Here is a 57,671-nt window from a genome sequence, read left to right as displayed (position 1 = left end):
GAACTAATATTTGAAAGACAAAATAGTGCTGGTGCTGGTGCGGGTATCAATGAATTGTACCATTGGTGAATTCCATGTCACAGTAAATTAAGTTGGATAATATTAGGGGGAGAAATTTTGAAGGATAAGGAGACTAAGTTTATCAGAAGCTGGGAAGAGCGTAGAAAAAAAGGAAAGCTTAAATATGTTTTAACTGCTGCTGCATTATTTGAAACAGCACCTTTAGCAGGTACTATCTTTGGGAGTATAGTACTGTATAATCTCCCCACGTCATTTTTATTGTGTCTAATCCTTTTTTAGACGAATTAGGTGAGAAATGTAAAGCATATAAAAAGAATATAAAGATTTGAACTAACGAGGGAGGATAATGATGAAATCAAAACATAGTAAATTACTGCTAGTAATAGTGATGATTGTTTTAGCATGGATGATATATATGACATCAATAGATGAATATCTCTACAAAGATGTATCTATTTTTTTTGATGAGGGTATAGCAATTGTTGAAATAGATGGGTTATATGGGTTCATTAATAAAAATGGAGAAATTCTATTAGACCTTCAATTTGAAGATATTTACTACTCTTCAGAGAATTATATAAAAGTGAAAAAAGATGGATATTATGGACTTGTTAATAAGGAAGGAAAGATTATCTTAGAAGTAGTTTATGAAGAGATTGGACCTTTCTTATCTGATGGTCTTATTCAAGTAAAGAGAAATAAAAAGTACGGTTATATTCACCAAGATGGTAGCATAATTGTTGAACCTAAATATGATGATGGAGATTTATATTTTACGGAACCACTAGCTAAAATTAAGCAAAATGGACAATGGGGATTTATCGATACATATGGAGAAGTTATTATAGCGCCACAATATAAGGAGGCCTATGGATTCAGTGAAGGATTGGCTGCTGTAAAGATAAATGACAAATGGGGTTACATAAATGAGCTAGGAAATTTAGTTATAGAAGCTAAGTATAATGATTTTTTTAGCTTTCATGAAGATTTTGCTGCTGTAGCTATTGATGATCAATGGACATATATAGATAAAAATGGCAATCTTTTAACAGAGGAAAAGTTTTGTACCGCTCTACCCTTTTCTGAAGGATTAGCTTTAGTAGCAGTTGAGAAAGCAGGTCACCTAAGAGTTGGGTATATAGATAAAATGGGCAAGATTGTAATAGAGCCAATCTTTACAACTGGAAGGCATTTTAGAAATAATGGAGCAGTCGTACAATTGAAAAATAAGTGGGGCTATATTGATAATAAGGGGAAATTCCTCATAGAACCGCAATATGATATGCTAGAAGCCTTTTATAATGACTTGTTTGTTATGGTGCCTAATTACAGTGATAATAGATGGGGTCTAGTGGATAAAAAGGGGAATGTTGTATTAGAGCCACAGTTTGATGAAATAAAGCCTTTCAATTATGATTTAGGGATTATTAAACTGGAACAAAAGTATGGATTAATAGATAATAAAGGCAATATTCTTATAGAGCCCCAGTTCGACGAGATAGATGCATATAGTTCACCAAACTACCTTGGGATTAAAATGCAGGATAAATACGGATATATGGATATAAGAGGCAATATTATTATTAAACCTCAATATGAAGCAGTTGGAGTATTCCAAGAGGGTTTAGGTGCTGTTAAGATGAATAACCAATGGGGCTTTGTAAATCAGGAGAATCAGTGGGTAATTAATCCTCAGTATGATGAGGTCAAAGGGTTTAGTAATGGTCTGTCTCCAGTAAAAGTTAATGGTAAATGGGGATATATAGATACGACAGGGAAAAAAGTATTGTAGCAATTACGTTTAATTATACTAGGGAGGTGATTTCTTGTGAACTTTATACAACCAATAATAGCACTACACGGATTCTATTATCTTTATATGGGTTGGCCTTACTTACGTAGCTTTTTATCTACAAAAGAAATTATATATTTATATCCTTCTACATCGATTATTTTTGGTGCAATATTATTCTTTTCAGCTATAAATTTACAAGATAAAAAATTAATTCATTACTATAGTATAATTATTGTATACTGTATATCGATTATTATTAGAACTGTCAGTAGCATTAATTATTTAATATCTAACAAATTCGATTCAGCAGTATTAATAGGATTAATAGTTGGGAATGTATTAATGGCAGGGTTTTTCTATTATGTTTACAAAGAAAAAAATAAAGTAATTGATATGAAAGATAAGCCTTTATAACAAAATCATAAAAACCTAACTATGGCTATTTATAGTTCACCTGCTACAAATTATCTATTTAAGGCGTATTCGGTGAAGGGGAGGGCGAGTTGTTGAGAAAGAAATATATACTAATATTTTTGGGCTTGTCAATATCTATATATTTGCTGATGATATTCAAAAGCGTAAATTACCAGACATCTGAATTTAAGTTAAACATAAAAGCATTGTTGAGACAGGAGTTTACTTTAGAGGAGATGAAAAACTCAAATATTTATGAAGCCTATAAGAAAATAACTACTAATACCAACATAGAGGAAATAGATGGTATCTTAAATAAAAAAAGTACAAACTTTGCTGAAACTATTTACTCTTGGCACTTTCCTTATGGTTACATTAGTGTATTTGTTAGCAAAGATGAAGAACCAAGAATATTAAATAAGATGGTTCAATTTAAAACTCCAAATAAGATACAATTTGATGAAAAACAATTAAAATTCCTGCTTGAATGTGATTCTCTCCAGGAAATAATCAATAATTTTGGAGAATCTGCAGCAATGGTTGGAGAAAGTTATGAAACAAAGGGCAAAACAACTGTGTATTCCTATGAATGGCAGATAAAAACAAGCTATTTAAAAGAATTTATCACAGCTATTGAGAAATTTTATGATGACTATATTAATCACTCTTTGAACAACAACGGAGCAGAAATATGGGCATTTAGGCATGACAAGAACATGGAGTTGAGAGTTCCTCTGAAGAATGGAGCAATAGCCGAATATAATTTAACCTTTTCAGAAAAACCAACAATAAAATTACGCGTTTATCATGGGACATAAAAAAACATCATAGAGCAAAGTATTTGCATAAATGAGCTAGTAGTATACTACAAAGAAGGTTGTTATAACATCTTTTCACTTAATAAAGAAACTCAGGATGACAACCTCCTTAGTCCTCATTCATTCTGAAAGCAATGAAGAATCTTTCTTTTCTTACCTTTTATGATACTTTATCTTTTTAAGGTGAATTTGATAGATTATGTGCAATAAACGAGTTAATAGAGCATTAGCTTTATACACAGGGAGGGTACTATGGACAGGAAGAGTAAATTTTTAAAACCTGTCACTATTGTGATGATGACTTTCATAGGTACAAATGGCGAAAGACTAATGGATGTTGATATGCCAATAATACCTTTATCAAGTTTACCTGCATTGAGATATTACAAACACAGCATGGTTAACTGATGAAAAATGAAAGAATAGATATATAAGCTAGTATATTAAGCATATATTTCTATTCCTTAACAGTTTTTATATAGAAGTAACTATAAGTTAAAGTATATTCATTGAATTACTTGCGTCTAAGCCTTAAGATACCTCCTATTAGAAAAATAGAAGGAGGGAAGAAAAGAAAAAGCAATTCTGTTATAGCAATATCAGTTAATAGCAAAAGCATAATTGGTACAATTAATCCTACTAAACCTGATATAATCAGCAATACAGGGTATTTTGCTAAGTTTAAAATGGGTCTTTGAACTCTTCCAGTGCCAATATAGTGTCCAGGATTATATTGATTCTGTTGCCATTCATTTAAATCCTCCATATCCTTATGGAAACTATTATCTTCTTTCATGGAATCAACCTCCTATTAAGAACCTAATAATAAATAGAGTATCATGTAGGTAATTAAAATGTTTTACCTGTGTCGTCTTTAAAAGCAGCTGTGAGGGTATTTCTTAATCCAGTTCATTATTTAATAACTTTTCCATTTTCTTTTCCAATTCTTCAATTCTAGACTCCTGATTCAAAAAAACTGTAATTAACACTGCTAATAGGAATGCAATAAAAACAATAATAGCCCAAATATTATCTAAAAAACTAGCGAAGAAAAATGTGGCAATCAAACAAATAACAATACAAGCAAAAAAGGTAGAAATAAATCCTTTCAATTGTGATACCTCCTCTATAAAATAAATTATTTTCATTTTACACTCTTTATCCAATTCGTCGTGAATAGAAGATGTGTAGGAACCGGGGGACCACAGGTCGCCTGTATGTATGACATCTAATGCGTCAAATTCCCCTTAAAAAGAAAATGTATCATATACCTTAGTCTCATTTTAAAAAAGCCTTCTTTTTTCTGGAGGTGTAAATTATAACAAATATTGACCATATTGTATTGCCGATAAAGGGTTGGGTATTGTATTCAATTAATAAACTCAAACTTATAAGTAAAAATAATAACGAATAGAGTATCATCAGCCAATAACCCCACTTTTTCAATGTTAAATATCCATATGAAATAACCAGTGACAATACTACTATAAATGGCACTATAACATTTTCTGGCACATGAGGCATGCCAAATCTTAAACCTATTGGTACGTCTTGCTTGGTACCTAAAACCAGAGATAATAAAAGTGCAATTGCACCGAAAATATAAAAATATCCAATGAAAGTTACTCCCTTAGGTCGTTTGGTTGTCATATTACCCTCTCCTTAAATGCATAGGTGTTTCCTTTCTTAATGCAAATATGCCTATTCCTATAAAAACAGCAGCAGCTATCAATACAGGTATGGCAAATACTATAGATGCTCCCATCTTCATACCTCCAAATATTATTTACAGTGCATCTTTTCCCCAAGTTCAATGAAACTTAATTAAATTTCTTGGAGTTGTAGGCGGGATAAAGTTTTCTATATACTAAAAATAAATTTAAAACAAAAATTAAAATGTAGACAATTCTTACTGACATATAGGACACATCTAATCCTAGAGCAATACCATTGATATCTCCACCCACTAAAAAAGATAATAGTGAGATATATAATGGGTCAAGTAATAGGAAAATCAAAATCACATAATACAAGTAGTTCTTCACTATCTGTGTCCTCAACTTCAGTATTTTAGGCAGGAGTATTAGTAAAATATAGCCAATTGTTACTGTTACAGTACTACTAAGCCCTGAAAATAATACAAGCTTAACCCCTCCAATTGTAAGTGGCTGTGTAATTAAAATCTCTACTCCAAATGGTGATATACCCATACCTTTATAGATTCCATATATATGTGCTTGTATAGCATGAACCCCTTCATGTATAATTAAATAAGTTGTAATAGCTAAGAAAAAATAAATGTATCTCCTTATAATACTTTTCAATTTCCTCCCCCTTACTCTTAATATTGAACCTATCCTATTTAACCTAATTAAAAAAGGTTAGTGCAATTTGATATCAGTTTAACTCCTTTATATTTTTCATCTAACTATGTCATTAAGCTTACCTGTTTGTTTACTTCTACCCTAACTCCCTCATCCCTGCAATAATTTCCAAAGCTAGTTATCCTTTTGTCTAAACCTATCCTCTAAACCTACTATAATAAATATGTTGAAATATTAAAAGGTGTTTCTTATGAAATGGCAAGAAGTAAGAAGGCTTTATCCCAATCCGTATTCCCTGTGAAAAACAGATCAGTCTCTACAGAATACATATGCATTGAATAAATTGATTATATCAATTCCATAATTTGTGGTTTTTGTGTGTCGATGATACTATAGAAGTAGTAATATAATTTTACAAGACCTAATGTGTTTTATTTTTATAGTGGATGACAAAGGTATAATAAATCTATTTGATTTGAAGTAGTGAGGGATTACATGTTCATTCTAAAATATGTTTTTCTTCTTAATAAAGGTGTCACAGATGATTTTTACCAAGTAACGATACTCTAATAACTAGAAAGGATTGAAGTCTAGTGGATACATCTGAAAAATTATTGATAGATATTGAAGGAAAAAATCAACCAGCAGTATATTATTTCAAGCCAGAAGTGAAAGTTGTTTTTGCAGGAAAAAATATTGTTCCCCTTCCTGAAAATGAAAAAAATCTAAAAATTTATAAACTATTGGAGGATAATTGCGATTTGATTTTTTGTACCACACAAAACCTAGATGATTTTCAATTTTACCCTGTTCCGTGTTTTTGGATTTTTGCTGTTGATAGTGAAGGAAATTGCTTTGGTACAATCGGTGATATGGGAGGCATGCAAGATGAAAATTGCCCTGTTGGGTATGTAAATCACGAGGGAATGTATGGAAAGATAGCAGATAATTTAAAAGAATTCTTAGAGCTTATTACTTTTTATCCCTACTGGCGAGATATCATTCGATATGAACAAGTGGATGCATCCTATGATATAAATGCCATAGGGCTAAAGAAAGTAGAGAATGAATGTCAATACCTTAAAAACCAGGGTGAAATTGCAGAAATACTTAAGCTTTCTAAGAATCCCAGCTCTATTGACCTGCTAATATCAAATATTAAAAGCATATCAGACTTTGTAGTGTACGAATCAAAGGCTGAAGCTCAAACGCAAAATACGTTTTTGGATGAAAATTTTTTTGATTCAATAACCAACTGATCAATATCATTTATTTAAGGATTTTAGATGAAGGTTGATTTAATGAAAGAAGAAAATAGTCTGCAAAAAGATATGGAGAATTTTACGTATTAAAGGTTAGTGTTACATGGAACTAATCTTACTTATGAATCGTCTAGGAACTGAAGGGAGAGATTTATAGTGAATAAAAAAATTTTTTTGATTATGTATGTAATAATGACGTTTGCAATTTTAACCGCCTGTACTAATTCAGAAGATAGTAATGGGGTTTCCTTTAGTGCAACGGTGCTGGAGAACAACGAGTCCTATCTGTTAGTAGAACCCAAAGAAGGCTCTACCGAGTTGAATTCTGCTGACCGAATCAAGGTATCTGTTAATGATGCAACCCTATTAGATTCTCAGGATATGGAAATAAAAATTGATGACATCCAAATAGGAATGCAAACTGAGATCTTTTATAATGGTCAAATCGCAGAAAGCTATCCTGCACAAATTGGAAAATGTTACAGAATTAAGCTATTGGATTAGTTTGTATAGCAATATGTACAACGGTTAATTCATTGTAGATATAAAGTATACCCATGATCTTTTAAAAAAGGATTTTTTAGGAAAGATACTGGAAATATTATACGAGGAGGAAGAAATATGAATAACAGAAGAACCTTTTTTATATCAAGCACTATTATTGCTATAATGACTACATTAATCTTACCAAGTAGTCCAGGGGAATCAACCGCCATATTGAGGTATCAATATGGTTTTCCTATAAACTATATAACCTTTTTTCAAACCGAACCTTCAAGTAGATGGTTTGGAGCTAATTTTTTTACTGGTAATGCAGGATTATCTATAGACCCAGCAATTCTACTAATTAACATATTAATCATATATTTTGTTATTAAGTTTGTGGCAAAAATCTATTCAAAATCCTTTTATTTACTCTTTTCAGTTAGTAAAAAATGAAAAGAGAATATGGCAGGTTGCATTTTTACCGATGCAATAAGGGGAATAGCTTGTCCCCACCTATGTTTAGTTCTATTGTTTCCCATGTAGACATATAGTTTTATGGGGGATGTTAGATGAATAAGATTATTCAGGAATTTTCAGTAGATACAGACGCTAAAGATCTTAATGAGCTGTTGATTATGATTTTAAGTACATTGATTCCAAAAGAGGATGGCTAATCCACAATTCTTCGCCTTGCTTAAATTGCCTTTATCCTTGTTGTGGTAATTTTACCTTCCACCTTATTAATATTTTTAATCTTTAAAGTTGGCTTTGTTACGCCACATTTATCCATAATATCTTCAAGTACTCTGAATTCTTTTCTCCTTATAATAACCTCTAACTTGTATCTTCTATCGCCATTATTTCCTCGTGCTAAAAAATTATTAACTGTATAGCCTTCTTCTCTGAGATTTTCTGCTATTTGGATCATTTTACTTTTATTATTTAAAAATATATCTACTTCTAATATCCCTAGAGCAAGCCGTTCTTCGATTATACTACCGATAAAAACACCTAATGTTTTTCCTAATGCATATGCAACTGCAAAATGAAATCCATTTGAGCTAGTTACCTTGCCAACAACTGTTGCAAAAATGATAGCATCAACAAATACTAAGATATACACTGGGTTCATAATTTTTTTTGCCATTAATATGCTTTTAAGTGTTGCTAAAATATTAGCAAATACCGTTACTAAAAATAATCCAATAAGGGTTAATATTAAATGTTGTGTCATTAAAAGACACCTCCTTTCCAATTAATCATTGTTCATAAGTATAGTAACAATAATATATTCGTAAGTATATTCTTTCCTCTATGCAAGAATCACCATAACAAAAAAACTAACATAAAGAGTATGTTAGCAACCAGTCTTGTATTAAGTACTTCTTCATCACCTAAAGACATCCCATAAAATAATAGCTATTATTAGGAACTCATAACAATCATCTTATAAAAATTAATGAGAATACGTGTGCAATTATTTGTTTTAATAATTTATATGAAAAATTCAAGAATAGAATAAATCTACTTTCATTATTAGATATTTGAAAGGGCTATTTTAAAATCTTTAATACACCCTAAGGAAGGTATGGTAATTGTTGTAAACCTTAGAAATAAAATGAAAAGCATCTTCATAGCAATTTTGAAACTAACGATAAGATTATTATAAAAAATAATTTAATCTTAATATAACCAGCTTTTATAACTTATAAACTAACCTATTAAGTATATCACACTTTAAAATTATTTGCAATTTTTAAAAAAAATTACTTAGCACAAAACTCCCTTCTTTGCCACGGGAGTTTGACGGTTGATAGAAAAGTGATATATATAATTAAAAATTTTATTTTAGATCTTCTATATTTTATGTTCAATTTAAAAAATAAGTGGTCTAAAGTGATTGTTAGCAGTTAAGAAATATGCCTATTTATAATGCTATAGAGGAACTACGTTACTGATTAGTTCATAATTATTGACTTTGTTTTAAAAAGGGTATACTATATTGAATAATAAGCCATAACTATGATAAAAATATTATATTGGAGTTTTGTATAAATGAGTGAAGTTATAAATAAACTAAAATGTTTGAATTCAGTATTAAAAAAATCATCTACAAATTTTATTCCATTGGATGAATTATGTATGCAGCTTGGAGATATTTTATCCTCAAATATATATTTATTTAATAATGATGGAAACATTTTTTCATACTATGCTCCATTAAGTTCACAGTGTATCCATAACAAAGATTCTCTTGTTAATTATACTATGCCTGACATTTACATGGATATTTTCAGAAATACAGATAATGTTATTCATAATTCATTTGAGAACAAGCCTAAATGTACATGCCCTGGTGTAACTAAGTGTATATATAAAAACAGATATTTTTCTTTAGTTCCTATATTTTGCAATTTCATTAAAATATCAGGCATACTCCTTATACGATATGAAAAAGCTTTTGATGTTAATGAAGAGTTTTTATATGATTATGCCTCTGTTATAATTTCTTTAGAACTGATGAGACAACAGCAGAAGCAGATTGAAGCAGAGGCTATAGAAAAAACATATACAAATCTGGCATTAAAGTCATTGTCATTTAGTGAATTAACCGCTGCAGCTGCCATAATAGAAAATATGCATGAGGATGAAGCGACTATTATACTTAATAAAGTCTCCGCCAGTGCATATGTTACACGTTCCATAATAAGTAGCACTATCAAAAAGCTTGAAAGTGCCGGTACTATAGAAACAAAATGTCTTGGCGTAAAAGGAACATATATAAAAATATTAAACAAATATATAAGATCTGCTATTATAGAAAAAATAAAAGACAATGATTACTCTTTATAGAGTAATCATTCCATCTTTCATTATTATTATTTTTTCACCACTATACGTGTATGCAGTGGCTGTCATATCATCTGAACCAAACATGAAATCTACATGAATAGATGAATCGTTAAGATTGAAAGCTTCAAAGCTTTTTTTGTCTGCAAAATCCTTAATACACTGTGGGAATCCTTTGCCTAATGCAAGATGACAAGATGCATTTTCATCTAACAATGTAGAATAATAAATTCTATCTGTCTTAGCTATAGGTGAATCCTTAGAAACTAAAGCTACCTCTCCAAGATAACAGCTTCCTTCATCTGCTCTAATAATCTTTTCTAGAACATCATTACCTGTGTTTCCATAGAATTCTATTACTTTACCATCTTTAAATTCTATATAAAAATCATCTACTAATTTTCCACCGAATACTAAGGGCTTTGTAGAATATACCCTTCCATTTACTCTGTATTTATCAGGAGAAGATGCAATTTCTGCAGTAGGTAAATTAGGAAGATAGTTATCTTCATTAAAATCAAGAGAGTTTATACCGCATGTCCAGCAGCTTGATTTATGCATACCTATTTTTATATCAGTTCCCTTTGAATTAGTAAAATGGATATAATCTATGTCCATCTTATCTAGAATTTCTTTATATTCCCAAAATGTTTCTCTATCCTTATACCATTCCTCTACAGGATCTTTATCAAGAGTTATTTTGCAGAAATTAAATATATATTTCCACATCATTTCGTATGCATTTTCCTCATCTAGTTCTGGAAAAACATAAGCTGCCCATTTTCTGTTAGGAATACATGCAATGCACCAGTGACTTCCATTATTCTGCACCCCTCTTCTAACATAATTTCTTAGATTATCTTCCAATAGAGAAAGTGCATTTGTTTTATCTGCTGGTATATCCTCAAGAAAATTAGGATAGTTGCTTTTTAAGATTATTGAATCTGCTCCATTGTTGAAATAATCCTCCATAGCCTTCTGTTGCCAGTGTGGTATTGCAGACAAATCTTCTGCATCTAAATGGAATGCTCTTGACTTATCTACATGTATATCTTTATAAAATACAATTACATCCTTTGCTCCCTTTTTTAAAGCTTCATCTACAATATATCTTACCATTTCATAGTTTTCAGCTTCTGTATTTATAACTAGATACTTGTCTTTCTGTACGTTTATACCAAGTCTCACCAGCAATCTTGCATATTTTTTCATCAACTCTATATTTGGCATAATTCCCTCCTATATTGCTATAACTTCTGTCTGTCTGCCGGATATATATTCTACTGTTTCGTTAAAGAATATATCTTCTTCTAAATATGCATAAATCTCTTGATTATCCCAATGAGAAAGGCATGCTTTTATATTTAACTCAAGAGCGTAACAAGTGTTATTTTCTATTAATTTTTCACCCTTGCCAGGTTGAGGCATCTGTTTATCGTACATTCCGATACTTGGTCCAGCACCATGTCCAAATGTCCCTAAAGGATGTGTATAAAGCATGGCCTTAATTCCTCTATCTTTAGCTATATTTATTGAATTTTCGAATACATCGTTTCCACTTATACCAAGCTTAAAGCATTGTGAAACGATATCCTGAAACTCATTTCCTATATGAAGTAATCTGTTAAAACCTTCTGGTACCTGCTTTTCATTATTTATTACATATCCTATTCTCTGAACATCGGTATGTAGTTGTATGAACTTACACACAATACCTATATCGCAATGTAATAAGTCCTCCTCCATAATTACTTCATCAAACATTCTTGTTACACTGCTACCTTTTCTCTGGAGGTCAACATCAGGTCCAAACCAGAAATCAAATCCAAGCTTAGTTATTAAATTCCTCATGTACCACTCTATATCTGTAGTTGTTGTTTTACCCGGTGTTATTATATTTCTTGAAAAAGAAGCTTTTATAATATCGTGTGTTATATCTACCATAGCCTTCATAGTTTTTAATTCTGTAGGTGTTACTGTCTGGAGCCATTTAACGCATAACTCTTCAGAACTTACTATGTTTTTTTTGTATTCGTCATCTAATTTTTGCATCAGTATATCATATGATGTACTAGTAATACCATCGCAATATGCAAACTCAGAGCTTTTGTTGATGCCGATAGATGATGGTTTATACTGATTTATGATTCTGTTCAAGCAATCCCATACATCCTCTTCTCTCTCCTTAACATTTACATACAGCTTCAGCATCTCTGGTGATGGTGAGCCTAATATCATTTTGTGGACTTGATTCTTCACCCTATCATAATAAAATCCAAGTATCGTAACACGTCTTGCGCTTGGCATATCCCATGTAGTTATTGTTTTAAATACAGGATCCTCACAGTTTTCCTTGCAGATCACTAGCCACATGTCCATATTAGAGGTTTTCATAATCTGGGGAAGTACTGTATCAAATTTTTCTGTTAATATTTCAGTCCACAGGGTAGCCTGTTTTTCTAATGGCAAAAGCCCTGCATCATAAACCTTCTTTTCTATATCCCTAATAAAATTGTTCATACAAAACACCTCTTCTTTATGTGAGTAATGCCTTTCCATTTTGATGAAAAGGCATTATACTGATATTTACTATTAAAATTCAAATTTACTGAAATTAAATGTTCCTGACGGATGTGTATTGAACTTTGTTAATGCACTTGTGTATCCAGCTATTTTTTCTCCATGCTGTAGGAATATACATGGAGCATCCTTCATAATTAATTCCTGTGCTTTCAAGTATGCTTCTTTTCTCTCATTTTCGTCTGTAGCGTCCCTACCTTTGTCTAGCAGAGCATCTACGTCTTCATTAGTATAGAATGCCATGTTTCCAGACTCACCATGGTTTGATGAGTGGTACTGAGAATATAAAGCGTAGTCTGGGTCACCAGTTGCAGCAGACCATCCTAAAGCAAACATTTCTAATGAACCTGCATATACTTTTTCCAAAAATGCTCCCCACTCCATTACGCTTATTTCTAAGTCTATACCTACAGCCTTTAATTGATTCTGCAGCATTTCACATGTATCTACCCTCTGCTGATGATCACTTGTTGTAATGGATAATTTCATACCATCAGCATATCCTGCATCTGCTAATAATTGTTTTGCCTTCTCTACATTATATTCGTATTGAGGGATGTTACTGTTATGTGCCCAAATAGTTGGAGACATTGGACCTGAACCCTTTGTTCCTGTTCCTTGATATACAACATTAATGATAGCATCTGTATTAACAGCCATATTGATAGCTTGTCTTACACGTACGTCTTGAAGTGGTCCCTGTGTACATGTAAGCACTATAAAGTTTGTTGAAAAATCTGGACTTCTAGAGATTGATGTGTTTGGGTTTTCTTCTATACGAGATATATCATTTGGCAATACGTCTATAGCCACGTCAATTCCACCAGTTTCTAACTCAATAGTTCTACTTGCAGTCTCAGGTATAGTTCTTATTACTATATCTTTGATTTTGGCTTTTTCTCCCCAGTACTCATCATTTCTAGTTAACTCTATTCTGTCACCTGTTGCCCATTTAGAGAATTTGTATGGTCCTGTTCCTACTGGCTTCTGACCAGCTGCATCTCCTGCTTCAACTATAGCTTTTTCATTTACTATAGCTAATACATTATGTGCTAAGTGTGCCAATATTGGCCCAAATGGTTTAGATAATTTCATTTCAAATGTGTTTTCATCTAATACTTTGCACTCTTCCACATCTATTGTAGCCATAATTGACTTAGCATGTGGTGACGCTGCTGCTCTTTTGAAGGTATACATGACATCATTTGCTGTCAATTCCTCTCCATTGTGGAACTTAACACCTTTTCTAAGATGGAATACATATGTATTACCATCAACAATATCCCATGACTCAGCTAAACCTGGAACTACATTCATATCTTCATCCTGCTCAACTAAGTTCTCAAATATCTGAGATGATACTCTACCTGCTGGTGCATCTGTTGTAGCTTGTGGGTCTAAGCTTTTAGGATCTGCTCCCTGAGCTACTACTAACACATCTTTTTTAGTGTCTCCTGCTTCTGATGTAGTCGATGTAGATGAACCACATGCAGTAAGCAACAATGCTATTGATAATAATCCTGCTAACATACGTTTTTTCATAATTTTCTCCCCTTATTATTTTTTTTATTTATGGTAAGTGGCATGCCACGAAGTGGTGTGGTGAAACCTCTCTAAGTTCAGGCTGTTTCTCAAAACATTCCTTAGTAGAGTGCAGACATCTGGGAGCAAATCTACATCCAGGTTTAGGGTTAATAGGTGATGTGATTTCTCCCTTTAATATTATACGCTCACGCTTAACACCTGTTTTGGCTATAGGAATAGCAGATAACAAGGCTTTAGTATAAGGGTGATACTGCTGTTTAAATAACTCTGCAGCTGAGCATTTTTCCACCAAATTCCCCAAATACATTACACATATTTCATCAGATATATGCTTTACAACAGATAGGTCATGGGTAATAAAAATATATGTCAATCCCATCTGCTCCTGTAAATCCTGCATTAGATTCAAAATCTGTGCCTGTATAGATACATCCAGTGCCGATACAGGTTCGTCACACACTATAAACTTAGGACTGAGGGCCAAAGCACGGGCTATACCAATTCTCTGTCTGCGTCCTCCATCTAATTCGTGGGGATATGAGTTAGTCAAACGCTCTGCAAGACCTACGATTCCCATAAGCTCCTGTGTCTTTTTAAACTGTTTGTCTTTGTCCCCATCAAATAAGTTATATATCTGCATAGGCTCAGATATTAGATTTTTTACATTCATCCTTGGGTTAAGAGATGAAAATGGATCCTGAAATATCATTTGCATATCTCTTCGAATTTCTTTTAACTGTGTTTTCGATACATTTGTTATGTCCTTGCCTTCAAATATTATTTGTCCATCTGTTGAGTCTAAAAGATGTAGTATTACTCTACCAAGAGTTGATTTTCCACATCCTGACTCGCCTACTACTCCGAGGGTCTGTCCCTTTTCTATGGCAAAGCTTACGTTGTCTACTGCATGTAGCTGTCCTGCAGGAGTCTTAAAATATTTTTTGAGGTTATTTACTCTTAATAACTCGCTCATTTTATCATCTCCTCTATTCCTACATTCCCACAGCGTACATAATGTCCATCCTCTAATGTATGGGATTTTATAACTTCCTTCTCACACTGGGCTGTTTTGTATGCACATCTAGGAGCAAAGCTGCATCCCTTTCCTAAATTGGTGGGATCTGGCATAAGTCCTGGTATAGGATTAAGCCTATGGGCCTCTGTGTCTAAATCTGGTATCGATCCAAATAGTCCTTTGGTGTAAGGATGAAGCGTCTTGTTATAAATCTGGTCCAACGTTCCATATTCAACTATTTCACCAGCATACATTATAGCTACCTTATCACACACCTCTGCAACTACACCCAAGTCGTGGGTTATCAGCAGCATAGAGGTGTTAATCTCTTTTCTTAGCTTGTTCATCAGATCCAGTACCTGTGCTTGAATAGTAACGTCAAGGGCTGTTGTCGGCTCATCTGCTATAAGCAGTGCAGGACTACAGGAAAGAGCTATTGCGATAACCACCCTTTGTTTCATACCCCCGGAGAACTGGTGGGGATAATCACCATATCTAGCTCCAGGTATACCGACAAGTTCAAGTATCTCTTTTGCCTTAACTGTTGCCTGTAGCTTTGAACTTTTTTCGTGTATTCTTATGCACTCAGCTATTTGATCTCCTACTGTCATTACCGGATTAAGAGATGTCATAGGATCCTGAAAAATCATAGATATCTTCTTTCCACGGATGCTTCTCATCTTCTGTTTACTAAACTTTAACAGGTTTTCATTTTCAAATAATATCTCTCCACTTGTAACTTTACCAGGGGGATTTGGTACAAGTCCCATAATTCCTAGAGCAGTTGTTGTCTTGCCTGCCCCTGTTTCTCCAACTATACCAAGATTTTCTCCCCTGTTTAAACTAAGGTTAAGATTGTTAACAGCTTTTACAATACCACTGTTTATTTTATATTGTATTGAAAGGTTTTTAACTTCCAGTATTTTTTCCACAGTAACACTCCTTAATTTTTTAATCTTGGATCAAGAGCGTCTCTTAGTCCATCCCCCAGCACATTTAATGCATAGATAGTTATCATTATGGCAAGTCCAGGGAAAGTCGTCATATGCCAGTAATCTCTTATAAACTGACGAGCACTTGAAAGCATTGAGCCCCACTCTGGTGTAGGTGGCTGAATACCAAGTCCTAAAAAGCTAAGTGCTGATGCTGAAAGTATAGCTCCTGCTACTCCCAGTGTAGCCTGTACAATTATTGGTGCCATACAGTTCGGTACAATATGCTTTAATATTATTCTAGTATCGGAAGCTCCTATACAACGAGCTGACTCCACAAATTCCTGATCCTTTATAGTAAGAACCGATGATCTTACAACTCTAGCGTAACTAGGTACACCTCCGATAGATATGGCAAGAACTAGGTTAAGTAGTCCTGGCTTCAATGCCGCTGCTATAGATATGGCAAGAAGCATTCCTGGTATGGCCATAAGAATATCCATAGCTCTCATGATTACATTATCTATTTTGTTGCCGTAATACCCTGAGATAGCTCCTAACAAACCTCCAAATACAATTGAAGCCCCTACAGAAGCAAATCCAACTAATAAAGAAATTCTGCTTCCATAAATAATTCTACTTAATATATCTCTTCCAAAATTGTCGGTTCCTAACCAATGCTGTGCATTTGGAAACTGAAATGTTTTTTCATAATTCTGAAGATCATATGGATAGGGTGCAATAAAATCAGCAAATACAGCACTCAATACCATTACTAGCAATACTATCAGAGACAGCATAGCTGATTTGTTATGAACCAGTCTTGTCCATGCATCACTCCATAAACTGTTTTTTCTGTTATTCACTGTGAGCTGCTCCCTTCTTTATAGTTTTGTACTGTGATTTGATTCTTGGGTCTATGTATCCATATAAAATGTCTACAAATAAATTAACAAAACTAAATGATATAGCCAAAAACAGTACTCCACCTTGAATAATCATATTATCACGTATCTTGATTGCATCTATTATATATTTACCTATACCAGGAATAGCGAATACTGATTCTACGAGTATAGAGCCTCCTAATAAAGCTCCAAACTGCATACCTATTACTGTAACTACTGGTATCAGTGCATTCTTAAGGGCATGTACCCATATTACTATAGATTCCTTCTGTCCTTTTGCTCTAGCTGTTCTTATATAATCCTGCCTTATAACCTCTAATAAACTTGATCTTGTCATACGCATGATAGTTGCAGCACTACTTGTACCTAAAGTAATGGCTGGTAAAATCCAGTATTTGGGTCCGTATGAACCTGAGGCCGGTAGCCATCCCAGCATTACTGAAAAGAAAATTACTGACATAAGCCCCTGCCAGAAGTTTGGCATGGAAACTCCTACCAGTGATATGGCTGTTGCAGCCTTGTCAAATATTGAATACTGTCTTGTAGCTGATACGATACCCATGGTTATGCCTAAAACGGTAGATATAAAAACCGAATAAAATGCTAACTTCAACGTTATAGGGAAACGCTCAACAAGCTCATTTAGAACTGGTTTTCCTGTATTGTAAGACTTGCCTAAATCAAATTTGAATACAACATTTTTTACATATCTAACTAACTGCACAAAATATGAATCATTTAAGCCTAAGTCTTCTCTTAATGCTTCTACTGCTTCCTGTGTTGCGTTCTCACCAAGAATTAATCTTGCTGGATCGCCAGGGGTTAAATACATTATTGTAAATACTATAAAAATAACACCAAGTATAACAGGTAACATCATCAATAGTCTTTTACCTATATATTTTAACAACTTTTACACCCCTTTATATCCTTTAGAATATGCAAGCTTTGTCAATGCCTTTTTTATATCTTCTATACAGCCTCTTAAATCATCAGTACTTCCCAAAACTCCATGTACAATTCTTATATATCCCTCTCCTTGGAGACCATATGGTTCACCAATATTTACTGCTACCTTGGCTTCTTTTATAAGATAATCAACTATTTCCTGTGATGAACCAAGCTTTGAAACATTAATCCAAGATAAGAATCCTGATTCTGATTTATGGACAACTATCCCAGGCACATCCTTTAAAAGGTTATAAACCATATCTCTTCTTTCAAGATGTACTTTAAAGTACTCTTCTAGGAAACTGTCATCTTTCATGGCTTCTATGCATCCGATCTGAGCAGCTGTATTTGTAGCACCTAACACTGAAACTGTAGCTGCATACAGCTTATCCATGATTTTATCATCTGCCACTATATATCCAACTCTGTATCCACTAAGTCCCATTCCTTTAGAAAGTGAAAATACTGTTAATGTTCTCTCCCACATGCCCTCAAGGGCTGCTACAGTTACCATTTCTATATCATCAAAAACTGGCATTTCAAATGCCTGATCAACTACAAGTATCAGATCATTCTCTACAATAAAATCCCTAAGCTGTTCTAAACACTCTCTTCTATATACAGTAGTAGTAGGATTGTTTGGATTGGTTAACACTACCATTTTGGTCTTATCTGTAAGTCTTTTCTTGAACTCATTAATATTTAATTGAAAATTATTCTCCTCATAAACTGGTACTCTAACTATTACACCACCCAATATGTCAGTATTCTGAAAATTGTTGGGATAGCTAGGGTCTACAATCATAATCTCATCACCATTCTGTACAAATGGAAGCATAGCATAAAATAATCCTGAATCAGAACCAGGAGTAATTAAAATATTTCTCTTTGGATCTGCTTTTATACCATTGTATTTTAATAACTTCTTTGATATCTCTTGTTTTAGTACCATATTTCCAATAGGAACAGTATAATGACTTGAAAATCCATTTTCTATTACTTTTATGGTGGCCTTTTTAACATGCTCTGGAATCGATGAATCTGGATAAAATGGGTCTGCCCATGCCATTAGTCTAACTCCATCCTTCTGCATATTATCATAAGCATCACCTACATCTGCCTTTGATACTGATGAGAATAATCCTCCATCAATTTTCTGAAATGCCTCTCTCATTTTATTGTTCATTATAATTCTCCTTTGCCTATATGTAGTAATAAAACTTTCTATAGAATAATGTTTGTATTGTATTGTATTGTATTGTATTGTATTGTATTGTATTGTATTTGTAAGCGATTTATATATATGTTATATATTGCATATATATTCATTATTCGATATAAATTTACAAATTTAATTGTTTATTAGTTTACCATATGGAATTAATTGATACAATAGGATATTGATCTAAAAAAAGAATTCAGAAATCTTCAATAGCTTTAAAATTAAATATTTTTAAAGGTGTTCATCAAAATAGTCATCAACCTGTGGTTTAATATAATTACCACACTCATACTAACTAAGGTGCTATTGACCATGACTAATTATACAAAATCCATTTCTTTTATAAAATCCTATAGTAGCCTTTTTTTGTATTCATATGCAAATACATTTTCACAATCGCATTATTAGTAAACCTATATAATTTAACAGGTTGACAATTCTGTTCGTATAAAATATAATTACATACAAATGAATAACTCATATATATACAAGAAAGGATGGCATTATGAAAAAACAAAAAACAATTACTCTTACTCTAATCAGTGTTATGACTGCGGTTACCTGTATTTTGGGACCACTTTCTATTGCAATTCCCATTTCACCAGTTCCAATTTCCTTTACAAACCTTGCTATTTATTTTTCCGTTATTATACTTGGCTGGAGAAAAGGAACTGTCAGCTACTTAGTTTACCTTATGCTTGGATTTGTAGGTATGCCTGTTTTTTCAAGTTTTTCATCGGGTCCTGCTAAGTTGTTAGGTCCAACTGGTGGATACCTGATTGGTTTCATCTTTATGGCGTTGATCGCCGGCTTCTTTGTGGATAAATTTCCAAACAAAATCCATATGTATGTATTAGGCATGGTGATTGGAACAATTGTCACTTACGTCTTAGGTACAGCCTGGTTAGCATATCAGGCAAATATGACTTTCAAAGCAGCTTTATCTGCAGGTGTAATTCCATACATCATGGGAGACATTGTAAAGATTGGAATTGCAGCTTCCTTAGGAACCACAATAAAAAAACAGGTACAAAGAGCTGGATATCTATAATTTATACAAAGCCTTAATCACTTAATATTTGAGGGAAAAGAGGAAGCTACTATGGACATTAAAAAACTATCACAGGAAATATTGTCGACCAGACAAAGAAATGATTACCTAGATGGGATTTCGTATATAGTTGCTACTACAGGGAATAAGTAGCTGATTAGCATAGCAATCTAAAAATAGTATAGTCTACTATCCAAGTTCTAAAGTATATTTTGTGATTAATAAAAATTTAACCTCTATGTTCAAGGGGGGACAAATGTTATGTCCCCCCTTCTCTCAATAACTATTTATATGTTTTTATACCGTTGTATATTGTCATCATTTAGAAACTCATATGCAGCAGTAATCCCTTGAAAAATCTCTGTTGCATTAGGAGCTTTGCTTAAGTCTGGATGGTACTCTTTTGCCTTTTTTCTATAGGCACTTTTAATTTGGGATTTATCTGCATCATAGGCTACTCCTATAACATCACAGCTTCTCTCATACTTATTTTTAAACTCAATATTGGGGTTTACAAACCCATGACCATAACCACCATAGGTTCCTTGACTACTTTGGTGATTTTGTTGATACCATTGTTGTTTAAAACGTTCTTCCCATTTTCTTTGTTGTTCATAATAACGACGTTGTTGTTCTCTTAGTTTCTCCTCTTCTGCTTTTTTGTAGGCTGCTTTATATTCATTAAAGGCTTTATATTGATAATTTGTTCCATCCATAAGGTAATTGGCAGTATTAAATAGAAACTCCGTTGTAATATATTTTAAGTATTTCAAATAATATACAAATTTACCCCCAACCATTAAAAATGTCAATAAAAATAGTATAGTAGATAACCCTACAGGATTCATCAATATCCTCAAGCCTAAATTAGCAAATAGTAAAAAAACCAAACATCCACCCATACTCACTAAAGCTAGACAGCCTTTAAAAAAACTTCCTACAAACAGCACCATATTCTCAATTAGCTGTATTAAACTGTCGATTATGATACCTAGTACCTTGGCTATTCCATATAAAATTTTACCTAAAATCTTTTTGATTAACCTCATCTACAGTTACCTCTCCTTATGGCCTTAAGCTTAGCTGAAGGCTAGTCTGATTAGGTCTTTCTAGTGAACTTATCTTTACACTTGGGGCATGTTATGAGGATTTTTCCTTTACCCTTTGGAACCCTCAACATAGCCTTGCACTTAGTACATCTATAATATCTATGGGTTTTTAAACCTTTGATAGTGCTTTGAACTTGTTTTAACTTAGAATAAATAGGACTTACAAATATGGCAAACCTATAATTCTCCATCCTACGTTTTTGTAGGTTCCTTGAAAATATTCTATAGACAGCTATAAATAAAGGTACATAACTTATGGTAATTAATATTGGTATTCTAACAATTCGGCTTATCAATGTTAAAATCATAGATAATACAAGTAAAAAAATAGAGAGCTGATCCCCTCCATATCTTCCAATCATAAGCTTTCTTAACCAGTTCATTATTATCACTCCCAGTAAATACTAACTACCATGCTTGATAGGTTATACCATTTTATAAAATGATTATGGTATCAAATAAGTAAATTTGCCTACTAAGTAATTATATATGTAAAGATACTGCAACTCAAGTATATTGAATATTTTTTATAATAAATGTACAGAAAGTCCTCTTGCTAAATAATGATCTCCACCTATCTATTGTACTTATTTTAGACATTTTTGATGGGTATAAAGGAAAAAAACTAAAGAAATTGGAACTATATATAACAATACTGATAGGTTCATTATGGGGATGTGTTATTTATCGATGGGTTTACTTAAAGGGTGGCAATAAAGAAAACCCAATAAAAATTTGGATGAAAAAATTTACTGGGATTATGATTTGAATTAATTGGAACCTCGAGAAAAAAGAAATAATATTCCAATAATTATAATTGTAGTAATAAGTTTATTAACAAATCCACCCTTTGTTAATCCATTTAAATCACCTATCATTGAACGGTTTATTGAATCCGCTAAATTAATCATTGGATTTTTTGTATATTCTTCTATTTTGCGTTTATCTTCTTCATATTGCTCATCTCTTTTATCCATAAATTCACCTCCTTATTATCCCCCATCAGCTAATATATCTTTTTTATTCCCACAAGCTTTTTTCCATTTATTTTTATCATCCTGTTTATCCTTCGGTGTATTGCTAAGACTCCCACTTCTTAAGCGGCAGATCAAGCACTATATCCTCGAAGTAAATTCGGCTACAATTCAGAGGGAGTAAAAACTCCCTCCGAATTAAGTCTCATTTTATAGTTGTTATCTATTATTATACCTTTTGTTAAAGGATAAATAAACAAATATCGCCATGTTATTTGATTTGCCGTGTATATTTGGTTATAGAATAAAATAGGCTACCAAGTTTTAGTAGCCCATTTATATGGATCGATAAAACCACTTATTTTATCTTCTCCTATCATTTCATTTATACTTTCCTAATATTTTTCAATAATTCCATCAAAATATATAAAATAATACTATACCCATAACTCCAGAACCAATAATAACAAGTATAGGATGTATTTTAAACTTCATAAGAACAATCAATGTTGCAACTAATACTCCAATGCTTCCAATATCTATAACACTAAAGGGATTGATTAATAGGTTCTTGAAAATATTAGTTGATAAAGGCACTTTTAATATAGATGTCTCGGCTACAAGCACTGCTGCTGTTATGATTAATCCTGTAATAACTGGTCTGATTCCATAAAATACCGCAGTATTTACAGGATGTTTTTGAAACTTGAAAAAGTATTTTGATATAAAAAGAATTAGAACAAGGGATGGTATGGCAACACCCACGGTTGCTATAGCCCCTCCAAGGAATCCAGCAGTCTTGTATCCTACAAAGGTTGCAGAATTTACTGCAATAGGCCCTGGTGTCATCTCGGCTACGGCTATTATATCCACAAATTCTGAAGGACTAAGCCACCCGTTTGACTCTATCTCCTTTTGTATAAGAGGTATCATAGCATAGCCTCCCCCAAAACTAAAGAGTCCTATCTTTATAAATGTAAGCAGAAGTTTAAGATATATCATATTTCTTTTCTTCCCTTTCTAAAGTCCCGTTTATCCTTGAAGGACACCATAAATAAACGATAATACCTGCTGCTGCACCGCCTATTATCACAAATATGGCATGGACATTGATTAAAATTACAAGTATCACTGCAAGGACTGTGATTAAGGCAGTTAATCTATCTTTTATAGAAGATTTTCCTATCTTGATAACTGCCATGAGTATGAGGGCTACTACCGCCGACCTTATGCCTATAAAGGCGGCTTGGACTATTGGATTGTTCTGAAACCTACTGAAAAAGGTTGCTATGATTGTTATTATAATAAAAGAAGGAATTACAACTCCTGCTGTAGCCGCAAGTGCTCCTGGTATTCCAGCAATTTTATATCCTATAAATGTAGAGGAGTTAATGGCAATAGCCCCTGGTATCGACTGTGATACAGCAAATATGTCGATAATCTCCTCCTCTTTGACCCAGGCTTTATTAGCTATCATTTCCTTTTCAATTAAGGGAATCATGGCATATCCTCCCCCAAAAGTGAAAAGTCCTATTTTAAAAAACACCATAAATATATCTATAAGCAATTTAAATTTGCTTTTTTCATACTTCATGCTACAAAACTTCCTTTCCTCATTCCTTTATCTTGTATTCTATTGTATCGAAGTTTAATAGAATTGACAAAGGTAATATAGAGAAGTAGGGCTTCCTTTTATTACTTTCACCGAAGCCTTTTCATACAATCATTACATTGGTAAATCCATTGCTTAAAGCGATATCCTTCAACCGCTGCATTTCAGTATTGTCAGGGGTGCTAAAGTCTGCATACTCTTTACGGACTCCATTGGAACGATAACAAATCAACTTATATCCTATGTTATACTTTTTAGCATAGGGTTTTAAGAGTTTTGATATTTCTTCAACCGTTTGTTCATTGGGAAAAGCCCCTGGCACCACAACAGTTCTAATTTCATACAGTTTTTTATTACTAGCTAGATAGACAGCATTTTTCAGCACCATTTCATTGTCTGCACCTATTAAACGTCTATGGGTATCAGGGTCAAATACCTTTATATCCAGCATAACCCCATCTGTGGATTCCAGTAGTTCTCTATCCATAGAAAAATCATAACTCCCGTTACAATCAATCATGGTAGTAAGGTTCAATGCTTTTGCCTTTTGAAATATTTGGGTAATAAAAGAGGCATTTAGTGTGCACTCCCCTCCAGATACTGTAATACCTCGAATAAAAGGCATGGCGTTTTTTACCTCATCCATTACCTCATCTACATGCATAAGTTGTGTTTTGGGGGTACTTAACTGATGACATGCTGCTAGACAGTTGTCACAGTCAATACATATATCCTTGTTCCACTGGATTTTGTGGGATTTCATAGAAAGGGCATCCACAGGACAAGCCTCTAGGCATCCACCACAGTGGGTACATAGGTTAATGGTTTCAGGATTGTGACAGTAGCAGCAATTAAAGTTGCACTGCTGAAAAAAAATCACTATTCTATTGCCTGGTCCATCCACTGCACTGCTTTTAATGATTTTATTTATCATTACCTTTTCCATATACTGCTACCTTACCTTCCGTTGGAGGATGTTACAATTCTTTACAGCACCTAATCCTAAAGCCACCGTATCATGTTGGACGGCTATGCCTTGATTAAGTTTTTCAATATCAGATTTTTTCACAAGATAGCCTGTGATTCTGATTACGTCACTGTCCTTTGAGTAGATGGAGAGATATCTAATATCAATGTCCCATGCTCCCTTTAAAATGTCCAGTATACTATCAAGATTTTTATTGGCAGTTGTATCAAAGGGAAAGATATCACCTGTGCCTGAAGGAAAATATTTATGAAATAGAGCAGCCTGTCTCAAATGGGGGTATAGCTCAGGTTCCTCACCTATTGGAATTCTTGTTGCAGGACTCACCCCTTGGTCACTGTCAATTCCAACCTGCCCATGAAGTAGAAATTTGCCCTCTGAAAATTCACAATAAGGATTTTTATGGGTTCCAACTAATTTTTCAATTACTTCCATTATCTCTATCCCCAGGTCATCGGCAGCTTTACTGTGTCCAAAGCGTCCCTGTATACCTTCCTTCTCTAACAATATATTCACCGTTTCAGCCATTCCCACAATCCCAAACATACCTGTAAAGTTATCCCTATGGATAAAACCTTCCTTTACAAGAAAATCACTCTCAAAGAATTTGCTTTCATTAATAAGAAAATCTATTCTGGCATCCATAAAACTACACATAACCTTAATGGCATGAGGTAATTGTTTCTGGATAAAGTCCTCTTTTGAAACAGATCTTTCTGCAATCTTCTTTAAAATCAACCTGCTAAGAGTATATGCTCCGCCACCAATCTTCAAGCCGTTATAGCAACTTGCAATAGCATATTTATCCTTGAATTCTTTATCATACATTTTGTGATTGGCAAAACTGGGTTTGGCACAATTAAGGGCTGTCTTGATACACTCCAGTGCAAAATCATCTGGGGTGATGTCTGGATCATATTTTAACGTAATATTTGGGGTAGAGTTTTGAAGCTCCCGTTCTACTTCTAGGATAATCCTCCCTGCCTTAGTTGCCCTTGGTCCAATATTTGCATGACAGAAGGAGTCGGAAATAGTTCTATCCACATGAAGTAAAAAGTTTTTAATTATCTTTTTTGCCTCTGCTTCATCAGTAATGAATGGTTCTAAAAGATAGTCAATGTTTCCAATATACACAGGGAAATGAGTAACAGAGGGAACATGCTTATAAAAAATCAATAGGGTATTTACCGCCTCATATAAATCCCTGGGGGGATCTAATCTTAAAAATTTGCATCCCTCTGTCATCAGCTTCTCATAATCAGGAACAATGTACCTGGGGGCATAAGGAGCTTGTCCTTCTCCAAGATCACAAATAATACCACTTTCCATCATATCCGCGAAATCTTCTGGAAGATCTATAACACTTAAAAAATTCTCTGCATTTTTAGCAAGGGCCATGACCTTCTGTTCATGAGTCAATGTGACATTTTTAATAACATCAAGGATTTTACCCTGTCTTTCCATTAGCTGACTATAGAATTTTTCCATCATATGATTATCCTCCTAATTGTTAATTCAGCTTCACTGCTTATTTGTTACTGTATCTATTTAAACAGTTTACCCTTCGATGTAGTGCTAAGACTCCCGCTTTAGCAAGTGGGAGTCTTAGCACTACATAAAATAACCTAAGCTATAATTCATTGGGAGTAAAAACTTCCTCTAAATTAAGTTTTGTTTTATCGATTGTACATCTTCTGCTTTGCCATGGTTGCTATCTCTTGTAATCGTAGCATAGCATGATGAAAGAAGTCTTGGAATGCTCCACAGAATACGTTCTCCCCAAAGCTTCCATCCTGCAACTGCTCTTTATTCCTCTTGCATCCTCCACGACAAAGATAAAAATATTGACAGTTTTTGCATTTATCATGATGGGCTAAAGATGAGGTAATAAACCCATTGGTCAATCGTTGTTTGTTCAGCTGCTGATAGGATTCAGTGTTGATATCGCCCAGCTTATACTTATCCAATACATAGAAGTCACAGGGATAGACTCCACCATCCCCCTCAACCACATACTGTATCGAGCATGTACCTGCCATATCACAGGATTCAGGGGGGTATCCCATTAACATAGCAACGAGATTTTCAAAATAACGGATATAAATATAATTGCCCTTTTTCATATCCTGATACCATAAATCAAATAGGGTTTTCAGAAACTCCCCATACTGCTGAGGGGTCAAAGAAAACTCCTCTCCTCCCTGCGGGGTTTCCAAGGGGTCAAGACAAGGTATAAACTGAAGATATCTAAGATTGTTCTTTTTATAAAAGTCATATATATCATCAATATTTTTTGCAGTTTCAGCATTAACTACTGTAAGAACATTGAACTCCACTTTATACTTGTTTAACAATGCCACCTTTTCCATAATTCTATTGTGGGTACCTTTTCCTTGCATATCCATACGATAAGCATCATGGGTAGTCTTTGTACCGTCAATAGACAATCCCACTAAAAAATCATTTTCCCTAAAGAACTCCGCCCATTCCTCATTCAACTCATACCCATTGGTTTGAATAGAGTTAGAGATTGGAAGCTTTTTATAGTTATATTTTTCTTCATATTTTATAACATGCTTAAAAAATTCCAATCCTGCAAGAGTTGGCTCTCCCCCTTGAAAAACAATGGAACACATTCCTTCAGCATAGTTCAAAGCTTTACGTATGGTATGTTCCAATGTTTCCAGCTTCATGATGCCGTAAGATTCCTGTTGACGGTTTTTAGTTACGTCCTTATAAAAACAGTATTTACAATGCATGTTGCACAATCCTGATGCTGGTTTAATCATTATACTTAACGGTGGCATTGGTTTCCCCTCCCTCTAAATGACTATCTCCTTACTTCCTTATAATAACTTATAGAATGGGTACGCTTTCATTATCTTTACCCGTAACATCTCATTATAGATGTTACGGGTTTGTTTAGTCTTTATTAAAACTTTTCTACTCCATCAATGGTGACTCTTGCATAAATTAAAGGAGTAGCCTCAGGTTGTTCTCCACCAATGGTAATTCCTTGTTTTAGCATGTCTTCAGCAGTTTTAACTGCATTTTCTCTAGAGGTATACAACACTGCAAGTGGCTGACCCTTCCTTACCTTGTCCCCTAGTTTTGCCTTTAAAATAATGCCTGCACTATAATCAATAGTGTCTTCCTTGCTCTCTCTACCTGCCCCCAGCACAACAGAGGCAATGCCACAACGTTCAGTATCCATTGCTGTAATCCAGCCATCCTTCTCTGCCAGAACTTCCTGTACAATAGGTGCCTTCTCAAAGAGCTCAGTATTATCAATGACTGATACATCTCCACCCTGAGCAGCAACCATCTCTTTGAATTTAGCAAAGGCTCTTCCGCTTTCTAAAGCATCCTTTGCAAGATTCATACATTGCTGTAAATCACCTTTTCCCGCAAGATACAGCATATCAGCAGCAAGGTGCAAACAAATGTTGGTAAAGTCATCGGGTCCGTTACCCTTTAAAGTGTTTACTGCTTCAATTACCTCTAAGGAATTTCCGATTGCATTCCCTAAAGGTCTATCCATGTCGGTAATTAAAGCAACTGTTTTTCTTCCTACATGCTCACCAATGGACACCATTGCCTCCGCAAGCTCGATGGAAGCATCAATTGTTTTCATAAATGCACCACTGCCTGTTTTAACGTCCAGCAAAATGGCATCAGACCCAGCGGCAATCTTTTTACTCATGATACTTGCTGCAATTAGAGAAATATTGTCCACAGTTGCCGTAACATCCCTAAGGGCATACAGCTTTTTGTCAGCTGGCGCAAGGTTTCCTGTCTGTCCAATGACACTTACCCCTATGTTTTTTACAATATCAAAGAAATCTTCTGTTGCAATAGATGTAGTTAGATTTGGTATGGATTCTAGTTTATCCAATGTCCCACCTGTATGTCCCAGTCCACGACCCGACATTTTGGCAACAGGAGCTCCGCAGGAAGCAACAATAGGACCTATTACCATGGTGGTTTTGTCTCCTACGCCTCCTGTACTGTGCTTATCCACTTTAATTCCAGGGATTGAAGATAGATCTACCATATCACCTGATTGTGCCATATATTTAGTCAGTATGGAGGTTTCATGGCTATTCATTCCTTGAAAGTATACCGCCATCATAAAAGCAGAAGCTTGATAATCTGGAATTTCCCCCTTGGTGTATCCGTCAACGAAAAATTTTATTTCTTCATCCGTCAGCACTTCACCGTTTCTTTTCTTCATTATCACATTATACATTCTCATGATTAACCCTCATTTCTATTTCTTAATAACCTTCAACTTCCTGATTTTTAAGAACCTTTACAATTGAGCTTGTTCCTAGTCTAGTGGCACCCAATGTGATAAAATCCTCTGCATCCTTTAAGGATTTGATTCCTCCTGCTGCTTTTATACCCATATCTTTTCCTAGATTTTCAGCAAATAGCTTTATATCCTCTCTAGTCGCTCCCCCTGTAGAAAACCCTGTAGATGTCTTGATAAAGTCGGCACCTGCATTTGTTACAGCTTTACACATTGCTATTTTTTCTTCCTTGGTTAAAAGGCAGGTTTCAATAATAACCTTCAAGATTTTGTTCCCTACAGCTGTTTTTATAGCTCTAATCTCATCCTCCACAGCCTGTAGATCTCCAGACTTCAACAAACCTAAATTGATTACCATATCAATCTCGTCTGCACCCTTAGATATTGCATCTTTTGCCTCTAACACCTTTATTTCAGTAGTATTATAACCATTTGGAAAGCCAATAACAGTACAAATTGCCAGTCTGTCCCCTACATACTGCTTTGCTGGTTCCACATAGGAAGGGGGAATACAAACGGAAGCAACCCCATATTTCATTCCATCATCACAGATATCTTTTATATCCTTCCATGTAGCAGTAGTATGCAATAAGGTGTGGTCTACTTTAGACAAAATTCTCTCTATTTCCATTACAATTATCCTCCTAATAAAATATTTATATTTTGTATGTTATCCTATAGGATCTTTTCAGGGTCATTGGTCTTTGTCTGCCATTTCACAAGTCTTGCCTGCATATCCTTGAGAATCTCATCATATTCTTTGTTATCAATAAGGTTATTTAACTCAAATGGATCATCTTTTAAGTTATATAGCTCATTTACATGATCCTTTGTATAAATATATTTATACTCACCGTGTACAATCATTCTGCTAATAACCTCTTCTCCATAACCATGTCCATGGGTTTCAGACATAATATCCTCACGCCATTCATTAGTTTCACCGGTTACTAAAGGTAACAAACTTTCACCATGAACAGGATTTTTTGTGAATTTAGTGCCTGCTGCATCTAAAATTGTAACAGGGAAATCCACTGTACTAACATATTCATCCTTTACTTGTCCAGCAGGAATTCTTCCCTTCCAACTCATGGCTAAAGGTATTCTAACTACCTCTTCAGACAAATAGGAGCCTTTATCAAAATGTCCTCCGTGGCTGGCAAGGGCATCACCGTGATCTGTTGTCCATATGATTAATGTATTTTCATCAAGTCCTAATTCCTTAAGTTTATCAATAATCATTCCTCCTGCTGCATCAACCATGGTTATATGAGCATAGCAATGTTTTACAATTTCCTTCCATTCTTCCCATTCAACTGGACTTGGAATAATAATTTTATTGTCTTTACCAAAAGGTAAGCTTCTCTCCCTATGATAGAATTCAGGCTTACCCTCTAAATTACTTCTAAAACTACCGTACTCAGGCACATCAATATCATCATACATATCTAAAAACTCTTGTGTAGGAAAATGTGGTTGATGGGGTCCCCAAAAATCTACCCTTAGTGAAAATGGCTTACCGTCTTTTTCCTTAGCTAATTTTTCTAGTTGCTCACATGCAAGATTTGCAAGGAAAAAGGACTCGTGGGTTTCCTTTGGTGTAGTAGTTACACCAATAGCATGCTCCCCGCACCAAGAAGATTCGCACTGATAGTCAGCACCTTTTTTTAACTTTAGGAAAAATCCTTGAGTTTCAAATTCTGGGATATCAAACACTTTTTCAATACGATGCACTGCTTTAGGCAGATTATATCTTTTAACATAGTCTTCATAGGCATCGGTTATATAAGGGTTACCGTAATCAGTGTGGGAAAATCCTTCACATTGATGGTCATTGGCAGCTCCCGGTCCCGCATGCCATTTACCATAATAATAGTTCTTATAACCTGCCTCTGCAAGGGTGTTTAAGTATACTTCGTGGTTATACTCAGGATCGGTGTAGTTATGGGTCTGACCATGGGTATGGGGAAACAATCCTGTAAGCACAGATCTCCTAGTTGGTCCACATAATGGTGTTGCACAATATACATTGTTAAACTCAGCACCTTCTTGGGCTAGTTTATCAAAGTTTGGCCGTTTAGGCTTTGTTCCTTGGTCCCAGCCCCATCTATAATAGGCTTGATGATCATTGTGTATAAAGATAATGTTGGGTTTTTTATTCATTTATTCCACTCTCCTAAAAAGTTATTGTTTTAATAAAGTGTATTATTTATCAAGTTTAGGATGGGTAACTGATCCCCCCTCCAAACATGTACAAGGAATCACTACAAACTCCTCATAGTCCTTATCTCTACCTTCAATCATATCAATTATTTTTTTTGTGCCCCTTTTGCCTATTTCATACCTGGGGGTCATAATAGTAGTAAGATTAGGTTTAGTAAAATTCACATAGGGTATACCATCGGAACCTATGATGGATAGTTCCGATGGTACCTTGATTCCAAGTTCATCTGCTGCTTGAAGAATACCTAAAGCCATCATATCATTAATTCCATATATAGCTGTAATTTCAGGGTGTCTAGTTAAAAGGTCTATTGTATTTTCTTTAGCCTTATACATATCAATTTCTGAATGTATTATATAATCCTCATTATATACGCCATACTCCTGTGTAACCCTACTAAAAACACTAGGACGATAATAGTTCATCCATGAATCCTTGGGAGCTGTAAGCATTGCAATCTTCTTGTGGCCTAAAGCAATTAATCTAGTAATAGATTGACAAACCTGGTCATCATCCTTAAAAGCCACAATCGGAATTCCACATCCCTCTAAACTTCGGGTTAAGGAAACAATTTGTGTTCCATTGTCCATTAATCTGTGAAGCTCATCAACATAATGCTGTTCAGGATTCATGGAAACAGAAATTAGAATACCGTCTACATCTCGCCTACTTAGTGCTCTTAAGCATTGGATCGTATTGTCAACACTTAATTCTGCGTTACATATAAAAATGTCATATCCAAATTGCCGGGCAACCTCCTCTGCTGCTGCAATAATATCAGTAGAGTAAGAATTACTCAGTTGTCCGATTATAATGCCAAGAGTATGACTCCTTTTGGTTTTTAACGCTTGGGCCGATGCACTGGGTACATAATGTAATTTCTGTGCAATCTTAAAAACCTTTTCTCTTGTTTTAATAGAAATGCCCTCTTTTTTATTTAAAACCATAGAAACAGTTGCAGTAGAAACCCCTGCTTCTTTAGCAATGTCTTTAATAGTAATCATATACCCCACCCCTTGTTACCAAATTTTACCCATAAAACTGTGTCAATGTCTATTTTAAAATAGGCTTCAGTTTAATTCAACTATCTTTGTTGAACATATTTTGTATATGGTTTACCACTGGAAGCAACACCAGTTGTAGAGCCCTTGCCCGATGCGGTGGCAATCACTAAAAGACTAGCAGCATAAGGTATCATCTGAATAAACTCACTGGGTATCGGGTTATTTGGAATAGTTTGAATATATAGTTGGAGGGCTTCAAAAAGACCAAAAGACATTGCAGCGGCAAATGCTCCTATCGGTGACCATTTACCCATTATTACGGCTCCAAGGGCAAGGTATCCCCTACCTGCAACCATCCCCTCCTGAAACAGGTTCATATGTCCAATGGATAAGAAGGCACCTCCTAAACCACCTAGTACTCCTGAAAGAATAATACATAAATACCTTATCTTTTGTACTGAAATGCCAGCTGTTTCAGCCGCCTTTGGATTTTCACCCACGGTAGTAATTCTAAGACCCAAAGGAGTGTTTTTAAAAAGATAGTTAACAACAAACAATGCAATAAATGCTATATAAACGAAGGGAGAAAAGGAAGAAAGGAAATTTCCAACTACAGGAATGCCTTCCAAAAACATGGTTTTAGAAAGATTTGCTACTTGAGGCGAACTGCCCTGCTGTCCAAAAATAGCTTGCAGGCTAACACCAGAAAAACCTGTTGCCAATAATATTAACGCCATAGAACTTACTGACTGATTTCCACCCCATGTTACAGAAATTATTGAATGAACCGCAGAAATCAAAATACCGATCAGGATGGCTACAAGTACTCCTAACCATGGATTTCCTGTCAAATGAACACCAAGTACCGCACCGAAGGCACTGGCAAGCATAATCCCTTCCAAACCAATATTAACAACACCTGATCGCTCAGACATTACACCACCAAGGGCTGTAAGAGCAATGGGTGTGCCCATTCTCAATGTGGAGAAAAACATATACATAAAAAATCTAAACATACTCTTTGCCTCCTTGGTTGTGTCTTTTCTTAATATAATATCTGATAACATACTCACTACAAAGGAATACAACGATAAGTCCTTGAATAATATCCACCATATTTCTAGATACACCTACACTAGACTGCATCATTAAGGAACCACTATCCATTGTTCCTAATAATAAAGCGGTGAAGAAGATGATAAAAGGATTATTCCTTGCCATCAAAGCCACTGGAATTCCTTTAAAACCATACCCTGGAGAAAAACCATTTACTATTCTTCCCAGAGAACCCGTAACTTCAATTCCACCAGCAAGACCTGCTAATGCACCACTGAGCAATAATGCTAGAAACATATTTTTTTCAACATTGATACCATTGGTGTAGGCTGCATTACTGTTCAGCCCTACAGCCCTCATTTCATAACCCATAGAGGTTTTATTGAGAAGAGTATAGACGACAAGAATAGATATAATGGCTATAATAATTCCAAAATTGACAACATATGGGGCTGGAAGCAGCTTAGGAAGCACTGCCGTACTATAAATTCTTTTTGTTGCAAGTGCTGCCCCTTCTCCTTTAAAGGGTCCAAGTATGAGATACTGCACTAAATATTGTCCTATATAGTTAAACATAATTGTACTTATTACAACATGTACATTTCTCTTTTGTCTTAAAAAAGCTGGGAAAAATGCCCACACCATACCTGCTACCATTGCAGAAATTAACGTAAGAGGAATATGCAAAAGAGTAGGAAGCTGTACATAGGCACCTACAATAGCTGCCGCCATAGCTCCGGTTAAAAGTTGTCCCTCAACACCAATGTTAAATACTGTACATTTAAATGCCAGTGCAATGGCAAGCCCTGTTAAAATCAATGGTACAGATTTGGTTAAGGTAATGGTTGCGGCCATTGGTGTGCCAAATGCGCCTTTTAATAATGCTCCATATGCTTCCAAGGGATTGCTTCCCAAAGCTGCAATAACTATAGCACCCACAACAATTGCCATAATCAATGAAATCAGTGAAATAAAAAAGTTTAGTTTTATTTCCTGTAGTTTCTTATTCTGCTTTTGCCACATTTCCTTCACCTCTTTCAATTTTCTTGCGAGAACCTAACATCATCATCCCTAATTCATTACGAGTAACTTTTTCAGCATCTACAATATCGATAATTTCTCCCTTATACATAACTGCTATACGGTCGCTGAGGGCTAAAATTTCATCTAATTCAAGAGAAAACAAAATAACACCTTTTCCCTTGTTCCGCTGTTTTAAAAGGGTCTTTTGAACAAATTCAATGGCTCCAATGTCTAGTCCACGAGTAGGCTGTACAGCCACAAAAACATCTGGATTACGGTAGGCTTCTCGGGCAATGATAATTTTTTGTTGATTACCCCCTGAAAGAGTTCCTGCCTGTACATCAATACCTGCACACCGAATATCAAAGTCCTCACGAAGTTTTTTGGCATTTTCGGTGATGGCTTTAAAGTTCATCCATATACCACTTTTAGCAAATTCATCATGGTAGTGTAGACCTAAAACCATATTTTCTGCAATGGAATAGTTGAGAACTAACCCATCCCTATGGCGGTCTTCTGGAATCAGTCCAATACCTGCATCCTTACGGGTTCTAATTTTAGATTGGGTAATATCCTGGTTTCTCAAAAGAATAGATCCACTGTCTGGTAATATCTGACCACAGATAACTTGAACTAATTCCTCTTGTCCATTACCATCAACCCCTGCGATCCCCAGTATTTCACCTGTTTTTAATTCTAAATTAATATTGTTGAGTTTTTTAACTGTTTTGTTAACCGTATAATTAACGTTTTTCAATTCCAGAATGTTATGAGTATCTTGCATTTGTGTACGGGCTCTTCTTCCTAAATCTACATCCCGTCCTACCATCATACGAGTCAATTCTTCAGGATTTGTTTTAGATTTTTCTACGGTTCCTACTACCTTACCTGTTCTTATTACGGTTATATGATCAGCCACTTTCATAACTTCAGTAAGCTTATGACTTATGAAAATAACGGTTTTACCTGATTTTTTTAAATTTAAAATAATATCACAAAATTCATCAATTTCTTGAGGTGTTAACACTGCTGTAGGTTCATCAAAGATTAGAATTTGAGCCTTACGATAAAGCACCTTTAAAATTTCAACTCTCTGTTGTTCTGTAACTGACAGATCTCCTACTTTTTTTCTAGGATCTATTTTTAATCCATATTGCTCTGATAAATCTGCAATTTGTTTTTCAGCTGCTTTTCTATTTATTTTCCATTTTGTTCCGATTTCCTGCCCAACAATAATATTTTCTGCAACTGTGAGTTTTGGAACTAACATAAAATGTTGATGTACCATCCCGATTTTTTTTTCAATAGAATCTTTTGAACTAGTTAATTTAGTAACTTCACCATTGATTATTATCTCACCCTCATCTGGCTGATGTAAGCCATAGAGAATGTTCATCAGAGTAGATTTACCGGCACCATTTTCTCCTGCTAGTGCATGGACTTCACCATCTTCAATATTAATAGAGATGTGATCATTTGCTATTATCCCTGGAAAACGTTTTGTAATATCTTTAAGTTGGATGATAAATCCCATCCTTGTCACCTCGCTTAATAAATTTGTTATTCCACTGTTCTGTTGTTCTTCCTATTTAATAATATTAAAAAATTACAGAATACAGCAGAAAATATTCTCTTTAGCATTCTGTAATTTTATAGATTTTAGGTCTTTTATATTTATTTAATTAGTACAATATTTATTTAATTAGTACAATATTTATTTGCTGTATGAATAGTTAAAGTCTTTGAATTCTTCCTCAGTACCTGGAACAACAATTTCACCAGACTTAACCTTTTCAAAAATATCATCCATTATATCCTTTACATCTTCTGGAATAATTTTTAATAACTCTTCATTTGGAGTGTAAAGCAGTGTAACCCCTTCTTCCAGTAAACCAAGTTGCTTTGGAGAGGATGTGTCGAATTCCCCCTCAAGATAGTCTGCAACAATACGGTAAATTGCTTTATCAATAGGCTTTACAACAGATGCAAGAATTTTGTCAGGCATTCTGTCGAATTGACCATTTGCAGCACCAAAGGCATATTTACCTTCCCCAGCATCTGCTGCTGCTTGGAAAACACCTAAATTCCCAGCACCTGAATAGGTTCCTACAAAATCTGCACCTCTATTATACATAGTATTAGCTGCCTCATTACCTCTTCCAACGTCAGTATAACTATTTGTGAAGGCTGTCATCACTTCAGCATCAGGGTTTACTGATTTCACACCAGCCATGTAACCGTATTGGTATCTGTACTGAATAGATTCTCCCAATGCCAAAACTGCACCAACTTTGTTAGTCTCTGTCATCAATCCCGCCAATGCACCTGCTAAAAAAGAAGCTTCATGTTCTTTGTATAAGATAGACATAATATTATCATAACCCTCAAGTGCCTCTGAAAGATATAAAAACTTAATATCTGGATACTCTTCTGCAACTTCTAACATACCATCTTTAAACTCAGATGTAGTTACAATTAAAAGTTCAGCACCTTGTCCAATTAAAGTACGAAGGCTATTTGCTACGTCTGAAACTGTAGGCACCTCAAGAGGCATAGCTTCAATATTTAGCTCAGTTTCTGCTGATTTAAGACCTGCCAGTACATCATCATTGAAACTCTGAGTACCAAACCCAAGAGCAATAAGTCCTACTTTAACTTTGTTGTTGTCATTTGATGGAGTTGTATCTTTACTGCCACATCCTACTAATACTCCGACAATCATTGACATTAAAAGGATAAACACTACTAATTTGTTGAATTTTTTCACTTTACTTCCCCCTTTTTAAAAAGTAGCTATTAATAGGTAGTATATCTACCTGCTAATACTGATTGGAAATGTTTAGTTATACTCCATTCACCATGTTAAACGTTTAAATAATTTTAATAAAATTATATCGATTATGGCTTTTGTTGTCAATGTCTTTTGTTGTCAATTTTACATTCTATTTTAAATATAATAATTGCTTAATAATAATGATCCTTCAGGCATAGACCCTCCTATTGCATGTTAATTTTATAACTAATCTTCTATCATCCTAAAATATAGGGGTTTTAAAAAATCTATGAAGAGATTTGTTACACCAATAATATTGAAAACCGATTGAACTTATACGTTTAAATAAAATTAAATGGAAAATATTTTATATTAAATTTTCTTCTTAGATCCATTAATATATATGTACTCTTTTGCATAAATGATCCTAATGTTACCTTCTTAATTATTATATTTAATGGACCCATAAATCCAAAAAGAGAATGATAAAATCATCCTCTTAGCCCTTTATTAATACATATCTCTATTCATTTCTTATTTATATCAATATTATTTCAAATCTATTTGTTTCAAACAATAGTGACTAGCCCTTAGGGTATTCTTCTTGGTAGGTAGACCAGGGTACATTCAGACCCATCCATCTAGTACCAAATCCACCACCCCATCTAGCTTTATTGACAATCTTCCATGATCCTAATGGCGAAGGCGTACTAGCTTTGCCACTGGCTATAGGGTATGTTTTTATTAGCTCATTCCCATTTAGTAAATATAACCTCTTTTCTGCAACATCTATTAATATCTTTAAATCATCATAATTTGGATTGTCGTTAATCATATCATATTCCCATTTTACATATTCTGCAAAATATTCACTGACATATTTATCTGATGCTGTCCCTATATTCCTTAAAACCTCTTCTCTATATAATACAGTCCCACTTCCGATCACAACAATACATATGCACAATATAAAAATAGCTATTATAAATCGCTGATACATTCTCATCCCCCCATAGACATATTACTATAGTTCTAATTTATGAGAGAGAATAAGGGATTATAAGTAGTTATTATAAAAATATGGTTATACATCAATTTGCAAACAATCTAGTGATCTATAACCATAAACCTATTATAAGTAATTATTAAAGCTCTACATAGTTTTTTATAATTCTATTTTAGCACTACTAAAGTTTTTGCTATATAATTTCTGAAGGCATCTATAGCTTCTTTGTTTTGTCCCTCAACATATTCTTCAGGGACATCAAACAACCTTAACTGAATGTCCTCTGTTTCCAGTAATTCTAGTAATTGCTCCATAAAAATTCCTTTTTTCCCTAATGTATCACAGGAGGGGCTTGTTTCTATTCCTATTAAACCAAGAATTTCATAGTCGTTAGCTATGTATTCCTTCATTTGGTTAACAACCTGTTTTGCCAATTCACTACAAAGATTTCTATAGGCAGGAATATCATATTCATCCTTTGTTTTAGGAGGTCGATTTTCTCCTAAAAAACTAAATTCAGGACAAGCTAGCTGAATAATCGAGATGTTTTCTTCTAATAACACCCTTACAATATTATTAAAAGCTCCTTGTGCTCTCTCCCAATCTCTTATAACAGCATTTTGATTTAATATACAATGAGCCACATATATGATTTGTTTTTTTCTATGCATTTTTAGCAAACTTCTCTTTAATAAAATTTTGTGGAAGTTTTTGTATTAATAAAGAAACTAATATACAACTAGCAATTTTATCTACAAAGTTTCCTGTAATCCTTGGTATAAAAGCTGCAGTAAAAATCCTTTGTCCACTAGCTAGTAGCCAAGCAAAAATAAGATCAGTTCCTCCTCCTGTTACACCGCCATATACAAATACAGCTATTGGTGTTCCTATCAAAGGGGCTACTATAGATAATATAAGTCCAGTAATTGCAGCCACCTTCAAATTAAATTTAAATCTTTTAGCAATGAATCCTACAATCAATCCAATTCCAATATTTACAATAGCAAATGGAATATTTTTAGGATTTGTAATCATTCCTTGAATGATATTGGTTAATCCTCCTGTTAATGCTCCAGCAAAGGGTCCCAGCACTACTGCTACAAAAATGGTTCCTATGGTATCTAAGAACAATAATGGAATTTGTAATGTTTGTACAATAGTCCCAAAGACAATGTTGATTACAATTCCTAGTGAAGCCATAATCATAGCATTTGTAGATCGAAATGGTGAACTTTTCAATATAATTCCTCCTAACAAAATGATATATTTTCTTCAATTTTATCAATTTGGTAAAAAAAGGTACAATTGAAAGTTTCAATGTTCAGTTCCATTCCTATAAAAATAATGAATTGTTTTGGGTTAATATTTTTAAAATTAAAGTTTCACAGGAAACCTATCTGCTAATATTTTTAAAAATGTTACCCACTATGTAATAATGTCATAGATTTGATTTAATCCAGTTTTCTTGTTCGTCTTTAAATGTAAAAGCTACTATCGATGTTATTATTAGCAATATTAGAGCAACTTTATATGCTAGAATGTAGCTATTGGTTGCATCAAATATTGCAGCCCCCATCATTGGACCTATTATTCCTCCTAATCCCCATCCTGTAAACATTAGTCCATAGTTTATTCCAAAGTTTTTGTTCCCATATTTGTCTGCTAATGCTGCTGGCAACACTGCAAATCCTGCACCATAGCATAGTCCACAAATTCCTACACCTAAAGCTATCAAAGGTATACTCCTATAACTTGCAAATAGAGCCATGTTTATACCTTGAAGGACAAAAATTATTTTCATTAGATTTGTTCTACCTATTTTATCGGATAAACTCCCCCCAATTATTCTTCCTAATGTATTAAAAATTCCCAAAAACATTACTAAAAGAAATCCACCTCCCCAGTTGACTTGTAATCTTGCAATATTGGATATATGACTTATTATCATTAGTCCCGCAGAAGAGGAAAAACCTAACATTAACCAAAGCTTATAAAAATCTACTGAATTTAACATCTCTTTCCAGGTATAGTCAGTCAACTTATCAAATGATTCCTTTATATGGACTGCTCCTTGGGGGATAAATCCTTCTGGTGGGTTCACTAACAATTGAGCTAATATTAAAGTGCCCACTAAAACTCCTATTCCTATATAAATAAACGTCTTAGGTATTCCAAATGTCTTTAGCATAAAATCCCCTAAAATCGAATAAAATATAGATGACATACCCACACTAGCTGCTAAAATCCCTGTAATCTTCCCTTTGATTTGAGGAGAATACCATTTCAACGCAGGAGGTGTTGTTGATATTACAATCATCCCTGTGCCAGCTCCTGCTAGTAATCCTATTGTAAAAAGCATGATGGTTGCGCTTTTAGTAAATCCAGATAATAAAAATCCTAATCCTATTAGTATAGTCCCTAAAGTCCCAGTAAATCTTGGTCCTTTACTATCCTGAATTTTTCCAAATACCACCATTGCCAGCACAAAGCAAACGGTGTTAATCGTATAGGGTAATGATGCTTCTTTACTTGTCCAGTTAAACTGTTCCGTAAGTTCTTTGCTTATTAAACTCCAAGTGTACATCATTCCTGTTGAAAAATTTATTCCTATAGATGCCAGTACTACTTGTTTTGCTTTATTCTTTATGTGTTTCATGTATGCAACTATTCCTTTCCCTTTACTTAAGACATAAAATATTGGCTTAGAGGATTTTTTTCTTTATTACTTTCTGTATATGAATTTTTCCTCTCTTATCTATGTAGCCTCTCTTAGTATATTCTCTTTGTCAATTATGACCATAGCTAACCCCTCCTAAATTTAAACAATATTGCAAAATTTTCATTTTGTCAAGAGATTCCCTTTATGATCTATGTAAGTCTATTTGTTATCTATGACTGTAGCAACGGGAGCTTGATTAAATCAAAAAACAAAAAAAGCAAACAAAGGAAAAAATACCATGTTTGCCGATAGATTTTTTCACCAAGATGTCAAACCCCTTGTGTATCTTTTTATTGGTAGCTATACTATTTTTACCATTTATTCTAATTCAACTTTTGTAAAATCAGCTTCTTTTTCTGTACAAAAGCCAATCAAATACTTTTTAAATCTTTTGCTTAAAATTCCTAGTACCTTTCCTATACCAATAGCAGAGATAAGAGTTCCCTCTCGTATCCCCTGTAATTCTCCCATAGTCAATAGAATCAATAAGATAGATAAAGAAACACAGGTAATATCAAATAGAATTTTTGCCTTGGAGAATTCTATCTTCTTTTTTTGAGCTATAGTTAAAACCAAGCCTTCTGCAGGTTGAGGTATAATATCTGCTGCCAGATATAACAGTAGCCCAATTGCCACCAATACAATGCTTATTAATAGAAAGAGCACCTGACCCCCATAAGTAGCTGGAGCATTAAATATAAATATTCTGTTGGCCAATGTCACAAATATACCAAAAATACTGGCACATACAATTTGCAGCAATTGCTTTAATTGAAACTGTCCTCTTAAAATAAGGATTTGTAAAAACACATAAAAGGTAAAAATCGTTGTTGTAACCAAGCCTAGATCACGATTGGCTATCACACTTAATACATAGGGTATAGAGGTTACTGGTGTTACCCCTAGATTGGATTTTACAGAAAATATTACCCCTAGGGCTAAAACAAATAATCCCACCACATATAAAATACATCTTTTTATAAAGCTCTCTAGCTTTTCTTTTTTCCAATGATTTGCTAAAACTTTTCCCATACTACCTCTCCCATCTCTTCTTCACCAATAAACACTCTATAGTCTTCTACTTCAAGGTCTTTCCTATCAAAATCTCCAGCCTTTATAGTAATAGACCCTCTATTTATACAGGTTTTGCTTTGGTTAATCATAAAAGTGTGAATAATTTGATTATATCATCCTTTTTAAATATATTCATCTTAAAATGAACTTTTACTTAATTTATTTATAATAGATTTTCTGTGTTAAACCTATACTTAGGTAGTTTAAAGATAAAGATTTTTAGCCTCTAAAAAACCCAAATATCCCAATAACTTAGGGATATTTGGGTTTGTACTGTTGTATGTTATCTATTGCCTAGAAGTTTTCTTATTTTATTATTATCCCATCTTTTTTACCCTTCATTTTTAAAGGGCAGGGGATTTGGGGGCCAATTTTCATCTCTAAGTACTAACAAAGCCTCCATCATTTTGGGGAAACCCCCACTGGGAGCAACTAGCATAATAGCATGTTCTATTTCTTCTAGGGTACATCCACAACGATAGGCCTTTCGTATGTGGGTTCTAAGGGCAAATTCATACTGGCATGCAGCAGAGATAGCCACTTTAATCAACCATCGTGTCTTTGCATCTAAAGGGCCTCCCTTTTCATGCAGCTTATGTCCGTAGTTCTCGTATGCTTCATAGATTTCCTTATGCTTATCAATAAAATAGTGTAAATTTTTTTCAATAATATCCATGCACTTCTCTCCTTTTTTCCTTTTGGTTATTTATATAGCAACAACAATCATAATTTTTTAGGTATTAATACTATTTTTTATCTATTTCAAGTATTGACAACAACCAAGAGGTTTTAGACTATAAAAAAGGAAAATACATAAAATACTATAACAGCTTTTCTATCTACTATATAGCTTGAAAAAAACAGAGAATAACCAGCACAGAAAAACCCTGCTAATTATTCTCCATTATTTTATCTTGCTATTTCTTATCTTTTAGCATCTCCATTAGAACCTTTTCTGGGGTGATTGGTAAATTCCTTATATTTACCCCTACTGCATTATATACCGCATGGGCAATGGCAGGAGGTGGTGTATTAATCACCACTTCACCAATAGATTTTGCTCCAAAGGGTCCTGATGGTTCAAAGCTAGGTTCAAATTCTACTGTCAGCTTACCGATATCCTTACGACAAGGTATTTTATACTGCATCAAAGTATTGGTTTGTAGCTTACCTTTACTACTATAGACAACGTCTTCAAATAAGGCCATCCCAATCCCTTGTACTAATCCACCCTCTGCTTGAATTGTAGCTAAGTTAGGATTGATTACAGTTCCACAATCTATTACTGCAATATAGTCTATCAAGTCAATTTTACCGGTTTCCTTATCTATTTCCACCTCTGCAAATCCTGCAATAAACGGAGCCGGGCTGGTATCACCACCAAAGCTGCCGTGACCGATTAATTGACTTTTCCCTTCTCCAGATATAACCCTCTGTGCGATTTCATCTAGAGAAATCCTATTATTTCCATCCAATTCCTTGACATAATTACCGTCAAATTCTACATTCTCTATAGATAGGTTTAGAAATTTAGCACCATATTTTATGATCTGTTCCTTTATATCCTCTGCCGCTTTAATTACAGCGTTTCCTGTGACATAGGTTGTACTGGAAGCATAGGACCCTGTATCAAAGGGGGAAACGTCGGTATCAACTGCGTGGACAATGATTTTATCCAATGGTATTTCTAATACCTCAGCCGCCATCTGGGCCAGGATTGTATCACTCCCTGTACCCATATCTGTTGAGCCTAATGATAAGGTGAAAAATCCATCATCATTTAACTTGATGATTGCAGAAGCCGTATCGATTTTTGCAATCCCAGAACCCTGCATGGTAATGGCCATACCTAGTCCTCTTACCTTTGTGTCACTTACTTCATAACGGGGAAATTTTTCATCCCATTTAATTAACTCTTTACCTTTTTTAATACAACGGTCTAAAGCACAGCTCTCCATCTTAACTGGGGTACCATCCTCCTTTTGACCTAATACAGGATTACTCTCTCCCTCTTTTATTATGTTAATTTCCCTCAGTTTGGCTGGGTCCATGTTCAATTTGTCGGCTAACTGATTGACGGCAGATTCAAGAGCAAAGGTTCCTTGGGTCACACCATAACCCCTAAAAGCTCCAGCAGTCATCTTATTTGTATAAACAGCATGACCATGATAGCGGGCTGCCTTAGTCTGATTGTACAGTGGAAGTGTTTTATAGCCTGTTACACTAAATACTGTAGAGGCATGTTCTCCATAAGCTCCAGTATCAGCCAGACCCTCCATGTCAATGGCTAGAATTCTACCATCCTTATCCGCCCCTAGCTTGACCTTAATCCTCATTGCATGACGACTAGTGGTACAGCTGAAGCTTTCCTTACGGTCATAAATAATCTTTGCTGGCTTTCCTGTTTTAAGGGTTACAATAGCAGGAAATATCTCTACTGAAGCGGTTTGCTTTCCACCAAATCCTCCACCAATCCTTGGCTTGATTACTCTTATTTTACTAGCAGGTATTTGAAGTGCCCTTGCCAATATCCTTCGAACATGAAAAGGAATTTGAGTAGAACTTACTACTGAAAGTCTTCCATTAAGATCTAAATAACTAAAAGCACGATAGGTCTCCATCATAGCATGGGACTGAGCCTGTGTATAATAGGTTTCCTCCACAATATGAGCACACTCACTAAAAGCTTCTTGAATATCTCCTGTTTCAATAATTACTGAAGATGCTATATTTTTGTGCTGATTAAAACCTATGTCAAAATTAACGTGTAAATTATCCTCGGGATGAATTACTGTTGAATGACCAATGGCTTCTTCAAAATCTAAGACCGGCTCCATCACTTCGTACTCCACTTTAATCAGTTCCAGTGCCCTATTGGCTGTTTTCTCGTCCACAGCTGCAACGATCGCCACCTCATCCCCCACATATCGCAGAATCTTATCAAGGATTAATCGGTCATAGGGAGACGGCTCTGGATGAGACTGTCCTGCCGTAGTAAATCGAACATTTGGTACGTCCTTATAGGTTAAAACGCACTCAACTCCTGGTAAACTTTCTGCCCTAGAGGTGTCAATAGATTTAATTTCAGCAAAGGCATGGGGACTTCGAAGAATTTTTACGATTAATGCATTGGTCATAACAAGATCATCGGTATACACTGGTTTTCCCGTTGCTATATCCATTCCATCTATCTTTTTAATTGGTTGATTAACAAATTTCATCATGCTATACCTCCAAATACTTTTTAATGGCTCTTAGTTGTCCTGCATAGCCAGTACAGCGACAAAGGTTTCCTACTAGATAGTGCTGGATTTCCTCTTCTGTAGGGTTTTCCAGTTCTCTCTTCATTGCTAGCACTGTCATAACAAATCCAGGACTACAAAAGCCACATTGGTCTGCTCCTTCATTAACTAGAAATTCAGCAAATTCCTTAGCTTCTTCCTGTAGCCCTTCGATGGTAGTAATCTCTTTTCTATCGACGGTGGGGGCTAATGTAGAACAAGAAAGAGTAGGTCGTCCATTCACCCAAACAGTACATAATCCACAGGCCCCTGTATCACACCCTCTTTTTACACTGGCATAACCATATCGTCTTAGAGTATCTACTAAAAACTCATCTCCAGCTACTTCCATTTGAACTTTTTTATTATTAATAATAGCTTCTATTTTCATCTTAAAACCTCCACTATTCCTCTCTTTAGTAGGGGAGCAATAATTGCTTCACGGTAGTTTTTTTGCCCCCTCATATTTGTACCAAAGGCCAACTCCTCCATGGCTATATTAGCAGCTTGTTTTATATTTGTTTCATCGATATTATTCTGTGTTAGATATTTAGAAGCCTCTACAGCAATTTCTGCTCTCCTCGGTCTTGCACCAATAACAATTTTCCAATCATCTTCCTTTTTAGAGACAGCTACAGCGAGGATAGGATAGTCAGAAATGGAATTTCTCATCATTTGATAGGATGCACTTTGGTTGGTTTTGTGTACAATCACCTTTACCAAAATATCCTTGGTCCCACCATTCTTCAAAAATACTTCTAACGGAACTACCCCTCCATGATACAGTTCTACATCAACCTCCAATGCCAGTAGTGCTGTAATCAAATCAGAAAATCCATATCGTGAGTAGACAGTCCCCCCTATAGTAACAATATTTCTAAATTGTACTCCTATAATATTCTTTATAGATTTAGGTATAATACCATTAAAATATTCATTTAAACAAGGATTTGTTTCTAATGAACGAAAAGTCGTCATGGCTCCTATCTCAATAGTATTTTCCTTTTCATGAATAAAATCCAACTGCAACTTTGAAAGATCAATTGCAGTACCAATTTTCTTCTTGCTCATTTTTAAAAAGGCACAGCCCCCTAATATGACGTTATTCCTTTTAGCTATTAAAAGCTGATATGCTTCTTCCAATGTTTCTGGCTGAACATAATGCTGTATTGTAAACACTTTAATTCCTCCTCCAAAAAAGTCTGCTTTTTATTGAGTTATCTTTATTAATTTTATAATCTTTCACGGAAAAAATCCAGCACAATTCTGAGATTTACCAGAAGCAAGTCCTCTCATGCTGGATTACTATTTGTTATTTTCCAATTAATACTCCTTATGCAACCTTCTTCTGTAAAACAATTGTTGTTTCTTCCTGATCTTCAGGTAAAATAATATTTAGAAATATAGCAATCAAGCCTGTAACTACGATGCCTGAACCTCCAAAAATTAATTTCATTGCTTCAGGTAAGTTGACTAACGCCTCTGGAACTGAACCCAATCCAAATCCAAGACCCATAGCAACAGCAACAGTAATACTGTTCTTTCCCTTTAGTGAATCCTTAGTAATCAAATTGATTCCACTGATTGCTATCATAGAAAACATAACGATAGCTGCTCCCCCAAGTACACTTTGGGGCATAATTGCAACAACTGCTCCTACTTTGGGGAATAATCCCGCAGCAATTAAAAATACAGCTCCTACTGCTACTACAAAACGATTCATGATTCCTGTCAATGCTACAATCCCAACATTTTGACTAAAGGATGTAGTGGGCAATACATTGAAAATAGCAGCAATAGAACTACCAAGACCATCAGCCATGACCCCGCCGGCTAACTCCTTATCAGTGGCCTCCCGGTTTGCTCCACCAATTGTAATGCCAGAGATATCTCCAACTGTTTCAACTGCTGTTACAATGTACATCAATAGCATTGCTATAATTGCATCCATATGAAAAGTCATGCCGTATTTAAGAGGTGTTGGGAAAGCCACCCATCCAGCTGCACCTACTACTTCAAAATTTACTTTTCCCATTGGTATAGCTACAGCATAACCCACTAGTAAACCAATTAATATTGCTGACATACTAGTAATCCCTTTAGTAAATTGTTTAAAAAATAATATTGTTGCAAGCACAATTGTACCTAACAGTAAATTTGAAAAGGATCCAAAATCTGGTGTTCCTACGCCTCCAGCAAAATATCGTATCCCTGTAGGCAACAGGGATAATCCAATTGATAGTAATACCGTTCCCGTTACAACAGGTGGGAAATACTTTCTTAAGGGCTTTAGAAAAACACCTAAAAATATTTCCACAAATCCTCCAATAAAAGAAGCTCCTAAAACACCTGCTAGACCATACTTAGCTGAAATCGCTAAACAAGTTGGTAAAAATCCAAAGCTTGTCCCTTGCACTATCGGTAATTTTGCACCAATTGGTCCAATAGGATAAAGCTGAATTAGTGTTGTAATTCCTGCTACAAACATTGCCGCTTGGATTAAAAAGGTTCTTTCTTCAATCGGCAAGCCCAAGGCATTGGCAATAATAATTAAGGGGGTAACATTACCTGCAAACATTGCTAAAACGTGTTGTAATCCTAATGGAATTGCAGTTCCTAATGATGGAATCCCATCGATGCTATAAATAGTATTGTCCTTTTTCATTTTTTTCCTCCTGTGTTTAGGCTTGATCTAGCTTCCCTAGGCAAATACCTACATATTTTCATATAATTATTATAACACTTTTTTAGGAAAAAGCGAACTATTTTTTTAAATTATTTTTAAAAATGTGTTATAATACGATTTATACAGAATATAAAACATGTTAATGTTCGTTTTTAAAAATTAATTATTCTTTTATTAACGATCAGCATACTTTTATCCTACTATATGGTAGCTTATCAATTGAATAGAAGAAGTAGAAATTATTAGCTCATCTTCAAGCCTATATATTTTAATTAGAAGGCTGTGTTAACAGATGTCTATTAAAATATGAAAATCCCAAGGAGTAGTTATACTTTTCCTTGGGACTTATTATAGCTGAGAAGCTACGTTGTTATTTAGTTACGAGCCTAAGCTCAACTGGAATATTGGCTTCTATACGTTCCCCTGTCATTACTTTAGCAGCGCTTTCTATCCCTAATGCACCTATTCTATCTGGCTGTTGTGCAACAGTAGCTGCCATCTTTCCTTCATTTACTGCATTAACTGCATCATCGGTGGCATCAAAGCCAACTACTATAACATTGTCTCTTCCCGCTGCCCCCAATGCTTCAATAGCACCTAAGGCCATTTCATCATTATGGGCAAATACTGCAGCAATTTCTTCCTGAGCTTGGATAATGTTTTCCATTACATTTAAGCCTTTTGTTCTATCGAAATCAGCTGCCTGTCTTGCAACTACTTCTATATCATTAGCTTCACCTACAGCATCATTAAAACCTTTACCTCTATCTCTTGCTGCCGATGTACCAGGAATCCCCTCAAGCTCAACTACTTTGCCAGTTCCACCTATCTGTTCAACAATATACTCTCCTGCTATTTTTCCTCCCCCTACATTATCAGAAGCAATATGACTTACTACTTCTCCTTCATTGGCTCCCCTGTCCAGAGTAATAATGGGGATATTTGCATCATTTGCTACCATAATTGCATTACCAACTGCATCACTATCGGTTGGATTAATTAAGATAACCTTTACTCCCCTTTGAACTAAATCCTCTACATTTGCTAATTCCCTTGCAGCATCGTTTTGTGAGTCAAGAACGATTAGCTCATAACCCAGCTCATCTGCCTTTGCCTGAGCTCCATCCCTTAATGTTACAAAGAAGGGATTATTTAAAGTAGAAACAACTAAGCCTATTTTTTCTGTACCTTCCTCTTGTGGAGCTTGTGTACCACAGCCGACCAAAAGAGACATGACAACAACCGCTACCAATACAAATACTAATGCTTTTTTCATGCTAAATCCTCCCCTTAAATTATTTATTTTTATCCAGCAGAACAGCTAAAAGAATTACTGCACCTTTAGCCATCAGCTGATAAAATGGCGAAACATCCAATAGATTTAAACCATTATTTAGTATCCCTATAATAAGGGCACCAATAAGGGTTCCACCTATACTCCCTTTGCCTCCTGACAAGCTACTACCCCCCAAAACTACAGCAGCAATAGCATCTAGTTCGTAGCCTTCTCCTGCAGTTGGTTGAGCTGAATTCAAGCGTGAAGTTAAGATAATTCCACTTAATGCCGCTAACATACCACTAATAGAATAAACCATTGTCTTTACTCTGTTGGTATTGATACCCGAAAGTCTCGCAGCTTCCTCATTGCCTCCCAATGCATAAACATATCTTCCAAATCTTGTTTGGGAAAGAGTGTAGTAGGCTATTAGAAATATAAAAAGCATAACAATTACTGGTACAGGAATATTGATAAAAGGAATATATCCTGTTCCAATTTTTCTAAAGACAGTTCCTAATCCTGTAATAGGCTGTCCTCCAGTATAGACTAGAGTAGCACCCCTAACTAGTGTCATAACCGCTAAGGTTGTAATAAATGGAGGAATCTTACCTCTTGTTATAACAATGCCATTAAAAGCCCCAATCACACCTCCTATAATAAGACCTATCAATACTGCTATAACAACAGAATATCCTTCCACCAATAATCCAGCTGTTACAGCACTAGACAACGCCAATATGGAGCCAACCGATAAATCGATACCACCTGTAAGAATAACAAATGTCATACCTACTGCAATAATAGCATTTAACGACGTTTGTCTTAAAACATTTGTCAGGTTGGAAAATGTTAGAAATCTTGGTGATAGTAATGATAATATGATAACAAGGATTAGCAAACCAATTAGTGACCTAAATTTATAAATGAATTCTTTATTCAGTAAATCATCTTTTTTCATAGATAACCTCCTAGTTTCCCACTGCACATTTCATAATTCTTTCTTGGGTAGCTTCATCTCGATCAAATTCACCAGTTATTCTTCCTTGATACATTACAACAATTCTATCGGTGATTCCTAAAAGCTCTGGTAGCTCCGATGAAATGACAATAATCCCTACATCCTTTTTCTTTAATTCATTAATAAGGCGATATATTTCTGTTTTTGCACCCACATCAACTCCTCTAGTGGGTTCATCTAGTATCAAAACTTTTGGATTCGTCATCATCCACTTAGATAAAACAACTTTTTGCTGATTTCCTCCACTTAAATTCTTAATAATTTGATGGATTCCAGGGGTTTTGATTTGCATTTTTTCTACATATTCCTTTACATATCCCTTTTCTTTTTTGCCATCTATTCTCCCTATTACTCCTAATAATTCCTTTAAAGAAGATAGTGTCATGTTATCCTTAACAGAAAGCTCAAGAATCAAACCTTCTTCCTTTCTATTTTCAGATGTATATGCAATACCTGCATCAATAGCATCCTTTGGATGTTTAATTTTTAACGGGTGATTATCAATATACATTTCGCCAGAACTCATTTTAATAGCACCAAATATGGTTTTTGCCAGTTCTGTTCTTCCAGCCCCCATAAGTCCTGCAATTCCTAAAACTTCTCCTTTTTTCAATGAAAAGCTTATATCCTTAACAAATTCATTATTTATATTAATAACCTTTAAAATTTCAGTTCCTGCTTGGTTAATTATTCTTGGAAACTTATCCTCAAGTTTTCTCCCTACCATCATCTGTATAATGCCTTCTTCATCAGTATTTTCTATCAAATCACTGCTAACATATTTTCCATCCCTCAATACCGTGTAGTAATCACAAATTTCGAAAATTTCTTCCATTCTATGGGATATATAAATGATGGCTTTTCCTTCTAGCTTTAATTTGTTAATTGCATTAAAAAGACTTTCTGTCTCCTTTGTAGTTAGGGCATCTGTAGGTTCATCCATAATAATGATTTCAGCGTTAAGAGAAAGCGCTTTTGCTATTTCTATCATCTGCTGTTTTCCTATACTTAGTTCTTCTACTAATGTTGTAGATTTTACATCTATATTTAATGCATCTAGTAATTTCCTACTCTCTTCATGCATTTTTTTCCAATCAATCTTCTTTGTAATAGAATGAATATATTCTCTTCCTAAAAATATATTTTCTGCAACACTTAAATGGGGAATTAAGTTTAACTCTTGATGAATGATGGCAATGGCTAATTGTTGGGCATGCTTAGGATCTTTGATATCAATCCTTTCCCCTTTATAATAGATCTCTCCACCATCTTTTTTATAAACCCCACTGAGAATTTTCATAAGGGTAGATTTACCTGCACCATTTTCTCCAATTAAAGCCATTACTTGACCAGAATATATTTTTAGATGAACACCCTCGAGTGCCTTTACTCCTGGAAATACCTTGAGGATATCATGCATTTCTAATATAGGTTGATCCATCATCTCACCCTTTCTTAATTTAAAAGACTACACCAGATTTTAATATAATATTGGCATAGGGAGTGAATTCCCCGGTTCTTATTATAGTCTTTGCATCAATTGTTAGGCCTTTAAAAGCTTCATGGCTTACTTTTGATATCTTTACTTCTTCATTAACTAATGCTTTTATTTTTTCATATAAATGGGGACTTATTTCCAGCATTTCTTTAGCTATTACAATTTCTTCAACTTTTAGTTCTGATAATATAGTATAGAGGGTGTCTAAAAAACTGGGTATCCCTGCTGTAAGGGCTATGTCAATTTTTTTTACTCCTTTTGGTATAGGAAGTCCACCATCAGCTATTACCAACATATCTGTATGTCCCATTTCAGCAATAACCGCTGAAATCTCTGAATGAATAAGCTGTGTTTTTTTCATCTTATTTTCTCTCCTTTATAAAAGTCTTTACTTCCTCTAAGTTTGGCAAAGAAGTCTGGGCCCCCTCTCTTGTAACAGATAGGGCGGCCACAGCATTTGCAAAGAGAATGGCCTCTTTTAAATCCTTACCTTCAGCCAAAGATACGGCTAAAGCTCCTGTAAAGGAGTCTCCTGCAGCAGTGGTATCCACCGCTTTTACTTTATAACCCTTTATTACTTGTTCTTCATCTTTTTCAACCAGCATTACCCCTTTATCTCCTAGGGTAACAATAACTCTTTTAACCCCCATCTTTATTAATTCCATGGCAGCTGTTTTTGTTTCCTCTTCATTACTTACCTTTAATCCTGTAAGTACCTCTAGCTCAGTTTCATTGGGAGTGAGCAAATATATATCCTCTAAAATATCCTTTTTAATCGCTACTGCTGGAGCTGGATTTAATATAACCTTAATATTATATTTCTTAGCCAGCTTTATCCCATATTCAATGGTCTCCATAGGTATTTCCATCTGTAAAACCATTACCTTAGCAGTTGCAACAATATTTTCAAAGGCATCTATGTCTTGTGGAATACACTTATAGTTGGCCCCAGGTGCTACAACGATATTATTATTGCCTTTTTTATCAACATTAATCATAGCGATACCCGTAGTTTCCTCATCATCTTGGGTAACACCTTGGGTGTTAATGTTTTCTTGTTGCAGGTTTTTTAGCAGTTCCTCTCCAAATACATCCCTACCAACTCTACCTATCATAGAAACATTGCCATTTAATCTGGCAGCAGCCACTGCTTGATTGGCACCTTTCCCACCAGGTATTGTTTTAAAGGCTCCCCCCAACACAGTTTCTCCAACCTTAGGAATTTGGTCAACCTTAACTACCATGTCCATATTCAAACTACCTATTACTACGATATTATTCATTTATTACCCCTCCCTTTGGTAGTATTTTTAACAATTAATGTAGGCTAACTTTATAGCGCCCACCCTTTTATCTATAAGTAAATTTATATTATTCTTCTTTTTTTATTATATAAATATTTAAAATTCAATTTAGTTTTTTGCTAAAAACTCATAACTTATTCAAAGGAGATTAAAGAAACTTATCGAATATTATACGAGGAGGGTAAAAATGAAAATAATAACCTTATTAGAAAATAGTACTATTTCAAAGAATTATAAGTGCAAACATGGTCTCTCTCTATATATTGAAACAATAAGGCATAAAATACTGTTTGATACAGGCCCAAATCACTACTTTGTAGATAATGCCAAAAAACTAGGTGTAAATCTAGAAGAAGTTGATATAGCAATAATATCCCATGGTCATTATGACCATGGGGGTGGATTAGAGGACTTTCTAAAGATTAATGATAAGGCAAAAATCTATATAGGAAGGGAAGCTTTTGATAACCATATTACAAAGTTATTTGGATTTATTAAATATAACATAGGATTAAAGAGGGAGTTAAGTAACAACGAAAGACTTGTAGAAATTGATGGAATGTTAAAAATTAATGACGAATTAATTTTGTTCAATGATATTATTGAAAATAGTCTTTTGTCCTTAGCAAATAAAAAATTATATAAAAAAGATGGAAGTGGTAACATTGTATCCGATGATTTCAAGCATGAAATAAATCTTTTGATTAAGGAAAATGATTCCTATAATTTGCTATGTGGGTGTGCCCATAGGGGCATAACTAATATAATCAATAGAGCTAAGGAGCTGACAAATACTAATATCAAAACTGTCATAGGTGGATTCCACTTAATGGGGATGAAAAAGAAAAGTTTAGAAACTGAAGATTTTTTAGAAATGTTAGCAAAAACTTTAAATGCTAATGGTACTAAGGAATACTATACATGCCATTGTACGGGAAAAGATGCGTATCATTATTTCAAACAAAACATGAGTAATGTTAACGAACTAAAAACAGGGATGACTATAAATATCTAGTCATCCCTGTTGGAGCAGACAGCCTTAATATCGATTTGAATTAAAAGGTGTCTATTTTAGTCGACCATCTATTCCTTGCATACATCCACCAGTTCTCCTTGGGTAACCATCAAAAGCTCCTCTACTGTAATAGGCACAGCGGTATTAGCAGTGCCAGCAGCTGCATAAACCACTTCAAAACGCTCCATGCTTTTATCAATTAATATTCTTATAGAAGTTTTTAAAGCAAAGGGACATACGCCTCCCGGTGGAAACCCTGTTATTGCAATACATTCTTCTTGCTTTGCCAATTTAGGCTTAGCTCCTAAAACCTTTTTTAATGCACTTGCATTAACCTTTATGTCTCCACTGGTAACCACCAAAGCAGGCTCTCCCTGAGCCAGAAATAAAATAGATTTTGCTATTTGACCCACGGTTACACCCAACTGCTCTGCTGCCATTGCTGCTGTTTTAGTAGTTCCTTCTTGAAATTCTATTACTTCTAATTCTATCGGCAACGTTTCTATATAATCCTTTACCCTTTGCAAAACCCCTTCCATCAGTAACTACAACTCCTTTTTTATTCATATGATTTTATAGGTGCTATCTATTACATGAATATATTACCATATTATATAGTCTATCATCAACAACATCTGGTTTTATTCGTATTTCCAACTCCTGACCTTCTAGTCCATAGACCTTTCCAAAGAATTTAAGGTTTTGATACCCTGACTATTGGCGATAAAGGACCTTAGAATACTTCTTCCTTGATAAAAAGCAAGAGTTCCATCAAAGGAACTCTTGTTTTTTTATTTTGCTTTACTTATGCTGTTGGTATACAAATTACTTGACCAATTTGTAAATTATTTGGATCTACTCCTGGGTTGGCTCTTCTTATTGCGTCTACTGTTGTGTTGAATCTTTCAGCAAGTGCAAAGAAGGTATCTCCTGCTCTAATGGTATAGGGTGTTGTTCCCGTTGGACAGGTTGGTGGTGGTGTGGTTGTCGGTATACAAATTACTTGACCAATTTGTAAATTATTTGGATCTACTCCTGGGTTGGCTCTTCTTATTGCGTCTACTGTTGTGTTGAATCTTTCAGCAAGTGCAAAGAAGGTATCTCCAGCTCTAATGGTATAGGGTGTTGTTCCCGTTGGACAGGTTGGTGGCGGTGTGGTTGTCGGCATACAAATTACTTGACCAATTTGTAAATTATTTGGATCTACTCCTGGGTTGGCTCTTCTTATTGCGTCTACTGTTGTGTTGAATCTTTCAGCAAGTGCAAAGAAGGTATCCCCAGCTCTAATGGTATAGGGTGTTGTTCCCGTTGGACAGGTTGGTGGTGGTACTACGCTACAGTCTACACCCAGTGCAGTCCAAGTTTGCACACCTACTATTCCATCCACAGTAAGTCCCTTACTTCGTTGGAAAGTTCTAACTGCTTCTTCTGTTCTTGGACCGAAGATCCCGTCAATAGGTCCGGGGTCAAATCCAGCATCTCTTAAAAGTTCTTGAAGTTGTCGTACTGAAGGACCAGTACTAGTTCTTCTTAAAGTAGGGCATACAGGGGTAGGTGGTGGTGGCGGTGGTGGTGGCGGCGGTGGTGTAACGGGTATACAGATTACCTGACCAATTTGCAACCTATCTGGATCTACTCCTGGATTTGCTGCTATCAAGGCGTCTAATGATACATTGTATCTCCTAGCTATTGAATAAAAAGTATCTCCGGCCCTAATAACATATGGCATTGTTCCAGGAGGACAGGCAGTTGGTGGTGGGGACGGTGGTTTCATTGGTATACAAATTATTTGTCCAATAAACAATCTATCTGGATTGACTCCTGGATTCGCTGCTATGAGAGCCTCTAAAGATATGCCATATCTCATGGCTATGGCAAAGAAAGTATCCCCTGCTCTAATAACATAGGGTGCTGTTCCAAGGGGACAGGATGTTTGGCTATGGTACATATTGTACATAAATTCATCTCCTCCTTTAAATATATTCTTTTACTTCGATATACTATGACATTATAGTATACTATAATATATTCTTAGGGGGAGAATTGGTTCTATTTATCTCTAATATTTTGAACCTCTTCCCTTGTTAAATTCCTCCACTTGCCTACTGGCAAATCCTTCAGTGTAATATTTATAATTCGAATGCGTTTCAACTTTATAACTCTATACCCAAAGTGTGCGCACATTCTTCTAATCTGTCGGTTCAATCCTTGGCTTAGAGTAATTTTAAAGGTTTTTTCATTTATTTTAATTATTTTACAAGACTTTGTGGTTGTGTATTGTTTTTTTACAGGATTATAGATCTTCACTCCTTTGGACATACCCTCTATAAAAGAAGGTGTAATTGGTTTGTCAACGGTTACAACATAATCCTTTTCATGATTGTTCTGTTCTCTTAAAATCTCGTTAACGATACTTCCGTCATTCGTAAGAAGGATTAAGCCTTCGGAGTCTTTATCCAGCCTACCAATTGGAAAAATACGTTGGGGATGATTTACAAAATCAATAATGTTCCCTTTTATATGTCTTTCAGTTGTACAAGTAATGCCTACTGGCTTGTTTAAAGCAATATATACATCATTTTTCCTTGTTTTTAAGGCCTTACCATTTACTTCAACCTTATCCTTTGGACCTACTATGGAACCTAGTACTGCAATTTCTCCATTTATCTTTACCTTTTTCTGTTTAATTAACTGATCTGCTTCTCTTCTAGAGCAAAGTCCCGTTGAGCTAATATAATTATTCAATCTCATAATGTTCTCCTTCTACCTTTTTGTAGTCATCATTCTTTTTTATCTTTTTGACTTTTAGGTATTTTTCAATACTGTTGTATATTAATTAATTTTATTATTCACCACAACATAATGTGTATGCAATTTATTAACAACCTCTCGATCTTAATAAAAAAGTCTTTCTTTGAAATATCTAATAAGAAGACTTTTATGAAACCAATAACGGAAATTATATTTATCCATAGGATAGTATTGTATATAATTTTCTAGTGGTTATAATCGAGTAGCTAGAAAACAGGATAATTAGTCCTGTTTTCTTTGCTCTCACAGAACCGGACTTACGTTTGCCGTATCCGGCTCCTGAAATTTCTTACCAAATTAATAATAATTCGACAACAAACCAACTTCGTATTTATGAATATCAATGAGATCTAAGTCGTCAAAGTATTTGTTAGGTAGTATCTGGTGGATTATATGAACATTCGAGTTCTTCCACTTTGTTACAGCCATTCTTAGACCATTTCCTTTAATTCCTAGCTTTCTCATTTCTTTATGCATTGCCTTATAGGTCTTCCATTGCTTCATCTTTACCATTCTAAGTCTTCTTCGTAGCCACTGCATGAAATCTTTTGTAAAACTTTTAATGTTTGCTACGCGATAATAATTCATCCATCCCCTAAGTATTGGATTTAGTTCTTTAATAATACTTTCAAGTTCTCTTCCTGAGTTTCGCCTTGTAATTCTTCTCACTTTATCCTTAAAGCGTTTTATCCTTTTAGGGTTGACCCCAATGGACTTAGTACGAATTACAAAAC

Annotated in this window: 60 protein-coding genes (1 of these 60 running past the window's edge); 12 read left to right on the top strand and 48 right to left on the bottom strand. The window is 34.8% G+C overall.

Features of this window, described 5'->3' with window-relative positions:
• The 6 genes from BLS22_RS12295 to BLS22_RS15185 form a co-directional block, all read left to right on the top strand.
• Positions 1-69, top strand: partial view of a DUF4177 domain-containing protein gene (locus tag BLS22_RS12295; RefSeq protein WP_090554110.1) — the final stretch only. The gene continues 165 nt to the left of window position 1, outside the view; 69 of the gene's 234 nt are visible here — the last part of the coding sequence; its start codon lies beyond the left edge, outside the window; its stop codon occupies positions 67-69.
• 48 nt (positions 70-117) lie between these two features.
• Positions 118-300 (top strand): hypothetical protein, encoded by a 183-nt coding sequence (locus tag BLS22_RS12290; protein ID WP_090554107.1) that lies wholly within the window; start codon positions 118-120, stop codon positions 298-300.
• A gap of 70 nt (positions 301-370) precedes the next feature.
• Positions 371-1,813 (top strand): WG repeat-containing protein, encoded by a 1,443-nt coding sequence (locus tag BLS22_RS12285; protein WP_176762173.1) that lies wholly within the window; start codon positions 371-373, stop codon positions 1,811-1,813.
• Between the two features lie 36 nt (positions 1,814-1,849).
• Complete coding sequence (locus BLS22_RS12280) at positions 1,850-2,230, top strand: hypothetical protein (protein WP_090554101.1); 381 nt, start codon at positions 1,850-1,852, stop codon at positions 2,228-2,230.
• Between the two features lie 92 nt (positions 2,231-2,322).
• Positions 2,323-3,048 carry a hypothetical protein gene (locus tag BLS22_RS12275; protein ID WP_090554099.1) on the top strand — a complete coding sequence of 242 codons (726 nt, stop codon included), beginning with the start codon at positions 2,323-2,325 and terminating at the stop codon, positions 3,046-3,048.
• A 252-nt stretch (positions 3,049-3,300) separates the two neighbouring features.
• The gene (locus BLS22_RS15185; protein ID WP_176762172.1) at positions 3,301-3,456 is read left to right on the top strand and encodes a hypothetical protein; all 156 of its coding nucleotides are present in this window, start codon (positions 3,301-3,303) and stop codon (positions 3,454-3,456) included.
• Positions 3,457-3,562: 106 nt separating this feature from the next.
• Here BLS22_RS15185 and BLS22_RS12270 read toward each other — a convergent pair whose 3' ends face one another.
• The 4 genes from BLS22_RS12270 to BLS22_RS12255 form a co-directional block, all read right to left on the bottom strand.
• Positions 3,563-3,844: a hypothetical protein gene (locus BLS22_RS12270; protein WP_090554096.1), complete on the bottom strand. Its 282-nt coding sequence runs from the start codon at positions 3,842-3,844 to the stop codon at positions 3,563-3,565.
• Positions 3,845-3,947: 103 nt separating this feature from the next.
• Positions 3,948-4,160 carry a hypothetical protein gene (locus tag BLS22_RS12265; RefSeq protein ID WP_244269547.1) on the bottom strand — a complete coding sequence of 71 codons (213 nt, stop codon included), beginning with the start codon at positions 4,158-4,160 and terminating at the stop codon, positions 3,948-3,950.
• Between the two features lie 166 nt (positions 4,161-4,326).
• Positions 4,327-4,698 carry a hypothetical protein gene (locus BLS22_RS12260; RefSeq protein ID WP_090554091.1) on the bottom strand — a complete coding sequence of 124 codons (372 nt, stop codon included), beginning with the start codon at positions 4,696-4,698 and terminating at the stop codon, positions 4,327-4,329.
• A gap of 170 nt (positions 4,699-4,868) precedes the next feature.
• Positions 4,869-5,372, bottom strand: coding sequence for a hypothetical protein (locus tag BLS22_RS12255; protein ID WP_090554089.1), 504 nt, complete (start codon positions 5,370-5,372; stop codon positions 4,869-4,871).
• A gap of 593 nt (positions 5,373-5,965) precedes the next feature.
• Here BLS22_RS12255 and BLS22_RS12250 point away from each other — a divergent pair.
• The 3 genes from BLS22_RS12250 (at position 5,966) to BLS22_RS12240 (ending at position 7,573) form a co-directional block, all read left to right on the top strand.
• Positions 5,966-6,631 (top strand): hypothetical protein, encoded by a 666-nt coding sequence (locus tag BLS22_RS12250; protein WP_090554086.1) that lies wholly within the window; start codon positions 5,966-5,968, stop codon positions 6,629-6,631.
• 195 nt (positions 6,632-6,826) lie between these two features.
• The gene (locus BLS22_RS12245; RefSeq protein ID WP_090554233.1) at positions 6,827-7,138 is read left to right on the top strand and encodes a DUF3221 domain-containing protein; all 312 of its coding nucleotides are present in this window, start codon (positions 6,827-6,829) and stop codon (positions 7,136-7,138) included.
• Positions 7,139-7,255: 117 nt separating this feature from the next.
• Positions 7,256-7,573: a hypothetical protein gene (locus BLS22_RS12240; protein ID WP_090554083.1), complete on the top strand. Its 318-nt coding sequence runs from the start codon at positions 7,256-7,258 to the stop codon at positions 7,571-7,573.
• A gap of 241 nt (positions 7,574-7,814) precedes the next feature.
• On the opposite strand, the gene BLS22_RS12235 is transcribed toward BLS22_RS12240, so the two are convergent.
• Positions 7,815-8,354, bottom strand: a complete 540-nt coding sequence (locus BLS22_RS12235; protein WP_090554080.1) for a DUF5698 domain-containing protein — start codon at positions 8,352-8,354, stop codon at positions 7,815-7,817.
• A gap of 821 nt (positions 8,355-9,175) precedes the next feature.
• On the opposite strand from BLS22_RS12235, the gene BLS22_RS12230 reads away from it, so the two are divergent.
• A complete protein-coding gene (locus tag BLS22_RS12230; RefSeq protein WP_090554078.1) occupies positions 9,176-9,973 on the top strand; it encodes a hypothetical protein in 798 nt (265 codons plus the stop codon).
• Here BLS22_RS12230 and BLS22_RS12225 read toward each other — a convergent pair.
• The 8 genes from BLS22_RS12225 to BLS22_RS12190 all read right to left on the bottom strand — a co-directional run bounded on the left by BLS22_RS12225 (position 9,968) and on the right by BLS22_RS12190 (position 19,087).
• Positions 9,968-11,200, bottom strand: a complete 1,233-nt coding sequence (locus BLS22_RS12225; protein WP_090554076.1) for an aminopeptidase — start codon at positions 11,198-11,200, stop codon at positions 9,968-9,970. The two genes, BLS22_RS12230 and BLS22_RS12225, sit on opposite strands and share 6 nt — an antisense overlap.
• 9 nt (positions 11,201-11,209) lie before the next feature.
• Positions 11,210-12,490, bottom strand: a complete 1,281-nt coding sequence (locus tag BLS22_RS12220; RefSeq protein ID WP_176762171.1) for a M24 family metallopeptidase — start codon at positions 12,488-12,490, stop codon at positions 11,210-11,212.
• A gap of 72 nt (positions 12,491-12,562) precedes the next feature.
• On the bottom strand, positions 12,563-14,092 hold the full coding sequence (locus BLS22_RS12215; RefSeq protein WP_090554071.1) for a glutathione ABC transporter substrate-binding protein: 1,530 nt from the start codon (positions 14,090-14,092) through the stop codon (positions 12,563-12,565).
• A gap of 28 nt (positions 14,093-14,120) precedes the next feature.
• A complete protein-coding gene (locus BLS22_RS12210; RefSeq protein ID WP_090554069.1) occupies positions 14,121-15,068 on the bottom strand; it encodes an ABC transporter ATP-binding protein in 948 nt (315 codons plus the stop codon).
• A complete protein-coding gene (locus BLS22_RS12205) occupies positions 15,065-16,042 on the bottom strand; it encodes an ABC transporter ATP-binding protein (protein ID WP_090554067.1) in 978 nt (325 codons plus the stop codon). Before BLS22_RS12205 ends, BLS22_RS12210 begins: the two co-directional genes overlap by 4 nt.
• An 11-nt stretch (positions 16,043-16,053) precedes the next feature.
• A complete protein-coding gene (locus BLS22_RS12200; protein WP_090554064.1) occupies positions 16,054-16,908 on the bottom strand; it encodes an ABC transporter permease in 855 nt (284 codons plus the stop codon).
• The gene (locus BLS22_RS12195) at positions 16,901-17,860 is read right to left on the bottom strand and encodes an ABC transporter permease (RefSeq protein WP_090554061.1); all 960 of its coding nucleotides are present in this window, start codon (positions 17,858-17,860) and stop codon (positions 16,901-16,903) included. The genes BLS22_RS12200 and BLS22_RS12195 overlap by 8 nt, the downstream gene beginning before the upstream one ends.
• Positions 17,861-17,863: 3 nt before the next feature.
• A complete protein-coding gene (locus BLS22_RS12190; protein ID WP_176762170.1) occupies positions 17,864-19,087 on the bottom strand; it encodes a pyridoxal phosphate-dependent aminotransferase in 1,224 nt (407 codons plus the stop codon).
• A 541-nt stretch (positions 19,088-19,628) separates the two neighbouring features.
• On the opposite strand from BLS22_RS12190, the gene BLS22_RS12185 reads away from it, so the two are divergent.
• Positions 19,629-20,174 (top strand): biotin transporter BioY, encoded by a 546-nt coding sequence (locus tag BLS22_RS12185; protein ID WP_090554056.1) that lies wholly within the window; start codon positions 19,629-19,631, stop codon positions 20,172-20,174.
• A 287-nt stretch (positions 20,175-20,461) separates the two neighbouring features.
• Here BLS22_RS12185 and BLS22_RS12180 read toward each other — a convergent pair whose 3' ends face one another.
• The 31 genes from BLS22_RS12180 to rbsK all read right to left on the bottom strand — a co-directional run bounded on the left by BLS22_RS12180 (position 20,462) and on the right by rbsK (position 53,090).
• Entirely contained in the window at positions 20,462-21,223 is a 762-nt protein-coding gene (locus BLS22_RS12180) for a DnaJ domain-containing protein (RefSeq protein WP_090554053.1), read from the bottom strand.
• Positions 21,224-21,273: 50 nt separating this feature from the next.
• Positions 21,274-21,666, bottom strand: coding sequence for a 6TM ABC transporter family protein (locus BLS22_RS12175; RefSeq protein ID WP_090554050.1), 393 nt, complete (start codon positions 21,664-21,666; stop codon positions 21,274-21,276).
• A gap of 387 nt (positions 21,667-22,053) precedes the next feature.
• Positions 22,054-22,260 carry a hypothetical protein gene (locus BLS22_RS12165; protein ID WP_090554044.1) on the bottom strand — a complete coding sequence of 69 codons (207 nt, stop codon included), beginning with the start codon at positions 22,258-22,260 and terminating at the stop codon, positions 22,054-22,056.
• Between the two features lie 414 nt (positions 22,261-22,674).
• Positions 22,675-23,190, bottom strand: a complete 516-nt coding sequence (locus tag BLS22_RS12160) for a chromate transporter (protein WP_244269546.1) — start codon at positions 23,188-23,190, stop codon at positions 22,675-22,677.
• Between the two features lie 55 nt (positions 23,191-23,245).
• Entirely contained in the window at positions 23,246-23,806 is a 561-nt protein-coding gene (locus tag BLS22_RS12155) for a chromate transporter (RefSeq protein ID WP_280139583.1), read from the bottom strand.
• Positions 23,807-23,972: 166 nt separating this feature from the next.
• Positions 23,973-24,815: a YjjW family glycine radical enzyme activase gene (locus tag BLS22_RS12150; protein WP_090554036.1), complete on the bottom strand. Its 843-nt coding sequence runs from the start codon at positions 24,813-24,815 to the stop codon at positions 23,973-23,975.
• Between the two features lie 6 nt (positions 24,816-24,821).
• Positions 24,822-26,345 carry a YjjI family glycine radical enzyme gene (locus tag BLS22_RS12145; protein WP_244269544.1) on the bottom strand — a complete coding sequence of 508 codons (1,524 nt, stop codon included), beginning with the start codon at positions 26,343-26,345 and terminating at the stop codon, positions 24,822-24,824.
• A gap of 185 nt (positions 26,346-26,530) precedes the next feature.
• Complete coding sequence (locus BLS22_RS12140; RefSeq protein WP_090554033.1) at positions 26,531-27,661, bottom strand: anaerobic sulfatase maturase; 1,131 nt, start codon at positions 27,659-27,661, stop codon at positions 26,531-26,533.
• A 125-nt stretch (positions 27,662-27,786) separates the two neighbouring features.
• Positions 27,787-29,109 (bottom strand): pyrimidine-nucleoside phosphorylase, encoded by a 1,323-nt coding sequence (locus tag BLS22_RS12135; protein WP_090554031.1) that lies wholly within the window; start codon positions 29,107-29,109, stop codon positions 27,787-27,789.
• Positions 29,110-29,131: 22 nt separating this feature from the next.
• Entirely contained in the window at positions 29,132-29,797 is a 666-nt protein-coding gene (gene deoC, locus BLS22_RS12130) for a deoxyribose-phosphate aldolase (protein ID WP_090554030.1), read from the bottom strand.
• Between the two features lie 44 nt (positions 29,798-29,841).
• Positions 29,842-31,329: a sulfatase family protein gene (locus BLS22_RS12125; RefSeq protein ID WP_090554029.1), complete on the bottom strand. Its 1,488-nt coding sequence runs from the start codon at positions 31,327-31,329 to the stop codon at positions 29,842-29,844.
• A gap of 42 nt (positions 31,330-31,371) precedes the next feature.
• Positions 31,372-32,394: a LacI family DNA-binding transcriptional regulator gene (locus tag BLS22_RS12120; protein WP_090554028.1), complete on the bottom strand. Its 1,023-nt coding sequence runs from the start codon at positions 32,392-32,394 to the stop codon at positions 31,372-31,374.
• 80 nt (positions 32,395-32,474) lie between these two features.
• Positions 32,475-33,410 (bottom strand): ABC transporter permease, encoded by a 936-nt coding sequence (locus BLS22_RS12115; RefSeq protein ID WP_090554027.1) that lies wholly within the window; start codon positions 33,408-33,410, stop codon positions 32,475-32,477.
• Positions 33,403-34,473 carry an ABC transporter permease gene (locus BLS22_RS12110; protein WP_090554026.1) on the bottom strand — a complete coding sequence of 357 codons (1,071 nt, stop codon included), beginning with the start codon at positions 34,471-34,473 and terminating at the stop codon, positions 33,403-33,405. Before BLS22_RS12110 ends, BLS22_RS12115 begins: the two co-directional genes overlap by 8 nt.
• Positions 34,454-36,007, bottom strand: coding sequence for an ABC transporter ATP-binding protein (locus BLS22_RS12105; protein WP_090554025.1), 1,554 nt, complete (start codon positions 36,005-36,007; stop codon positions 34,454-34,456). The genes BLS22_RS12110 and BLS22_RS12105 overlap by 20 nt, the downstream gene beginning before the upstream one ends.
• A gap of 180 nt (positions 36,008-36,187) precedes the next feature.
• Positions 36,188-37,240: a BMP family lipoprotein gene (locus BLS22_RS12100; protein ID WP_244269543.1), complete on the bottom strand. Its 1,053-nt coding sequence runs from the start codon at positions 37,238-37,240 to the stop codon at positions 36,188-36,190.
• 589 nt (positions 37,241-37,829) lie between these two features.
• Complete coding sequence (locus BLS22_RS15580) at positions 37,830-38,246, bottom strand: L,D-transpeptidase (protein ID WP_244269542.1); 417 nt, start codon at positions 38,244-38,246, stop codon at positions 37,830-37,832.
• Positions 38,247-38,419: 173 nt separating this feature from the next.
• Positions 38,420-38,923 (bottom strand): CD3072 family TudS-related putative desulfidase, encoded by a 504-nt coding sequence (locus BLS22_RS12090; RefSeq protein ID WP_090554024.1) that lies wholly within the window; start codon positions 38,921-38,923, stop codon positions 38,420-38,422.
• Positions 38,916-39,491 carry a CD3073 family putative ECF transporter S component gene (locus tag BLS22_RS12085; protein ID WP_090554023.1) on the bottom strand — a complete coding sequence of 192 codons (576 nt, stop codon included), beginning with the start codon at positions 39,489-39,491 and terminating at the stop codon, positions 38,916-38,918. The genes BLS22_RS12090 and BLS22_RS12085 overlap by 8 nt, the downstream gene beginning before the upstream one ends.
• 199 nt (positions 39,492-39,690) lie before the next feature.
• Positions 39,691-40,908 (bottom strand): L-lactate MFS transporter, encoded by a 1,218-nt coding sequence (locus BLS22_RS12080; protein ID WP_090554022.1) that lies wholly within the window; start codon positions 40,906-40,908, stop codon positions 39,691-39,693.
• 381 nt (positions 40,909-41,289) lie between these two features.
• On the bottom strand, positions 41,290-42,003 hold the full coding sequence (locus BLS22_RS12075; protein ID WP_090554021.1) for a YczE/YyaS/YitT family protein: 714 nt from the start codon (positions 42,001-42,003) through the stop codon (positions 41,290-41,292).
• A gap of 373 nt (positions 42,004-42,376) precedes the next feature.
• Complete coding sequence (locus BLS22_RS12070) at positions 42,377-42,721, bottom strand: carboxymuconolactone decarboxylase family protein (protein WP_090554020.1); 345 nt, start codon at positions 42,719-42,721, stop codon at positions 42,377-42,379.
• A gap of 241 nt (positions 42,722-42,962) precedes the next feature.
• Entirely contained in the window at positions 42,963-45,266 is a 2,304-nt protein-coding gene (locus BLS22_RS12065) for a xanthine dehydrogenase family protein molybdopterin-binding subunit (protein WP_090554225.1), read from the bottom strand.
• Positions 45,267-45,270: 4 nt separating this feature from the next.
• Positions 45,271-45,717, bottom strand: a complete 447-nt coding sequence (locus BLS22_RS12060) for a (2Fe-2S)-binding protein (RefSeq protein ID WP_090554019.1) — start codon at positions 45,715-45,717, stop codon at positions 45,271-45,273.
• Entirely contained in the window at positions 45,714-46,505 is a 792-nt protein-coding gene (locus BLS22_RS12055; protein WP_090554018.1) for an FAD binding domain-containing protein, read from the bottom strand. Before BLS22_RS12055 ends, BLS22_RS12060 begins: the two co-directional genes overlap by 4 nt.
• A 154-nt stretch (positions 46,506-46,659) precedes the next feature.
• Positions 46,660-47,991 (bottom strand): uracil-xanthine permease family protein, encoded by a 1,332-nt coding sequence (locus BLS22_RS12050; RefSeq protein ID WP_090554017.1) that lies wholly within the window; start codon positions 47,989-47,991, stop codon positions 46,660-46,662.
• A 391-nt stretch (positions 47,992-48,382) separates the two neighbouring features.
• Entirely contained in the window at positions 48,383-49,288 is a 906-nt protein-coding gene (gene rbsB / locus BLS22_RS12045; protein WP_090554016.1) for a ribose ABC transporter substrate-binding protein RbsB, read from the bottom strand.
• A gap of 19 nt (positions 49,289-49,307) precedes the next feature.
• On the bottom strand, positions 49,308-50,249 hold the full coding sequence (rbsC, locus tag BLS22_RS12040) for a ribose ABC transporter permease (RefSeq protein ID WP_090554015.1): 942 nt from the start codon (positions 50,247-50,249) through the stop codon (positions 49,308-49,310).
• A 10-nt stretch (positions 50,250-50,259) separates the two neighbouring features.
• Positions 50,260-51,750 carry a sugar ABC transporter ATP-binding protein gene (locus tag BLS22_RS12035; protein WP_176762169.1) on the bottom strand — a complete coding sequence of 497 codons (1,491 nt, stop codon included), beginning with the start codon at positions 51,748-51,750 and terminating at the stop codon, positions 50,260-50,262.
• Between the two features lie 19 nt (positions 51,751-51,769).
• The gene (gene rbsD / locus BLS22_RS12030; RefSeq protein WP_090554013.1) at positions 51,770-52,168 is read right to left on the bottom strand and encodes a D-ribose pyranase; all 399 of its coding nucleotides are present in this window, start codon (positions 52,166-52,168) and stop codon (positions 51,770-51,772) included.
• A gap of 1 nt (position 52,169) precedes the next feature.
• Positions 52,170-53,090, bottom strand: a complete 921-nt coding sequence (gene rbsK / locus BLS22_RS12025; RefSeq protein ID WP_090554012.1) for a ribokinase — start codon at positions 53,088-53,090, stop codon at positions 52,170-52,172.
• Between the two features lie 208 nt (positions 53,091-53,298).
• Here rbsK and BLS22_RS12020 point away from each other — a divergent pair, with 208 nt between their 5' ends.
• Positions 53,299-54,126: an MBL fold metallo-hydrolase gene (locus tag BLS22_RS12020; protein ID WP_090554011.1), complete on the top strand. Its 828-nt coding sequence runs from the start codon at positions 53,299-53,301 to the stop codon at positions 54,124-54,126.
• Between the two features lie 68 nt (positions 54,127-54,194).
• Here BLS22_RS12020 and BLS22_RS12015 read toward each other — a convergent pair whose 3' ends face one another.
• From BLS22_RS12015 to BLS22_RS11995, 4 genes are all read right to left on the bottom strand, one after another.
• The gene (locus BLS22_RS12015; RefSeq protein ID WP_090554010.1) at positions 54,195-54,665 is read right to left on the bottom strand and encodes a YbaK/EbsC family protein; all 471 of its coding nucleotides are present in this window, start codon (positions 54,663-54,665) and stop codon (positions 54,195-54,197) included.
• A gap of 266 nt (positions 54,666-54,931) precedes the next feature.
• Complete coding sequence (locus tag BLS22_RS15180; RefSeq protein ID WP_176762168.1) at positions 54,932-56,083, bottom strand: LysM peptidoglycan-binding domain-containing protein; 1,152 nt, start codon at positions 56,081-56,083, stop codon at positions 54,932-54,934.
• 92 nt (positions 56,084-56,175) lie between these two features.
• Positions 56,176-56,877 carry a pseudouridine synthase gene (locus BLS22_RS12000; protein ID WP_090554009.1) on the bottom strand — a complete coding sequence of 234 codons (702 nt, stop codon included), beginning with the start codon at positions 56,875-56,877 and terminating at the stop codon, positions 56,176-56,178.
• A 357-nt stretch (positions 56,878-57,234) separates the two neighbouring features.
• On the bottom strand, positions 57,235-57,671 hold a 437-nt coding region (locus tag BLS22_RS11995), incomplete at its 5' end, for a group II intron maturase-specific domain-containing protein (RefSeq protein ID WP_280139580.1).

The sequence above is a fragment of the Natronincola ferrireducens genome, from assembly GCF_900100845.1.
GTDB lineage: Bacteria > Bacillota > Clostridia > Peptostreptococcales > Natronincolaceae > Natronincola_B > Natronincola_B ferrireducens.
Note: the sequence above shows the minus strand (reverse complement) of the source record. Positions and strands in the feature narration are given on the sequence as shown.

Coding starts and splice junctions, on each gene's coding strand:
- BLS22_RS12180 (WP_090554053.1), bottom strand. CDS start 21,223: ATGAGGTTAATCAAAAAGATTTTAGGTAAAATTTTATATGGAATAGCC.
- BLS22_RS12240 (WP_090554083.1), top strand. CDS start 7,256: ATGAATAACAGAAGAACCTTTTTTATATCAAGCACTATTATTGCTATA.
- BLS22_RS12140 (WP_090554033.1), bottom strand. CDS start 27,661: ATGCCACCGTTAAGTATAATGATTAAACCAGCATCAGGATTGTGCAAC.
- BLS22_RS12155 (WP_280139583.1), bottom strand. CDS start 23,806: ATGGTGTTTTTTAAAATAGGACTTTTCACTTTTGGGGGAGGATATGCC.
- BLS22_RS12165 (WP_090554044.1), bottom strand. CDS start 22,260: ATGGATAAAAGAGATGAGCAATATGAAGAAGATAAACGCAAAATAGAA.
- BLS22_RS12135 (WP_090554031.1), bottom strand. CDS start 29,109: ATGAGAATGTATAATGTGATAATGAAGAAAAGAAACGGTGAAGTGCTG.
- BLS22_RS12235 (WP_090554080.1), bottom strand. CDS start 8,354: ATGACACAACATTTAATATTAACCCTTATTGGATTATTTTTAGTAACG.
- BLS22_RS12075 (WP_090554021.1), bottom strand. CDS start 42,003: ATGGGAAAAGTTTTAGCAAATCATTGGAAAAAAGAAAAGCTAGAGAGC.
- BLS22_RS12020 (WP_090554011.1), top strand. CDS start 53,299: ATGAAAATAATAACCTTATTAGAAAATAGTACTATTTCAAAGAATTAT.
- BLS22_RS15180 (WP_176762168.1), bottom strand. CDS start 56,083: ATGTACAATATGTACCATAGCCAAACATCCTGTCCCCTTGGAACAGCA.
- BLS22_RS12285 (WP_176762173.1), top strand. CDS start 371: ATGAAATCAAAACATAGTAAATTACTGCTAGTAATAGTGATGATTGTT.
- BLS22_RS12115 (WP_090554027.1), bottom strand. CDS start 33,410: ATGTTTAGATTTTTTATGTATATGTTTTTCTCCACATTGAGAATGGGC.
- BLS22_RS12150 (WP_090554036.1), bottom strand. CDS start 24,815: ATGGAAAAGGTAATGATAAATAAAATCATTAAAAGCAGTGCAGTGGAT.
- BLS22_RS12230 (WP_090554078.1), top strand. CDS start 9,176: ATGAGTGAAGTTATAAATAAACTAAAATGTTTGAATTCAGTATTAAAA.
- deoC (WP_090554030.1), bottom strand. CDS start 29,797: ATGGAAATAGAGAGAATTTTGTCTAAAGTAGACCACACCTTATTGCAT.
- BLS22_RS12260 (WP_090554091.1), bottom strand. CDS start 4,698: ATGACAACCAAACGACCTAAGGGAGTAACTTTCATTGGATATTTTTAT.
- rbsD (WP_090554013.1), bottom strand. CDS start 52,168: ATGAAAAAAACACAGCTTATTCATTCAGAGATTTCAGCGGTTATTGCT.
- BLS22_RS12110 (WP_090554026.1), bottom strand. CDS start 34,473: ATGTGGCAAAAGCAGAATAAGAAACTACAGGAAATAAAACTAAACTTT.
- BLS22_RS12050 (WP_090554017.1), bottom strand. CDS start 47,991: ATGAAAAAGGACAATACTATTTATAGCATCGATGGGATTCCATCATTA.
- BLS22_RS12145 (WP_244269544.1), bottom strand. CDS start 26,345: ATGATGGAAAAATTCTATAGTCAGCTAATGGAAAGACAGGGTAAAATC.
- BLS22_RS12245 (WP_090554233.1), top strand. CDS start 6,827: ATGACGTTTGCAATTTTAACCGCCTGTACTAATTCAGAAGATAGTAAT.
- BLS22_RS12090 (WP_090554024.1), bottom strand. CDS start 38,923: ATGCATAGAAAAAAACAAATCATATATGTGGCTCATTGTATATTAAAT.
- rbsB (WP_090554016.1), bottom strand. CDS start 49,288: ATGAAAAAAGCATTAGTATTTGTATTGGTAGCGGTTGTTGTCATGTCT.
- BLS22_RS12185 (WP_090554056.1), top strand. CDS start 19,629: ATGAAAAAACAAAAAACAATTACTCTTACTCTAATCAGTGTTATGACT.
- BLS22_RS12190 (WP_176762170.1), bottom strand. CDS start 19,087: ATGAACAATAAAATGAGAGAGGCATTTCAGAAAATTGATGGAGGATTA.
- BLS22_RS15580 (WP_244269542.1), bottom strand. CDS start 38,246: ATGTATCAGCGATTTATAATAGCTATTTTTATATTGTGCATATGTATT.
- BLS22_RS12125 (WP_090554029.1), bottom strand. CDS start 31,329: ATGAATAAAAAACCCAACATTATCTTTATACACAATGATCATCAAGCC.
- BLS22_RS12210 (WP_090554069.1), bottom strand. CDS start 15,068: ATGAGCGAGTTATTAAGAGTAAATAACCTCAAAAAATATTTTAAGACT.
- BLS22_RS12080 (WP_090554022.1), bottom strand. CDS start 40,908: ATGAAACACATAAAGAATAAAGCAAAACAAGTAGTACTGGCATCTATA.
- BLS22_RS12035 (WP_176762169.1), bottom strand. CDS start 51,750: ATGGATCAACCTATATTAGAAATGCATGATATCCTCAAGGTATTTCCA.
- BLS22_RS12215 (WP_090554071.1), bottom strand. CDS start 14,092: ATGAAAAAACGTATGTTAGCAGGATTATTATCAATAGCATTGTTGCTT.
- BLS22_RS12065 (WP_090554225.1), bottom strand. CDS start 45,266: ATGAAATTTGTTAATCAACCAATTAAAAAGATAGATGGAATGGATATA.
- BLS22_RS15185 (WP_176762172.1), top strand. CDS start 3,301: ATGGACAGGAAGAGTAAATTTTTAAAACCTGTCACTATTGTGATGATG.
- BLS22_RS12120 (WP_090554028.1), bottom strand. CDS start 32,394: ATGATTACTATTAAAGACATTGCTAAAGAAGCAGGGGTTTCTACTGCA.
- BLS22_RS12220 (WP_176762171.1), bottom strand. CDS start 12,490: ATGAACAATTTTATTAGGGATATAGAAAAGAAGGTTTATGATGCAGGG.
- BLS22_RS12270 (WP_090554096.1), bottom strand. CDS start 3,844: ATGAAAGAAGATAATAGTTTCCATAAGGATATGGAGGATTTAAATGAA.
- BLS22_RS12060 (WP_090554019.1), bottom strand. CDS start 45,717: ATGAAAATAGAAGCTATTATTAATAATAAAAAAGTTCAAATGGAAGTA.
- rbsC (WP_090554015.1), bottom strand. CDS start 50,249: ATGAAAAAAGATGATTTACTGAATAAAGAATTCATTTATAAATTTAGG.
- BLS22_RS12000 (WP_090554009.1), bottom strand. CDS start 56,877: ATGAGATTGAATAATTATATTAGCTCAACGGGACTTTGCTCTAGAAGA.
- rbsK (WP_090554012.1), bottom strand. CDS start 53,090: ATGAATAATATCGTAGTAATAGGTAGTTTGAATATGGACATGGTAGTT.
- BLS22_RS12160 (WP_244269546.1), bottom strand. CDS start 23,190: ATGATACCTCTTATACAAAAGGAGATAGAGTCAAACGGGTGGCTTAGT.
- BLS22_RS12015 (WP_090554010.1), bottom strand. CDS start 54,665: ATGGAAGGGGTTTTGCAAAGGGTAAAGGATTATATAGAAACGTTGCCG.
- BLS22_RS12175 (WP_090554050.1), bottom strand. CDS start 21,666: ATGAACTGGTTAAGAAAGCTTATGATTGGAAGATATGGAGGGGATCAG.
- BLS22_RS12225 (WP_090554076.1), bottom strand. CDS start 11,200: ATGCCAAATATAGAGTTGATGAAAAAATATGCAAGATTGCTGGTGAGA.
- BLS22_RS12070 (WP_090554020.1), bottom strand. CDS start 42,721: ATGGATATTATTGAAAAAAATTTACACTATTTTATTGATAAGCATAAG.
- BLS22_RS12105 (WP_090554025.1), bottom strand. CDS start 36,007: ATGGGATTTATCATCCAACTTAAAGATATTACAAAACGTTTTCCAGGG.